The organism is Rhodospirillaceae bacterium, assembly GCA_002746255.1.
Taxonomy (GTDB): domain Bacteria; phylum Pseudomonadota; class Alphaproteobacteria.
Genome location: NVWO01000001.1, coordinates 173,015 through 230,017, shown reverse-complemented (window position 1 = coordinate 230,017; position 57,003 = coordinate 173,015). Strand labels below are relative to the sequence as shown.

The following is a 57,003-nucleotide window of genomic DNA, read 5'->3' as shown; positions in this document are numbered from 1 at the left end:
CCGTCACCGTGAAAAACGCAGAGGCTATAGCGGCGTCGGCTTGCACATACAGCAATTAGAGAAATCGTTCATCGTCACGAAAGTCATGCCCAAAAGCCCTGCCGAAAAAGCCGGCATTCAGGTTTCGGATAAAATCCTGAAAATTGGCGGCACCCCGGCGGCCATGATCAAATTGGAAGATTTTCCGAACCGGCTGCGCGGCACCGTCCACAGCAGGCTTTCGCTTGTTCTCAAACGCCGTAACGTTGCCAAACCCATCAAGGTCATCTTGAACCGCCAGCAGATATTTGCCACCACCGTCCATTACGAACGCCGAAAAACCATCGCCTATTTTCGCCTCAGCAGCTTCAACCGCAACACAGCACGAAGCCTTGCCCGCCATCTGGCCTGGATCGAAACCGAACTGGACGCCCCCTTTCAAGGCATCGTTCTCGACCTTCGCGACAATCCCGGTGGGCTCATGAACCAGGCCATCACCGTTGCCGACCTTTTTCTAAGATCGGGGCGAATCGTTTCCACGCGCGGTCGGCATCCAAACAGCAGCCAAACCTACAACGCCGGCGCAAGCGATATCGGCACCGCGCTACCGATCGTTATCCTTCTAAACGGCAAAAGCGCCTCGTCTGCCGAGATCGTCGCAGCGGCCCTTCACGATCAGGGCCGCGCCCTTGTCGTGGGCAGCCGGTCCTACGGAAAGGGCAGCGTGCAGACGATCCTGCCCCTTCCCAACGGCGCTGAAATCACCCTGACCTGGTCGCGTCTCTACACCCCAAACGGCAAATCCTTAGCCGCCGGTGTCGAACCGGATATCTGCACGGTTGGGCTTTCGAAAGCCGGCACAAATCCGCAGGCGATTTTAACGTCCCTCGCAAATACCCGAAAAGCCGGTCTCTGCCCGGCGCTTAAGGCGAAGAACGACCTCGATTTCCCCCTCGCCGAGAAACTTCTGAAAACCCCCGGGCTCTACGCAAGCCTGTTCAGGAAACCGCCCGAGGAAATTGCCCACAAAGAAACCTCGGACTAGCGCCCGGATCCTCCAGACCATCCCGAACCACACGACGGGGGCCAGTTCGGCAGGAAGCTGGCTTTCGCCTTGACAGGGGCCATGGAAAGGCTAAGTTTGCGATCAAAATACGGGCTGAGAGCGCGCAAGGAATTCCTTTGGTATGGCAAAATCAAACACTATTTTAATCAAGTTGGTCAGCACTGCCGAGACCGGCTACTACTACCTGCGGAAGAAAAATCCGCGGCAGCTGACGGAGAAGATCGAGCTCAAAAAGTACGATCCCGTCATCCGCAAGCACGTTATTTTCAAGGAAACGAAGCTGAAATAAGCGGCCAATCCGCCGCTACCTTTCTACCTTCAGCTGTGCCGCCTACGGGCGGCATTTGCTTGCCTATCAGGCAGAGCATTCTTGGTCGCCGTCATCGTTGTCCGCCACCCACGCCTTGTTGCGCCCCGCAGCTTTCGCTTTGTACATGGCAAGATCGGCGCGTTTAAGCAGCGCTTCGGGCATGTCTTCCTGACCCTGGACCTGGGCGACCCCAATGCTGACCGTAATGGTGGAACCTTCGTTTTCGCCCGGCATAAAGATCGGCTGGCCAGAAACAGCGGCACGCACACGCTCGACCGTCGCGCGCACGAATGGCAGCGAGCAATCCGGCATAACAACAACAAACTCGTCGCCGCCCAGTCGCGCGACAAGATCGAAGCTGCGAACGTTTGCCCGAATTCGTGCCGCAACTTCTTTAAGCGCATGATCCCCCGCAACATGGCCGAAACGATCGTTCACATCCTTGAAGCGGTCAATATCGATCAGCATCACGATCAGGTTTTTTTCCTGCTGGAGGGAATCTTCCAGCAGGCGCGGTAGATGGTTCTCCAGGTAACGCCGGTTGTAAATCCCGGTCAGACTATCGGTTACCGCAAGCGCCAGGCTGTTCTGGTAGTCGCTGCTCAGGCGTTTCTGATAGCGGCTATGGCGGATTTGCGTGCGACTACGAAGAAGAAGTTCGCTCTTTTCGAGAGGTCGGACCAAATAGTCATGCACACCGACCTCAAACGCTTGCGCAAGCATTTCTTCGTCATGTTCCTCAACAAGAACAAGAATGGCCAGACTGCGCAGTTCCTCACTGGCACGTATCTGCGCCACAAGTCTTAAGGCATCCTCGTTCGCCAAATCCAGGCTGAGAATCACAAGCTCAAAGGCAACGTCACGCAACGCGGCCATTGCGGCGACACCATCGGCAACAATTGTGACGTCGTCCCCTTCCGCTTCCACAAGCGTTTCCCGAATATGTGCGGCGCTGTGCGGATTGTCTTCGACCAGAAGAACTTTCGCCTTGCCGGTGTCCTCCTTGCACAATTCCGGCAATGAGATATCCAGCCCAAGCTTCTCAAACGTCTCGGACCGTTGCCGCCAAGCGTCCATCATCATTTTAACGCGCGTCAGATTGCGGACCCGCGCCAACAGCGCTTTGTCATTGATCGGCTTTGTCAAAAAATCATCGGCGCCCGCCTCCAGCCCCTGGATGCGGTCTTTCGTCTCGCTTAGCGCCGTCACCATGACGACGGGAATGTGGCAGGTTTTCGGATCGGATTTAATTTTCTTGCAAACCTCAAAGCCGTTCATGCCCGGCATCATGACATCCAGCAAGACGATGTCCGGCAAGCTGCTGCGCAGCAGTTCAAGAGCGGAAGGCCCGTCCTTTGCCGTAATCACGTCGAAATAGGCATTCGAGAGGCGCGCTTCCAGCAGCTTCACGTTCGTCGGCACGTCATCGACGATCAGCACACGTGCCGTCATGTGGCCCTACCCATAACCTTCTTGATGGTTTCCAGAAAATGCGGGACGGAAATCGGTTTGGCAATATAGGCTTCGCAACCGCCTTCTCGGATTTTTTCCTCGTCGCCTTTCATGGCGAAAGCCGTAACGGCGATAACGGGAATGTTCTTTAATTCCTCGTCGTCCTTGATTTGCTTGGTAATGACCAGGCCGGAAATTTCCGGGAGCTGAATATCCATCAGCACCAGATCCGGCCTGTGCTCGCGTACCATGTCCAACGCCTTGAAGCCGTCATTCGTCTGCAAAATCCGGTAGCCGTTGGCCACCAGAAGATCCTGAAAAAGCTTCATGTTTAACGCGTTGTCTTCAACAATCAGAATGGTCTGCGGCATCACCAGGTCCCTGTGTTTGTTTCATAAGTCTTAAGGGAAGGATGGTTACCATAGCCTTAAACCCGTTCAGTGTCGGCAGCCCATTGAAAAATATGACGGAATTTAGCATTCCGGCGATGGTAGCCACTCCACTCGCTCAAGCTCGCTGGCAATGACAAACGTACCGTGATCGGAAACGATGCGCTCGGCCACGCCTGAGCGAAGCAGCCAGACGCCGATTTCCATTTCCGGCATGGCATCGACGGCACCATGGGGAAAGAAAGCCAGCCGAACCGGCCAGACACGGTCGCCGGAAAGACGTTCCAGTCCGTCTTTTTTCCCTTCCGGGAAACGATATGGCTTGCCAAGGACGGCGCTGATTTCATAAGCGCCTTCGCCCGTTGTGCCATCAAAGACCGCTTTGGAGAAAAGCACCTTACCGGCGTCGGCATGGGCCATCAGCATGGACAGATGCTCGGTTGGAAAGACGGTTCCCTTCGGCAGGGCTATCTCCCCAGGGGCGGGCTTTGAAAAAAGAACGGTCCCCGCCATTCCACGAGCCGGAATTTCCGCCCTGCCAAGCAATTCCACCTGAACGATCTTGTTTTTTTTATGCACGTAATTGAAATGGAACTGCCGTCCGTCCCGGGATTCCCAGCTTGTAAAACGGACATCCATCACAAATTCATCGCCCCGATTGTTGGTAAGCAGCAATTGCGTGCCTTGCGTTGTCTCCCAGCCCTCACAGGAGGCCGCGAATTCGATCACCATCTTGCCCTGGGCGTTAACGATCTGGCTTGCCTGCTTCACCTGCGCAATCTTTGCCGAATAATAGGCCCGGTGGGGCGCCAGGCCTGGCTCGGCATGGGCCGTGTGCGCGCCGAAAAGCACAAGAAGAACGGCTTGAAAAAGGACGCGAAGCTCACATTGACCAAAACGACGGCCAAAACGACAGCCAAAGCGGCGGATGCCACCGCAGGCCCCCGGTTGCGGGGGAGAAGGCGGGCAAGGCGATGTCATTGATATTCCTTCCGTGTTTTTTTAAGGGTCGGGGCCTCCGGCAAGAAAAACAAGGGAAATTTCACCGCCGCCTGCGGCAAAAAAGGACCGATAGGAAGTTTTTACCTCCCCTTCACCCCACCAAAAAATTCTAACCTGTTCTTTTCCCTACGTTTTTTTCTGGCATGCCTCTTGCTACCTTCTCTGCAGGCCAATAGCCCCACTGGAATGGACAAGGCGCAAACGATGACACAGGCAAAGCTTCATAGCGAAACGGCGAAATTAAAGCCTCCCGCCATGCCCCCGGCACAGGCGGACACCCTTCAATTGGGCCAGGCGCATTTGGAATCGAAGCCCTGGGAAGGACGCCTTCCGGGCGTCGGTCAGGTGGCACTGCTGGAACAGGCCCTGCTCCTGGCCGCCGACGCCGAACGCCGCCTTCTCGCCCAGGCCAAGCGCATTGCCAGGCTTGAAGTTCTGACGATGACGGACGAAGTGACGGGGCTGCTTAATCGCCGTGGCTTCGATGCACAGATCAACCGCGCACTTGCCCGCGCCAATCGCAACGGCACCACAGGCGTTCTCGCTATCAGCGACGTCGACGATTTCAAGAAAATCAACGACCGTTATGGCCACCTGATCGGGGATGAGGTTTTGCGCGAGATTGCGCACCGGATTCTGGCCAATGTCCGCGAAACGGATTACGTGGCCCGCATTGGCGGCGACGAATTCGCCATCCTGATGGCCGAAACGGAAATTGCCTATGGGCTGCGCCGCCTTGAAACCCTGAACAACCGGTTGATGCGTAGAATCGTCACCATGGACGGCCACCGCATTCCGGTCCGGGTCAGCTTCGGCATTGAATCTTTCGGCCCCGGCGACCAGAAGAAGGATCTGATCGAACGGGCGGACGCTGCCATGTTCCACAGCAAGCGGCGCAAATCCAAAACCCCGTCCGAAATTACGGCCATCTGACCCGACCTCACCCCGAACCCGTCTTCCCGCAATTCGTCCCCACGCCTTCGACGCCGCAAAGACGCACCTGCCAGGGGCTTGCGCCGGCCCGGATGAGGCCCGCTTTCGCGTCCACGATATCAGCATCCGAATAGGGGCCAACAACGACACGGTAATAGTTCTCGCCCCGAAGATAGGTAACGACGATATAGGGGGAATAGGCTTCGTATTGCCTCGCCGTCCGAACGGCGTTCGTGCGGAATCGGTAGCTTCCAAGGGCAAGAAAGCTGGCAACCTCATCCGAACCACCGCGATAGGCCCAGCGCGCCCAGGAATTGGGTGCCGGCTTTTCCACGGCCTCCGGCGTTTTGACCGTATTGGTTGCCACGGCCGTATCGGTTATCGCGCGTTGCGAAAAAGACGTTGCACCCCGGCCCACCGCCGGTTCCAGATTTGCCGGGGTTTCAGCTTGCTGCGCGGCGGTGCGCGTCAGGGACAGGGCCGTTGCCGATTGTTCCAAATGGCAGATGCTTTCGCCTTTAACGACCCGATAGACGGCGCAATCTTCCTGCACGGCGTAGGAAAGCACATGATCCGAAACGGTCCGCCCGCTCATCACATAACTCACGCCATCGGCCGCAAAGCTTGCCACCGTTACGACCGGTGGCAGGGCGCAACCGCTTGCCGTTAACGTGGCAAGAAACGGCAAGGCGAGGCGAAAGCCACCCGAAAAATTTGCTGCGGTTTTTTTAAAAGGGTGCATCGGGACTCCTGAAAAGGCCCTCAAAACCTAGACAGGCAACCTAGCACCCACGCGTAAACGCCCCGTTAAAGACTGCGGGCAACTTATTGCAAATACAAATAAATTTGCCGCTTTCCGCTCTAGTCTTTTTTCGGCGGGGGCAGAAGAACGCGCAAATGCAACTCCCGCAGCCGCTCCAGCGGAATCTCGGCCGGTGCCTGCATCAAAGGGTCTTCGGCGTTCTGGTTCATTGGAAAAAGAATAACTTCACGGATATTCGGCTCGTCAGCAAGCAACATCACGATGCGGTCAAGGCCCGGCGCAACGCCGCCATGGGGAGGCGCACCGAATTTAAAGGCGCTCAAAAGGCCGCCAAAACGCGATTCCACGTCTTCTTGCGAATAGCCCGCGATGCCAAACGCCTTGTACATGATTTCCGGCAGATGATTTCGAATGGCCCCGCTCGAAAGTTCGATCCCGTTGCATACGATGTCGTACTGATAGGCCTTGATCGCAAGGGGATCTTCGTTTTCCAGCGATTCCAGGCCGCCCTGAGGCATCGAAAAGGGATTGTGACTGAACCCAACGCGGCCATCTGCGTCCAGCTCATAGAGTGGGTAATCCACAATCCAGCACAACCGAAAGGCGTCCTTCTCCAGCAGATCAAGAGCCTGGCCAAGCTTGTCACGGACGGCACCAGCAAATTTAGGCGCCGCATCCGGCGTGTCGCAAACGAAGAAAAGCGCGTCCCCATCCTTAATTCCAGACGTTTCGCGCAAAATGGCGAGGCGCGGTTCGTCCAGAAATTTCGCAATCGGCCCCTTGGCGCCGTCTTTCGTAAAAATAATGTAACCGAGGCCAGGTGCCCCTTCTTCCAGCGCCCAGTCGTTCAGCTTGTCGAAGAAACTTCGCGGCCGCACCGCCGTATCCGGACCGGGAATGGCGCGCACGATGGCCCCCTTGCCGATCGCCTTGGCAAAAATAGAGAAGCCGCCGCCGTCAAAGGCCTCTGTGACATCGCAAATACGCAGAGGATTGCGCAAATCCGGCTTGTCCGAGCCGTAAAGGAGCATGGCCTCTGCATAAGGAATGCGCTGAAAAGGCAGCGGGCTGACGCTGCGACCGCGCGCAAATTCCTCAAAAACACCGTGTAACACTGGCTCGACCGCATCGAAGACATCGTCCTGGGTCACAAAGGACATCTCGATATCAAGCTGATAAAACTCGCCCGGCGAACGATCGGCGCGCGCGTCTTCGTCCCGGAAACAGGGCGCAATCTGAAAATAGCGGTCGAACCCCGCCACCATCAGAAGCTGCTTATATTGCTGCGGTGCCTGGGGAAGCGCGTAAAAATGGCCGGGATGAATGCGGCTGACCACCAGATAGTCGCGCGCACCTTCTGGCGAGCTGGACGTCAGAATTGGCGTCTGAAATTCCGTAAAACCAGCCTCTGTCATCCGGCTCCGGAGGCTGGCAACAACGGCCGAGCGAAGCTGCATGTTCGCGTGCAGTTTTTCCCGGCGAAGATCGAGAAAACGGTAACGCAGGCGTGTTTCCTCCGGATAATCCATGTCGCTGTTGACCTGCAATGGCAAGGCATCGGCAGCCGCCTGGACGAGGAATTCCTCAATCCGAATTTCGATTTCGCCGGTGGGCAGATCCCGGTTCACCGTGCCTTCGGAACGGGCGACAACCTTGCCGGTAATCGTAACGACGCTTTCGTTGCGGACCGCTTCCGAGGCATCGAAGATGGCATGGGACGTTTCGATCACGCATTGAGTCAGACCGTAATGGTCCCGCATGTCGATAAAAAGCAGGCCGCCATGGTCGCGCTTGCGATGAATCCAGCCAGAAAGCCGAACGACGTCGCCAACGTTCGAGGCACGTAGGACGCCACAATTATGGGTTCGATATGGGTGCATGGTTCTCCGTCTCCGACGACCGCAATTGCCAGTTTGCAACCTTCCGCCGCAAGCCGTTTCGGCGGAAACAGCGCACGAAACAATCCGGCTTGTCAAGGCGTCTTGATCCGTCGCGCCACGCGCAATTCCCTAGGCCAGATTGGCCAGTGCTTCTTCTTTCACGGGCAACCCTTTCCGTGTATAGCTCGCCCATGCGAATCATCACCGACACACCCGCCCTTGCCGAGCTTTGCAAAAGCTTGTCCGAGGCACCCTATGTCACCGTCGACACCGAGTTTATCCGCGAAAAAACCTATTGGTCCCAGCTTTGTCTGGTGCAGGTCGCCGGCCCCAAGGATGTCGCAGCGATCGACCCGCTGGCGGAAAATATCGACCTGACGCCGCTTTTGGAGCTGATGGCGAACCCGAACGTGCTTAAAGTTTTTCATGCGGCGCGCCAGGATATCGAGATTTTCTTCCACATCAACGGCACCATCCCCGCGCCGCTTTTCGATACGCAGATTGCAGCGATGGCTTGTGGCTTCGGCGATTCCATCGCCTATGAAACCCTGGTCAGCCGATTGGCAAAAGCACGCATCAACAAGGCGCAACGCTTCACGGATTGGGCGCATCGCCCCTTGAGCGAAAAACAGCTTGAATACGCAATCGCCGACGTCACCCATTTACGCGTCATCTACGAAAAGCTTCACGAAAAGCTGGAAACAACAAAGCGCATGGACTGGCTGAAAAGCGAAATGGCCACTCTCACCGATCCCGCCATTTACTGCATGGAGCCGAGAGAGGCGTGGCGAAGGCTGAAGACACGCAACGCCAACCGGCGTTTCCTGGCCACCGTTCGTGAGCTTGCCGCCTTGCGGGAAACCCTCGCCCAAAAACAGAACGTACCCCGCAACCGGGTCTTTCGCGATGACGCCCTTCTTGAAATTGCCGCGCAAATGCCGGAAACCACCGCCGACCTTCGGCGCTGCCGGGGAATAGGGAAAGCCTCGGAAAACAGGCTTGGCACCGCCATTGTTGAGGCCATACAAGCCGCCAGCGCCCTTGCCGAGGACGCCTGCCCAATGCCGCCCAAACGGGTGGCAAACCAGGGCGGCCTGGGACCAACGGTGGACCTGCTAAAAGTGCTTCTCAAAATGAAGTGCGAAGAACATTCCGTCGCCCAGAAACTGATTGCAAGCAGCAGCGACCTGGAACAGATCGCCGCCGATGACAACGCCGATGTGCCGGCCCTTCGCGGCTGGCAGCGAAGCATGTTCGGCGAGGACGCGCTGGCATTGAAGAATGGGGGATGCGCGCTTGCCATCGAGAACGGCAAGGTGCGCCTCGTCACCACGCAGAAAAAGCCGTCGGACGCTTAATTCTCGTCGCCTAAAATTTCACGGACGAAGGGAACGGTAATCCGCCGCCGCCGCGCAAGGGCGGCTGCGTCCAGTTCGGCCACAAAATCCCGGGCCACGGCAAAGGAACGCTCAATTCGGTTCAGAAGGTAAGCCACAACCTCTTCGCCAACCTCAAGCTGGCGATCGCTAAAAAGCTTCACCAGAACGGCGGCAAAGAGCCGGTCGTCCGGCTGCCCCATCTGCACAGCCGGCAACGCGAGCAACCGCGAGCGAAGGTCCGCAAGCTGGATAGGCCAGCGCGCCGGCGGTTCGCGATCCGTCAAAAGCAAATGCCCTCCACGCTCGACAAGGACGTTGTAGAGGTGAAAAAGCGCCGCTTCGTCCGCACCGGACGCGCCCTCGACAACGCAGGCACGCGCCTCGCCCAGCACCGCGCGCGGTGCGTCGCCAAGATCGCCGGCCAAAACATGCGGCGCGCGCGTCCGCGCCTGCCAGACATGGGCCAGATGCGTTTTTCCGCAAGCCCCCGGCCCGTAAAGAACAAGGCCGGTGCCACGCCAGTCCGGCCACCTGTCAATCCAGGCAACCGCATCAGCATTGGAAGGCGCAACCAGAAAATCGTCCCCCCCAAGGGCCGGACGATGGCCAAGATCAAGAGGAAGCTGCCGCCCCGGCGTCACGCGCCCCGGCGTCACGGCTTCTCTTCGCCCTCGGACGCGCCCAGATAATAGGCGCTGTCCTGATAACAACGAATGGCAAAGCGGACCATCACACCCAGAACCGCCGCGACCGGAACCGCCAGCACCACGCCCAGGAATCCGGCCAGCGTCCCCCCGGCCAGAAGGGCGAAAATGACCCACACCGGATGCAGGCCGATACGTTCGCCAACCAGTTTTGGCGTAAGAAAATTCCCTTCAAGGACTTGGCCAAGAAGAAACACGCCGACAACGATGGCCACAGGAAGCCAATCGGAAAATTGCAGAATGGCGAGGGTGACGCCGATGACAAGCCCGACCCCCATGCCGAAATAGGGAATGAACGAGAGCAGCCCCGTCGCAATCCCGATGACAAGGCCGAAATCGAGCCCGGCCAGCGCCAGGCCGATGCCGTAAAAGGCCGCCAACATCAGACAAACCGTCGCCTGGCCCCGAACAAAGCCGGCCAGCGTGCGGTCAATTTCGCGAAGCTGCGCACGAATCGTCGGGGCGTGGCTTTTTGGAAGCCAGCCATCCACCCGCTGGACGATTTTGTCCCAATCCCGCAGAAGGTAGAAAAGGACGATGGGTGTAATCAGGGCCAGCGAGATGAGATTGAAAAGGGCCAGCCCCCCACTCCAGACATAGCTAACAAGCGTGCCCGCCCACGCAAACACCTTGCCCGCCTCAACACCGGCAACCGCTTTCACCTTGCCAACGGCTTCCAGCGAAAGGTCGGGGGACAAGCCCGCCAGATACGGAAGCAAAAATTCGTGCACGTCCTTCAGGTAATCCGGGGCACGCTCGCTCAGGGCCACGATTTGGCTTTCGAGAATCGGCCAGAAAAGCAGGAAAAAGGCAAAAACAGCCGCATAAAAAGCAAGCATGGCCAGCACCGTCGCCAGGGTGCGCGAACGCAACAGCGCCTCAAGACGGTCCGTGATCGGATCCAGAAAATACGCGGCCCCAAGCCCCACGACGAAAGGCAGCAGAATGTCCCGGAAGAGGTAGAGGGACGCCACAAAAAGAAAAATGGCGACTCCCCAAAAACGTAGCGATGCCGACATACTCTATTCCTCCAACCCACTGGCCAACCACGACCAGGTCACAAGATAGCACCCGCCTGAAAACAGGATCGTTGCCGTGACGAAATAGACCAGCCCTTCGATCAGCGGCCCGACGGGGATTTGCAAAGCCAGGTCCGTCAAGACCATTCCCGCCAGCAGAATTTGCGCCACGGTGTTCAGCTTGCCGCTTAGCAGCGGCTGCACCTTAAGTTTGCCAGTCAGGCCCCGGAACAGAATGGCGCCGCCAACGATCATCACGTCACGGAACACGACAAGGGCCACCAGCCACACCGGCAAATGCCCGGCAACCCCCAGCGTAATATAGACCCCAAGCAACAACGCCTTGTCCGCGACAGGGTCAAGGTAGGACCCGACAATCGAGCGGGCGTTAAAGCGTTTGGCAATAAACCCATCGACGCCATCCGAAATGCTGGCAAGCAAAAACAGCCAGAAAGCCGCCACGAAATTTTCCTCAAGCAAAAACCACAGCATCAGCGGCACGGAAAGCAGCCGCAACAGGCTGATGATGTTCGGAACGGTAACGATTCCGTCTGTTACTTGCGCACCTTTACTGAACACCTTCTGTCGCATCCTCCAGCTTCAAGACAAGTGCCTGCCCCCCCTGATAGGGCTGGAAAGAAAGGACGAGGTCGCTTTGCAGCAACGCCCGTTGCAGTTGCATGCCGCCGCCCTGAAAACGAATCCGCACACGCGCCTCCTCACGGGAAAGGTAGACCAGCCGATTTTCAAGCACCGAAGGGATACCGCCCAAGCGCTTCTCGATTTTCAGCCAGTCCTCAAGGCCACGCAAAGGCACCGCGACCGTCACCTCGCCCTCTTCCCCTGATTGTAGAAGATTATCAAGTTTCCAGCTTTCCTCAATCCGCTGAACGGTCTGCTCAATCGCCTGGTGAAACAGGCTTTCCTGCGTGACGCCGTCCGCGCCCATGAAACTGGCCACATAAACGTCGCCCCAGGCGCCGGCACCATAACGGCTTAGGCTTAAGTAAAGCGCTGGCAATTTAAGAAAGGATTCGGTGGTTGAACGCACTTGGGCAACGAGAATGGCCGCAGCGTTGTAGCGTTTTGCGATCGCCGCCAGCCGATCCTGATCGCCAAGCGCGGCCTGCGCCGCGTCGATTGCCGTCACATCCTCAAGATCTCCAAAAGGCAAAACGAACGGCACCAACCCATCGCGGGGCGGCGTGACAAGCCAGGCATCCCGCCATGGATTTGGGTCGCGCCAGAGCATCCGCTCTTCCCCGGAGTCGAAAACGGGCAACACCAGGATCGGCTTGCTTTGGGTTGTGGCGTACGGAATTTCATGCGCCTGGAGAAATTTCAAAAAGGCTTCGCCTTTGAAATGAACCGTCAGTTTTGCGAGATAGCGAATCCCGGATGTTTTTTCACTCCGAACCTCGAAGGCGTGAACCAGGTTCACGATCGCTTCCGGTTCGACATCGGGCAGGCGGGAATGGTCCAGGCGCAGCGTCAGCCGGTTGAACAGCCGGAGAAAGGCCTGATACTGGCCTTCGGCAAGGGCAACCTCGCGCGCCTCCTCGGCGGTGCGCGCCGTGGCATCGACAATCACCTCATCGACCGTAAAAACGTCTGCCGATGCCGCGCAGGCCTCGCTTGCGGAAATGGCAAGGCCAAACACCACAAAAAAGGCAGCCGCACGGCCCCATATTGAACAACGGGCCATTGCAAACTGTCGGCGATCCAGTATCTTCAACGTCACAGGGCGTGCTCGATTTCGCTTCCTCTTACTCTTTACTATCACGGGCGTTAGGACCATTAACAGCCGTACATACAAGGAAGCGGGAGTCGACATCGAGGCTGGTGCTGCGCTTGTCGAAGCAATCAAGCCCCTTGCGCGCAGCACAACCCGCAAGGGGGTGCTTGGCGGGTTGGGCGGATTTGGCGGATTGTTCGATCTCGGTGCTGCCGGATTCAAAAACCCCCTCCTCGTCGCCGCCACGGATGGGGTCGGCACAAAGCTTCGCATCGCCATCGCGCAGGCCTACCACGAGACGATCGGCATTGATCTGGTCGCGATGTGCGTGAACGATATCATCGTCCAGGGGGCGGAGCCGCTTTTCTTCCTCGATTATTTTGCCACCGGCAAGCTTGACGTCAAAACCGCGAAAGGCGTGATTGCCGGCATCGCCAAGGGCTGCACTGACGCCGGATGCGCCCTTATCGGCGGTGAAACCGCCGAAATGCCCGGCATGTACGGGCAAGGCGATTATGACCTGGCCGGGTTTGCCATTGGCGCCGTTGAACGCGATCAGCTTCTTACCGGCGACCGTGTTGCCGTGGGCGATACCATCCTCGCCCTGGCGTCAAACGGCGTGCATGCAAACGGATTTTCGCTTGTCCGGCGGATTGTCGAAGAAACGACCCTTGATTTCGATGCGCCGGCACCTTTCGATGCCAGCCAAAGCCTGGGCGCGGCCCTGCTGCAACCAACCCGTATTTATGTGAAAAGCGCGCTTGGCGCGGTGCGTGCCGGAAAGGTAAAGGCGCTGGCGCATATCACCGGTGGCGGCCTGATCGAAAATATCCCACGAGTCCTTCCGGACGCGGTTGTCGCGAAAATCGATGCCACCACCTGGCCAATGCCGGCAATCTTCCGCTGGCTTTCCGCCCAGGGCCGCGTGCCCCCGATGGAAATGGCGCGCACTTTTAATTGCGGCATCGGCATGGTCGTGCTGACCGCCCCGGAAGATGCCGCCGCGGTGGAAGCGCATTTCCGATCAGCAGGCGAAACCGTTTACCGGATCGGCCATGTGGTGGCTGGCAAACAGGGGCCCGCAACGGTGCAGATAACGGGAATGGAGGCGGCATGGGCCGGGCAAGGGTCGGCGTCCTAATATCCGGACGCGGCAGCAATCTCCAGGCATTGATCGCGGCCTGCGAAGCGCCGGACTACCCCGCCGAAATCGCGCTGGTCATCGCCAACGTCGCCGACGCAAAGGGGCTGGAACACGCAAAACGCGCCGGAATTTCCTTCTGCGTGATTTCGCACAAGGATTTTCCGGACCGGGCAGGCTTCGACGCGGCGCTGGACAGCGCCCTGCGCCAGGCCAACATTGGAATTATCTGCCTTGCCGGGTTCATGCGGCTGCTTGGGGAAAAATTTACCACCGCCTGGCGGGACCGCGTTCTCAACATTCACCCGTCCCTTCTTCCCGCCTTCCCCGGCCTGAACACCCATCGCAAAGTCATCGAAGCGGGCGTGAAGATCAGCGGCTGCACCGTTCACCTCGTCCGCCCCGAACTCGATGCCGGCCCCATCCTCATCCAGGCCGCCGTCCCCGTCGCCCAGGACGATACCCCCGAAACCCTTGCCGCACGGGTGCTTACGATGGAGCACCGCTGCTACCCCATGGCGCTTCGCCTGCTTGCCACCAACGGGGTCCGCGTCGAGGAAAACAGGACGCGCCTTGCAGCAACGCCCGCCACGCCCGCCGCCGGCTTCCTCAATCCGGAAACACAAGGCTAGAGACCGCCCAATTCCAGTCCCCATGAAGCGGTTCCCTTGCCCCGCGATCTAGGCTATATCTGCGTTTACAGGCCGTACGGCACACAACAAAAAGTGGAGAGTTCATATGTCGAACGATTTCGATCTTCAGTCGCATAGCGACATGTGGAACGGTTTTATGAAACTGACCGTGGTGACCAGCGTCGCGATCGCCGTTACCCTGCTTCTAATGGCCTATTTCCTGGTGTAATTGCAGGCATCTAGCCAACAACTTCCTCTTCCTTAAAGAAAAAAGCGATTTCGATCCCGGCGTTCTCGACCGAGTCCGAGCCGTGGACGGAATTTGCCTCGATCGATTCGGCAAATTCCTTGCGCAGGGTTCCCGGTGCCGCCTCCGTCGGATTCGTCGCACCCATGACTTCGCGATTCTTCGCGACGGCGTTTTCCCCTTCAAGGGCCTGAACGACGACCGGACCCGACGTCATAAACGCGCAAAGGTCGTTGAAAAACGGCCGGTCCTTGTGCACGCCATAAAAGGCCTCGGCGTCCTTGCGCGTAAGCCGCAGGCGTCTCTGGGCAATGATGCGAAGCCCCGCCCCTTCGAGCATTGCGTTGATTTTCCCCGTCAGATTGCGGCGGGTGGCATCTGGTTTGATAATCGAAAGTGTGCGTTCAATCGCCATTAGGTGTCTTGCCCTTCCTTTTTTTCCCAACCACCGTTGGGCTTCTGTTGCCAATAGCTAAGCGTGTGCCCTTCTGCCTGATAGCTGCGCCAGCGATCGCGCGCCGTCGTAACGGCCACCGCATCGTCACCGTCAAAAAGCTCAAGACAGCGCTCGTAATCCTGGACCCTTTTAGAAACCATCCCGTCCGTAAGCACAAGAATGCTGGCGCCGTTCGGATTCTCGTCCTCCACCGTCAGCCACACCGGCTGACTGGCAGCACAGCCATCCCGGCGACTGCCATGGGGCAGAAAGGAGGATGGCGACAACGTCCAGAGCGCGGCATTCAACGCCTCGACGCGTTCTTCAGAGCCCGCTAGCACGACGGCACGCGCGCGGCCCCCAAGAACTTTTGTAAGAAGCTTCTCCAGCGCCTGTTCCAGCGTGCTTTGCTGCAATTGATAAAAATTGATTGCCGTCATTTAGAAACGGCTACCCCGCTTCATAATTGTCGGCAATAAACCGGTGGAGCAACCGCACCCCAAACGCCGTCCCCCCCTTCGGGACGGTCGGTTTTGACCTGTTGGCCCAGGTGACGCCGGCAATGTCGATATGGGCCCATGGGACGCCCTCCTGAACAAACCGTTTCAGGAACTGGGCCGCCGTGATGCTGCCCGCGCCACGGCCAGAACCGACGTTTTTCATGTCGGCAATGTCGGAGTCAATGTCCTTGTCATAGACCTTGTCGAGGGGCAATCGCCACAGGCGTTCCCCTTCCGCCTCTCCGGCCTTTGTCAGTTTCGTGGCAAGTTTCGTATCGTTTGCAAGCAGACCCGCATATTCCATGCCCAGGGCCACGATAATCGCGCCGGTCAGCGTCGCCAAATCGATGATGGCTTGCGGCTTGAACCGTTCCTGGCAGTACCAAAGCGCGTCCGCCAGAACCAACCGGCCCTCCGCGTCCGTGTTAATCACCTCAATCGTCTGGCCGGACATCGATGTCACAACGTCGCCCGGACGTTGCGCGGTCCCGGACGGCATGTTCTCGGTCAGCCCGATGACACCCACCACATTGACGCGCGCCTTGCGGGCCGCCAGGGCGCGGATAACACCCAGTACAACGGCAGATCCGCCCATGTCCCACTTCATGTCCTCCATATGAGCCGACGGCTTGATAGAGATACCGCCGCTGTCGAAGGTCACGCCCTTACCGACAAGGGCCAGCGGGCGCTTGTCCTTCGCACGCTTTGCGCCCAACCAGCGCAGCGTGACGAGCCTGGGTTTCCGAACGCTTCCCTGGGCCACCCCAAGCAACGCCCCCATCCCCAGTCTGGCCATGTCCTTTTCATCAAGAACCTCGACCTCGACCCCAAGACGGCGAAGCTTCATCGCTTCTTTCGCCAGGGCTTCCGGGAACAGGACGTTCGCAGGCTCGGAAACAAGGTCACGCGTAAGAAAAACGCCGTCGCTAATTTTTTCCAGCGGCGCGTAGCAATTTTTTGCCTTGGCCACCCCCTTCACCTGGATGGAAAGCCGCTTCAACGTTGGCGGATTATGGGCATCCCGGGTCTTCTCCGTACGGTATTTATCAAAACGATAGCTGGAAAGCCGCGCGCCATAGGCAAGATTCGCGGCGATTACCTCAGGCTTTACCCGGCACCCAACCAACGCCTCGACAACAAGCGTCCCACGGGCTTCCCTGGCCGCGTTCAAATAGCCAAAGATTTTCCCGCCAATGTCCTGAAAATCCTTCACCGACAGGCGCTTCGCCTCACCCAGCCCAACAAGAACGATCTGACCGACCGGCCCCTTCGCAGGTGCAGGGAATTGGAGAAACTGTTTTCGCTTGCCCTCGAAATGGCCGACACGAATGGCGTGGGCAATGGCCCCTTCCATCGCATCATCAAGGGCGACGGCGGCTGGGCTCAGGCGATTGCCCGCAGGCACGCCGAGGACGATTGTGGCGGTTTTTGTCAGACTTGGTTCGGTAAAATCGATTTTCATGGGCAGCCCCCTCCCGGTTCCTTGGTCAAGGGTTTTTAAACCCATCTGGCCCTACTCTACCAATCCGAGAGACAAAGAAAAGCGGGACCTTGACCCATGCCGGTTGCCTTGCAAATCGGGCCCCCTTCCATCTGCGCCCAAAAAACAGTAAAGAAGGCCTGTCCGGTCATGGCGCGCGGGTCTATCATTCGGCTGGAAATATGAGAAAAATTGCCTTTCTTTACATCTTTCGCCAACTTGCCTGGGCGACGGTGCTTGTCTGCGCCGGGCTGACCTGCGTGATCTGGCTGACCCAGTCGCTTCGTTTCGTGGATTTGATCGTCAACCGTGGGCTCGAATTAACGGCCTTTGTTTCGCTTACCCTGCACCTGCTGCCGACTTACCTTGTCATCGTTATTCCGATCGCGTTCTTTGCGGCGGTGCTGTTTACCTACAACAAACTGACCATGGACAGCGAACTGGTCATCCTCAGGGCAGCGGGCCTGCCGCCCCGGACCATGGCGGCACCCGGGATTGCCCTCGCCCTTCTGCTCACGGTCGTCTGTTACAGCATCACGCTGTATTTTCTGCCCTCGTCCTACCGGGAATTCAAAGACCTTCAGTTTCTGTTTCGCCACAACTATTCAGCCGTTCTGCTGAAAGAGGGCGTTTTTAATTCGCTTGGCGACAAGCTGACCGTCTATGTGCGGGAACGCGCCGGAGAAGGCGATCTTTACGGCATCCTGATGCACGACAGCCGAAACGCGAAGCAGTCCGTGACGATCATGGCCGAACATGGAAAATTCGTGCGGACGGACAGTGGCCCCAAGGTCATCCTGATAAATGGCAACCGCCAGGAAATCGATGAAAAAACAAGCCGCCTGCAACTCCTCTATTTTGACCGCTACACTGTGGATTTGGGAAACATCGACAAAACCCCTGAATATCGCTGGCGAGAACCACGCGAACGATACCTGCCTGGCCTCTTCTTCCCGGCAGATACTGCGGACGACCGGAACAACAAGGGAAAGCTGATCTCTGAGGGCCATCAACGGCTAACCTCCCCGCTCTACAACCTTGCCTTCCTGTTCATCGCGCTTGCCGCGCTTTTTTCAGGCGATTTTAACCGGCGCGGACAGACCGGCCGCATCCTGGCCGCCGTCGCGATAGGCGTTGCCATTCAGCTTCTGGGCATTGGCATCAACAATATGGCGTCAAAAACCCCGGCAACGATCCCGTTGATGTACGCCGTCCCCTTCCTCACCGTTGCAATCGGCTATCGTGTGCTGACCACAGGGCGTCTCCTTCGGCGACGCATTCCAGCGGCGGCACAGAAAATCGAGACCGGATAGGAAACACCGTGCACATCTCAACAATCCTGTCTCGCTATATCGGTCGCCAGTTTCTGCTTGGCTTTCTCAGCATGCTGGGCTTTCTAGTCACGCTCGTTCTGCTTATCGACATCATCGAATTGCTCCGGCGATCGGCCGGACGCCTTGCCGTAACCATGGGCGACGTTCTGCAAATGTCGCTTCTGAAACTACCGGAAACGGTGCAGACCATTACACCCTTCGCCATTCTGTTCGGCGGCATGCTCGTCTTTTGGCGTCTGGCGCGCCATCACGAACTGATCGTCATCCGCGGCGCCGGCATTTCCGCCTGGCAATTTTTGTTTCCGGTTTTGATCGTCGCCGTTGGCATTGGCGTTTTTAAAATCACGGTTTTTAATCCACTGGCCTCCACCATGTTTACCCGGTACGAGGCGCTGGAAGACAAACTGCTGCGCGGAAAATCAAGCCTGCTCGCTCTTTCTTCCTCCGGCCTTTGGCTGCGTCAGGCGGACAAAACCGGCCAGTCTGTTATCCACGCGCAACACATGTCCCAAAGCGACATGTCTTTTCAGGACGTCACCTTTTTTCTTTTCGATGGATCCGATCACTTTACCGGTCGGGTCGATGCCGGTTCCGCRCATCTGGAAAAAGGCTATTGGCAACTGGAARACGCCCGAATATCCGAACCGGAYCGACCGACAACYTTTGCGAAAAGCCAYCGRATMAAAACGGACCTCACCCTTGAAAAAATTCAGGACAGTTTTTCCCCGCCTGAGACCCTTTCCTTCTGGGAACTCCCGGTCTTCATTGACACACTGGAGAAGGCCGGCTTTTCCGCGCGTCGCCACCGATTGTACTGGCACTCTCTGCTGGCCGAACCCCTTCTGTTCTGCGCCATGGTGCTCATCGCGGCAACTTTCATGCTGCGACGAAACCGCACGACAAACACCGCCGCCCTGATTGCCCTCACCGCCATGGTCGGATTCCTTCTTTTCTTCCTCTCGGACGTCATCCACGCATTGGGGCTTTCAGAAAAACTGCCCATTGTGCTGGCCGCATGGACGCCGGCTGGCGTAGCAACGCTGCTTGGCCTCGCCATGCTTCTTCACCTGGAGGATGGCTGACAACATGCGTTGGCTTGGGCAAACCGGATGGATGACCTGTTGCCTTCTCGGCCTTTTTCTGGCGTCGCCCAGCCATGGCGCGGAACCGGCACCTGTTGCTGCACATAACAAGGAAGCACCCATCCTTCTTCGTGCCGACGAAATACGCCGCGACAAGGAACGCGACACCATCTTCGCCCGCGGGCATGTGGAAATCACGCAAGGCCCACGCCTTCTTCTCGCCGACACGGTGACCTATAACCAGCGGGCCGATCTCGTCACCGCGTCTGGAAACGTCATCCTTATGGAGCCCACCGGCGAGGTTGCCTTTGCCGATCACATGACCCTGACCGATAACATGCGGGAAGGCATTGTCCGCCGCCTTCGCGTCCTTCTTGAAGACGATTCAAAACTCGCTGCCGTTTCCGGCATACGCAAAAACGGCGTTTTCGCGGAATTCCACAAGGCGGTGTTTTCGCCTTGCAACCTTTGCAAAAAAGACCCCACGCGCGCACCCTTGTGGCAATTAAGAGCCTGGCGGATCGTCCATGACCGTGAGGCCCACGAAATTGAATACAAGGACGCTTTTTTCGAATTCTATGGCATTCCAATTGCCTACACGCCCTATCTTTCCCATCCGGATCCAACCGTAAAGCGCCGCAGCGGTATTCTCTCGCCAACCATCGGCAGCACGACCGACCTCGGCTTTCGAACCCAGATTCCATATTATTTCAACATCGCCCCCGACAAGGACGCGACCTTCGCGCCGATTTTTACCGCCCAAGAAGGATTTGTCGCCGTCGGCGAATACCGTCAGCGATTTAAAAACGGGGAATTCCAAATTGCCGGCAGCCTCACCGAAGCCGACGAACGGCTAAACGGGCTTGCCACATCCGGCGGCAAGGAAATCCGCGGCCATGTGAAAGGCCGCGCCAGGTTCGATCTCGATCCAACCTGGCGAACCGGCCTCGATGTTTTTCGGTCCACGGACGACACCTATCTTCGGCGATATGATTTCGAAAACGAAAATACGCTGACAAGCCACGCCTTTCTCGAAGGCTTTCGTGGCCGCAACTACGCAACGGTGAATGGCTATCTTTTCCAGGGCCTCCGTCAAACGGATGATTCCGATACCACGCCCCTGATCCTGCCGATGATCGACTACAACTACATCGGCGAGCCGGACCGGAACGGTGCGCGCTGGAGCCTGGACGCCAATCTGCTTTCCCTCTCCCGCACGGAAGGGCCGGACAGCCATCGCCTGTCGTTCAAACCCGGCTGGCAATTCCCCTATCAGGCACCGGAAGGCTATGTGACAACGGTTTCAGCTTCGCTGCAGATGGATGGCTATCTTGCCAATGACAGCACCGCCAGCGGGGCCGACCCCAACGTCAAGCGGGACGGCTTCACGGGCCGCGCCTTTCCCCAGGTCATGGTCGATTGGCGCTATCCTTTTGTGCGCCAGGAAGGACGGGTCCACCAATTGATCGAACCGGTCGTTTCAATTGCCATCGCCCCCAATGGAGGAAATCCCTCAAAGATATCGAACGAGGACAGTCAGAATTTTGAGTTCGACACGACGAATTTGATGGCCGCAAGCCGCTTTACCGGGCTGGATCGGGTCGAAGGAGGGCAGCGGCTGAATTATGGCCTGAAGATGGGGCTTCTCGGTGCCGGTGGCGGCAATGCGAGCATCTTCTTCGGCCAAAGCTATCGCCTTCGTAAAAACAGCCCCTTTGCCGATGGCTCCGGCCTCGAAGACACTTTCTCCGACTATGTCGGCGAAGTTGAAATAACACCCGCAGAAAATCTAAGCATGCTCTACCGCACCCGGCTGGACACGGACAGTTTTTCCGCCGAACAAAGCGAGTTCGAGTTCGGCATCGGCCCCGCCGCCATTCACCTGGACGTCAATTACTTCTTTATCCGGGGGTCCGCCACAAACCCGGAGTTTGGCGATCGCGAGGAGCTCACCACGTCCCTACGTTCCCAAATCACCAAAAACTGGTCGTTTCGGGCCTCGAACCGCCGGGATTTCGAAAACGATAATACGATTAATTGGGGCCTTGGCCTCGGTTATGTCGACGAATGCCTCGATCTGCAGTTCAGTTTTATCCGCAGTTTTACCCAGGATCGAGACATCAAACCGGCCAATACCTTTCTCCTCCGCATCGTTCTCAAACATCTTGGAGAGGTCGGCATCTAATCCCTATAATGCCCAAAGTGGCCTTTTCCATTTGCCTGCTTGCCGAAGGCAAGGATTGATCGGCAACAGGTTCATCGCTAAAGAATACGTCATGGGATGGGCATGTGCCCCAAAGGAATGTTACGGAAATTTCAAATTTGATGAGAACTTTTTTCTTAGCTGCTTTCTCAGCTGCGCTGCTGTTTACGCCGATATTCCCGTCTGCCCAGGCAGAAGAAACACAGCGAATTGCCGCCGTCGTCAACGAGGATGCGATCTCGGAGTTCGACCTCAATTCCCGCATGCGTTTAATCGCGTATACGGCCAATCTTCGCGACTCGACGGAAGCACTCCGCCGGATGCTTCCGGATATTCTGCGAGCCCTGATTGACGAACAGCTAAAGCTTCAAGAGGCCGAGCGTCTCGAAATTACAGTTGCCGATGAGGAACTGGAATCAGCAAAGCGCCGCATCGAGAGCCGAAACGGCATGCCCGAAGGTGGGCTTAAGGAAACCCTGGACCGAGAAGGCATTGCGGCCTCGACGATCACTACGCAAATCCGGTCCTCCCTCGCCTGGGAAAAGATTATCCGCAACCGGCTCTATCCAAAAGTCATCGTCAGCGACGATGAAGTCGAGGAGAAGGTCGCCCGGCTGCAGCAATTTGCAGACGCGCCGGAATATCTCGTCTCGGAGATTTTCCTGGCCGTCGATGACACAACCCAGGAAACGGCCGTCCGTGAGACGGTCCAGCGCGTCGCGAACGAAGCCCGCGCCAGCAATAATTTTGCCCGCTTCGCCCGACAATTCTCACAAGGTGTGACGGCGCTTTCCGGCGGCGAGCTCGGCTGGATCCGGCAAGGACAGCTGGGGAACGAACTGAACCAGGCTATCCAGGAAATGAAGCTTGACGCCGTTTCCGAGCCAATCCGCACGGAAGATGGCTATTATTTGCTGTGGCTCCAGGACCGGCGCAAAGTTGGCGAGACAAGCGCAAGAGACACCATCGGGCTAAGTCAGCTTCTGTTTCCCCTCTCGCCCAAGGCCGACCCGAATGAAATCACCACCCAGATTTCCAAGGCAGAAAACGAACGGACGAAGCTGAGCGGGTGCCTTGCGATGAACCGGGCCGCCGAATTATCGGGGGCACCGATGTCTGGCAGTCTTGGCACCATCAAATTAAAAGACCTGGCCGCAAAATTGCGGAATGCCGTGCAAACGCTGCCCATTGGCGTGCCCAGCAAACCTGTCCACACCGAGGCTGGCATTCACCTTCTTATGGTGTGCGACCGCCCGAACGCGACCACCCCCATTGATGACCGCCAGCAGGTTCGACTGAATATCATGCTGGAAAAACTGGACCTTCTCTCACGCAGATACCTCCGCGACCTTCGTCGCACGGCCTTCGTAGACATTCGCTTATGACACCCCCCTTCGACCGCCTGCCGCTGGCGCTCACGATGGGCGAACCAGCTGGCATCGGCGGCGAAATCGCCCTGAAGGCCTGGGCGAAATACCATGACCGCCTGCCACCCTTTTTTATTTTCGACGACGCCGACCGCCTGCGGCAAATTGCCGCCAGCCTCGGCCTCGACATCGCGATCATACCAATCGCCACGCCCGCCGAAACAAACCAGGCCTTTGCAAAAGGGCTGCCCGTCCTCGCCCAGGCGCTTGCAAAGCCCCCCCAACCCGGAAAACCGGAAACGGAGAACGTCCCCGCCATCCTCAACGCCATTCGCCGGGCGGTGGAATATGCGGGCAGTGGCGACGTCAGCGCCATCGTGACCAACCCGATCCATAAACAGAGCTTCGCAGCGGCGGGCGTCCCTTATCCAGGCCACACCGAACTTCTCGCCCATCTTGCTGGCGACGCGTCGAAACCCGCCATGCTGCTGGTCGCCGAAGGGCTGCGGGTGGCACCGGTGACCATTCACGAACCGCTCCGCACCGTTGCTACCAGCCTCACGACAGAGCGCATCGTCACCTGCGGCAAGATCGTGGCGGAAGGGCTTCGTCAGGACTTTGCCATCATGCGCCCGCGCCTTGCCATGGCCGCCCTCAATCCCCATGGCGGTGAAAATGGCGTTCTTGGCCGGGAAGAAGACACGATCATCGCCCCCGCCGTTGCCGCCCTTTTGGCGCTTGGGATCACGGTGCGGGGGCCTCTCCCCGCCGACAGCCTGTTCCACGCAGAGGCGCGAAAAACCCACGACGCCGTCCTTTGCATGTACCACGACCAGGCGCTGATCCCGCTTAAAACGATCGATTTCACGGGCGGGGTCAATGTCACGCTTGGCCTGCCCTTCGTTCGCACGTCGCCAGATCACGGCACCGCCTTCGACATCGCCGGCCAGGGCATCGCGGACGAAAGCAGCCTCGTCGCAGCCCTTCACCTTGCCCGCGACATCGCCGAACGCCGGCACCAGGCAGGCGCGACCCCGTGAGCAGCACACAAGGTCCGGCGCGCCCGCCCCTGCGCGACATCATCCGTGAATTCGACCTTGGCGCCAAACGACGCTTCGGCCAGCATTTTCTGCTCGATGCGAATTTAACGCGCAAAATCGCGAACGCGGCCGGCGATCTCGGCAAGGGCTCGGTGATCGAAATCGGCCCCGGCCCCGGCGGCTTAACGCGCGCGCTTCTCGACGCGCACGCCAAGCGCGTCATCGCAGTCGAGCTGGACCCGCGTTGCGTCGCCGCCCTTGAGGGCCTGGTTGCCGAAAGCCAGGGACGCCTTACAATCATAGAGGGCGACGCGCTGACCGTTGCACTTGCAGAAATCGCCCCCCCACCCCGGCGCATCGTTGCCAACCTCCCGTACAACGTCGCAACGCCTCTGCTTTTACAATGGCTTGCCGCTGCGGAGCATTTCGAGGAAATGGTCCTCATGTTCCAGAAAGAAGTCGCCGACCGGCTTTGCGCAAAGCCGGGTTCAAAAGCCTATGGGCGACTTTCCATCGTCGCCCAATGGCGCATGGAAATCACGCCGCTTTTTGACATCGGCCCGAAAGCCTTCGTCCCGCCACCGAAGGTGTCTTCAACCGTCCTGCGATTGCGCACACGTGCCAAACCCATCGCCGCCGCCGATGGCGCCATTGATATCGTGACGCTGGGCCGCGTAACCAGAGCGGCCTTCGGACAACGGCGAAAAATGCTGCGTAGCAGCCTGAAGACCTTAGGGGTCGAGATCGGTGCCGCCCTACTTGAAGAAACAGGTATTTCCCCAACGGTGCGGGCCGAAGAACTTCGCGTCGAGGATTTCTGCGCCCTTGCGCGCGCCCTTGCCAGGCGTGATGCCTAGCCGCCAAGCCGCTGGCGGACAAATTCCAAAAGCCCCGTCCGGCGTTTCCGGCGAAGCCGTTCCGCCTGCAGGATCGAAAGAATGGCCGCAATGGCCTTTTCAAGGTCGTCGTTGACGACGACGTAATCAAATTCGTCCCAGTGGCGGATTTCCCCCTGCGCCTTCGCCATCCTTTTCCGGACCACGTCTTCGCTGTCCTGGGCACGCGTATGAAGCCGGTTGGCAAGCTCGTCGGTCGAAGGTGGAAGAATAAAAACGCTGACAAGATCGCCATCGGCCATCTGCTTCAGCTTGCGATTCCCCTGCCAGTCAATGTCGAACAGAAGATCCCGACCCGCATCCAGGCTTGCCTCCACTTCGGCTTTCGGCGTGCCATACAAATTGCCGAAAACCTCCGCATGTTCAAGAAAACCATCCTTCGCGACCATTGCAGCGAAGGCCGCGTCGTCCACGAAATGATAGTCCTTGCCATCCGTCTCACCGGACCGTTTCGGCCGCGTCGTATGGGAAACGGACATGGAAAGCATTGAATCGCGCGCCAGCAATGCGCGCGCGATGGTTGTTTTCCCGGCACCGGAAGGCGACGACAGCACAAGCATCACCCCACGACGCGATATCTCCAGCTTTGACATGTCGGCTACATATCCGTAATTCCACGCCCCGGCAAGGAATTCGTGCACCACCGGCACATTCTGCACATCTGCGGCAATCGCTTGAAATACTGCAAATTTTCCGGTTGCAGGCTTCGCCGTGAAGACGCATGCTTGCCCCAAGAAACGGCCCTTGGCATCAAAGAGGCCGGCAGGGCTGATTCGCCAAATTGTTAGAAAATCGCCGTTCAGGAGAGGACTTCTTATGGAAATTACCGCTGTTATCGCGCGCGAAGCCAACAAGCCTTTCACGGTTGAAAAAATTCAGCTGGATGAGAACATCCGGGACGACGAAGTCCTCGTACGAGTCGTCGCCGCCGGCCTCTGCCACACGGATATTGTTTGCCGCGATCAATATTACCCGGTGCCGCTGCCCTTCGTTCCCGGCCATGAGGGCGCCGGAATCGTCGAGAAGGTCGGAAAAAATGTCACGAAAGTCGTTCCCGGCGATCACGTCGTCCTGACCTTCAATTCTTGCGGCAACTGTCCAAGCTGCCTGGAAGGCGAGCCTGGCTATTGCCACGAACTCTTTGGTTACAATTTCGGCGGCGCACGCCCAGGTGACGGGTCCGGCACGATGTCCAAGGGCGACGAACATATCCACGGCTGTTTTTTCAGCCAGTCCTCTTTCGGCGACCATGCAATCGCAACCGAACGCAACGTCGTGAAGGTTCGTAAAGATGCACCGCTGGAACTGCTTGGCCCCCTTGGCTGCGGTATCCAGACGGGCGCCGGCGGCGTCATGAATTCGCTGCATCCGCGCGCGGGTTCCAGCATCGCCGTCTTCGGCGCCGGCGGCGTTGGCCTAAGCGCGATCATGGCCGCCGTTGTCGTAGGCTGCACGACCATCATCGCCATCGACGTGAAACCGGCCCGCCTGAAACTTGCCAAAGAACTGGGGGCGACCCATGTCATCGATGCGTCCAGCTGCAATCCGGTCGAGGAAATTCAGAAGATCACAGGCGGCGGCGCCAATTATACCCTTGAGACAACGGCCTTGCCGGCGGTGCTGCGCCAGGCCGTCGACTCCCTGACCCTTCGCGGCGTCTGCGGCCTGATCGGGGCGGCGCCACTTGGTACGGAAGCAGCTCTCGATATGAACAGCATCATGTTCGGTCGCACCATTCGCGGCATCATCGAAGGTGACAGCGTGCCCGACATCTTCATCCCAAGAATGGTCGATCTTTTCATGCAGGGCCGTTTTCCAATCGACAAGCTGATGAAGAAATACAAGCTTGCCGACATTAACGAAGCCGTGTCGGATTCAGAAAAAGGAACGGCGATCAAACCAATCCTTGTCATGTCCTAGAAAAATCACCCGTTCTTTACGAAAACGCGGTCATGAAGGGCACCCTTCATGGCCGTTTTTCTTTGCGAAGACGCCGAAAACGGCGGACGTTCCTTTGGTGCTCYTTCARAGAGCGGGCAAAGASGTGGCCACCGCKRCCATCGGCGACGAAATAAAGCTCGTCGGTCACAAGRGGCCGCAACACRGCRGCAATCGCAGCGCGRCCGGGRTTGGCGATCGGTCCGGGCGGAATGCCRCGCATCCGATACGTGTTATAGGGATCGTCGATYTTCAGATCGGCCCGTGTTAATGGCCGGCCCAGGCTTCCCCTGCCACGTGACAACGCGTAGACGACGGTTGGATCCGATTGCAGACGCATGCCGCGTTTTAACCGGTTCAGAAAAACGGCGGCGACGCGCGGGCGCTCTTCGGCCAACGCCGTCTCTTTCTCAATCAGCGAGGCCAAAACAAGCGCGTCATGGGGCGAGGCAAGCGGCAAACCMTCCGCCCGCTTGTCCCATAATCCGCCAAGCGTTTTCGTCATGGCGCGGCGCATGCGYRCAATCAGGGATTGCTTCGTCTCCCCCCAGGAATARGCATAGGTTTCCGGCAAAAGCGCCCCTTCCGGCGGCACAGGCCCATCCGCGATCTCGCCTTCCAAGCCCGCCGCACTATCAAGAAGCGCCAGCACATGGGCCGTCGTCAGCCCCTCCGCCACCGTGAACTTGCGCAGAACCGTCGTCCCGTCCCTTAGAATTTCCATCACTTCGGCAGGCGAAGCAAAGGGCGGGAACGCATATTCGCCCGCCCGAAGCCCCCGGTCATTGCCACTTAGCCGGACAACAACATGAAAGAAAGGTCCGCTCTCAAGCACCCCGGCCACTTCCAGCCGCCGCGCGATCGCGCCAACCCCTTCGCCGCGGGGAATGATCAGCGTGACCGCTTCGCCATAGGGGCCGGGTTTCTGGAAACGATCGACGCCATAGGCGACAACGCCGCCCAGTGCCATCATCAGAATAAGAAAAACAAGCCCTAGCCGGAGCATGTTGCGCGCCACTGGCTCCGGCTCTGCTTAGGGTGCCGCTACAAAGACAAGCGATGCATTCGTTCCGCCAAAGCCGAACGAATTCGAAAGCACGGCACGTACCTTGCGCTCCTTTGCCTGGTTCGGAACAAGATCCATGTCGCAGCCTTCCGACGGATTGTCCAGATTCAGGGTCGGCGGCAGCACGCCGTCGCGCATCGCCAGCATCGAGAAGATTGCCTCCGTGCTTCCTGCGGCCCCAAGCAGGTGGCCGATGGCCGATTTCGTCGAAGACATGGAAACCTTGTCGGCGACACCGGCAAACAGCCGCTTGACCGCTCCATGTTCGATGGCATCGCCCAGCGGCGTCGAGGTGCCATGGGCATTGATATAATCGACATCTTCAGGCGTCATCTTGGCATTGCGAAGTGCGTTGCGCATGGCGCGATAGGCGCCGTTGCCGTCCGCGGCCGGTGCCGTCACATGGTGCGCATCGCCGGACATGCCGTACCCCTTGAATTCCGCATAAATCTTCGCCCCACGCTTTTTCGCGTGTTCGTATTCCTCCAGCACGACAATGCCCGCGCCCTCGCCGATAACAAAACCATCCCGATCCCGGTCCCAGGGGCGGGACGCTTTTTCCGGCGTGTCGTTGAAATCAGACGACAGCGCCCGCGCCGCCGCGAACCCTGCCATAGCAAGGCGACACACGGCCCCCTCGGTGCCACCGGCCACCATGACGTCCGCGTCGCCCCACTGAATAAGCCGGGCCGCATCCCCAATGGCATGGGCGCCGGTCGAGCACGCGGTGACAACGGAATGGTTCGGTCCGGTAAAACCATAGCGGATGGAAACATGCCCCGACACGAGGTTGATCAGGGAAGCGGGAATAAAGAAGGGACTGACCCGCCTCGCCCCTTTTTCGTAAAGAAGGATGGACGTGTCGTAAATTCCCGGAAGCCCACCAATGCCCGAACCGATCAAGACGCCCGTGCGCTCGCGATCCTCATCGCCTTCCGGCTTCCAGCCGGCATCCTCGACCGCCTGAACGGCCGCCGTAATTCCGTAGAGGATGAATTGATCAATCCTGCGCTGCTCTTTCGGAGCGAGCCAGTCATCGGGGTTAAATTCGCCGGGTTTGGTTCCACGCGGAATCTGGCCTGCAATTTTCGAGGAAATATCCGAAACGTCGAACGACTCGACCTTCCGAATGCCGCTTTCGCCTCGAACAAGACGCTCCCACGTTGCCTCCACCCCGCAAGCAAGCGGGGTAAGCAATCCCATCCCTGTGACGACAACCCGCCTCATGCCAAGTGGCTCTTCCATTCCAACTCCGCCGCATGCAACAAACGGCCAGAACGCGACAAACGACTCAGGGGCCAGACAACCCGCAAAAATTCTAAGTTTTTAAGAATCCGTCTTCTCAATAAAGTCAACCGCATCCTTGATGGTTGCAATCTTCTCGGCCGCGTCGTCTGGAATCTCAATGCCGAATTCCTCTTCAAACGCCATGACCAACTCGACCGTGTCGAGGCTGTCCGCGCCAAGATCATCAATAAAATTTGCGTTGCTGACAACCTTCGCCTCATCGATGCCAAGATGTTCAATGACAATCTTCTTCACGCGTTCCGCAACGTCACTCATATCGACTTTTCCTTCGAAAGGGTTGTTCGGGTTTGGATGTTGAAACGCCGTTCGTGCTTTTCTACTACACCGGCGTGATGGCTTGTCACCGCCAGAGAATGCATCGTTCGTAACATACTTTCCCAGCCTTTGCCAACACCCGGACTGCGCCCGATCCGGGCTATATCATGGCCATCCCGCCATTGATGTGCAAGGTTTGCCCGGTTACGTATCCGGCTTCCTCGGCGGCCAGAAACACAACTCCCGCCGCAACGTCTTTGGGGCTTCCGAAGCGGCCGTTTGGGATACGCTCAAGCAGCTGTTCTTTCTGTGCGTCTGAAAGCCCCTCGGTCATGGCCGTTACGATAAAGCCAGGCGCTACGCAATTGACGGTGACCCCACGGGACGCAACCTCCGCCGCCAGCGATTTTGACATGCCAATAAGGCCCGCCTTCGAAGCCGCATAATTCGCCTGGCCGGGATTGCCGGTCACGCCAACAACCGACGTCACATTGACGATCCGCCCCCAGCGCGCCTTCATCATGCCCCGCAGACAGGCACGCGAAAGCCGGAAAGCCGCCGTAAGGTTCACGTCGAGAACCTTTTGCCAATCGTCATCCTTCATCCGCACCGCCAAGCCGTCGCGCGTAAGCCCGGCATTGTTTACAAGGATATCGACCTGCCCCATCCGTTCGACCGCTGCGGCGACAAGCGCATCTGGCGCCTCCGGGTCCGAAAGATCGGCCGGGATCGGATAGGCACGATCGCCAAAATCTGTCGCAAGGGCCTCCAAAACCGTCTCGCGGGTGCCGGTCAAGGTGACGGTCGCGCCGGCACCATGAAGCGCGCGCGCAACGGCGTCGCCGATCCCGCCCGAAGCCCCTGTAACAAGTGCGCATTTTCCGCCAAGATCAAACATGCTTTTCTCCTTTAACTAGCTTGCCAGAAAGGCTTCGACACCCGCCGGCGTGCCGACCGCCGTGGCGGTCAATTCGCGGTCAATGCGCCGGGCGAGGCCGCTCAGCACCTTCCCCGCCCCCAACTCAACAAGGTCGGTGACCCCCATCGCCTTCATTTCAAGAACGGACTCACGCCAGCGTACCCTTCCTGTCACTTGGGCAATCAAAAGCCCCCGGATGGTCTCCGGGTCGCTAACGGGCTTGGCCAGCACATTTGCAATCAGCGGCACCACCGGCGGCGCAAGGGCAACATCGGCCAGCGCTTCGCGCATCGCTTCGGCGGCAGGCTGCATCAAGGAACAATGAAACGGCGCGCTAACGGGCAGCAGCACGGTTTTTTTTGCGCCCCCCTCGGCGGCAAGAACCATGGCGCGGTCAATTGCAGCCTTGCTGCCACTGACGACGGCCTGGCCAGGCGCGTTATCGTTCGCCGCCGCGCATACGCTGCCGGTTTCCCTGGCCGCCTGCTCGGCAATTGCTTCGGCAGCCGTAATATCAAGCCCAAGCAAGGCCGCCATCGCGCCCTCACCAACGGGGACGGCCCGTTGCATCGCCTCTCCGCGAGCCTTCAACAGCCGCGCCGTCACGCCAAGGTCCAGCGCACCCGCCGCCGCCAGCGCCGAATATTCACCAAGCGAGTGGCCGGCCACGCAGGCTGCTGCCTGACCAAGGTCCAGCCCGCCTTCTTTCTCCAATACGCGAAAAACGGCGAGGCTTACCGCCATCAGGGCCGGCTGTGCGTTTTCCGTCAGGATCAGCTTTTCTTCCGGCCCTTCGAACATCAGGCGGCTTAAATGCTGGTCAAGGGCGTCGTCCACCTCTTCCAGGGTCTCGCGGGCGATGGCAAAGGCATCGGCAAGCTCGCGCCCCATGCCGACGGCCTGGGACCCCTGCCCCGGAAAAACGAACGCCTTTGCCATAAATCCCCCTATCACTGCTCAAAAGGCCAGTGATAGCGCCTTCCCCCCTCCTGTCAAGCAGGCTTGCGGGGCCTAGGCTTTCGTGTATAGTGCGGCGCTTTCCAACTCCTTGTCGGCGAGGTTGCCGACTAGGCTCGGGCGGCTGGAAAGATATCAGCGCCGGGCCACAAACAGCCAGAAGGAGTCTGACGGCCAATGTCTCTTTACGAACACGTCTTTATCGCGCGCCAGGACATTTCCACGACGCAAGTCGAGGATTTGACGAGCAACTTTGCCGCCATTATCAGCGAGCATGGCGGCACGGTTGCAAAAACCGAAACCTGGGGCCTGCGCACGCTTGCCTATCGGATCAAAAAGAACCGCAAGGGCCATTACGTACTCTTTAATCTGGACGCGCCAGCAGCCGCCATCCGCGAACTTGAGCGAAACCAGCGTCTGAGTGAAGACGTCCTTCGCTTCATGACGATCCGCGTCGATGAATTGGAAGAAGGCCCGTCTGCGATGATGAGCGCCCGTTCCGACCGGGACGACCGCCCGAGAGAGCGCCGACCGTTCAGCCAGGACAAGCCGCCCACGCCCCCGACGGAAGCGGCCCAGGCACCGTCGAAAGACGAACCCAAAGAACAGGCACCGTCGAAAGACGCGTCCAAGGAACAGGTGTCGTCGGAAGACGCGCCAGAAGAAAAAGGCGAGGGGAAGGAGTAAACAATGGCATTCGATGCAGAATCAAAAGAAACACGCCGTCCGTTCTTTCGCCGCAGAAAAAGCTGTCCGTTTTCCGGAAAGGACGCGTTGAAGATCAACTATAAAGACGTGAAGCTTTTGCAACGCTTCGTTTCCGAACGCGGAAAGATCGTGCCAAGCCGGATTACGTCAGTATCTGCAAAGAAACAGCGGGAACTGGCACGGGCAATCAAGCGGGCGCGGAATTTGGCGCTTCTGCCATTTCTGATCAAATAGGGCAACGGCGGCACACGCCGTCGAAAACGATGTCGAAGCTTATTCCTCTCGCCATTTGCGCAGGCCTCCTTTCGGCACTGCTTTATGTGTCCATTGTGACGGGTCGGCAGGAGGCGTTTTTCCTGACCTTCTTCACGCAATTGCCGCTCCTTCTGGTCGGGTTTGGCATAGGCTATCCGGCTGTCAAGATCGCGGCTGCCGCCGGCGTCGGTGCCGTCGTCCTGCTGGGCGGCATCTATTACGGCGTCGCCTTCCTGTTGCTGAATGTGGGCCCCGCCGTGCTGCTTGTCCGCCAGACCTTGCTCAAGCGAACCCATGGCGAAGGCCGGGTTGAGTGGTACCCACTTGGGCACCTCGTTGGCTGGGTCACCGGCATCGCCGTTTTCATGTTTCTTGCCCTTTTTGCCATGCTGGCCGGCAGCGAACATGGCGTTGAAGCGACGGTCAGTCTCTTTCTTTCAGAGGCCCTGGCCGTGTTCTCGGAAAGCGCCACCCCCGCCGTCACCAACACCCTCGAATGGATTGCCCCATTCTTCCCGGCCTTCATCATTGGCAGCTGGCTTTTGCTGCTCGTCCTGAACGGCGCACTGGCGCAAGGGTTGCTGACGCGTTTCAGGCAAAACATCCGCCCCTCTCCCGACTTTGCGAAGATGGCATTGCCGGGCTGGCTGACCTACGCAATCGCCGGCACCACCCTTGTCTTCTTCGTGGCTGGGCCGGGGACACTGGAATTCTTCAGCCGCAACCTCGTGCTTATTTTGTGCATTCCTTTTTTTCTTCTTGGCCTTGCGGTTATTCACACGTTCGCAAAAACAGCCGCCAAGCCAAGTTGGGTGTTGGTCCCGTTTTATTCGCTACTTATATTGTTCGGTGGTTTTGCCGCGATGGTGGTAACCGGCTTTGGGTTTGTTGAACAAACCGTCGGAATTCGCCGCCGCATTGCACGCTATCAGGAAGGTTAATCATGCAAGTTATTCTGTTGGAACGGATTCAGAAACTTGGCCAAATGGGCGAACTGGTCAATGTCAAACCAGGCTATGCTAGGAACTTCCTGCTGCCGCAAAAGAAAGCCCTGCGCGCGACGAAGGAAAACTTGGAGCAATTCGAGTCCCGCAGACAGCACCTTGAGGCGGAAAACCTCAAACAGCGCGAAGAAGCCGAAGCGGTCGCATCGAAGATGGGTGGCCTGCATGTCCTGCTTCTTCGCCAGGCGAGTGAATCGGACCACCTGTATGGCTCCGTAAGCATCCGCGACATCACCACGGCCATCATGGATGCCGGCGTCGCCATTCAGCGAAAACAGGTTCTTCTCGACCACCCGCTGAAGACGCTTGGCCTGCACACAGCACGCATCGCCCTGCACCCTGAAGTCATCGTGGACGTAACAATCAACGTGTCCCGTTCAGAAGAAGAGGCCCGGCTGCGGGAAGAAGGCCAGGCGGCGAAAGCAGCCGAACCGGCCACGGCAGCACAGGCAGCGGAAGACGTGTTCGAGGAAAGCGTCCTTGATGAATTGGCCGCCGAGGAAACCGCCGAGGCTGCTCCTTCCGGGGAAGAAAAACCGGCGGAATAACGCGACCCGCCGACACTGGCACAGCGGCCAGGGGTTCATTCCCTTGCCCGCTGAATGGGGAAAGGGTTTTGTCCCCGTCTTCCACCTAATTCACAGGCAATCGGTTTCCGCTGACGCCTGCTTTGTTGCTATGGTGGGCGCATGGAAGCATCCGGCTCTGATACAAAAGTTACGCCCTTAAGGGAAAGCCACGAGTTTGCAAAGCTTCGCATCCCGCCACGCAATCTCGAAGTCGAACAGGCACTGCTTGGCGCCATTCTCCTCGAAAACAAGGCCTATCTAAGGGTTTCGGATTTTCTCCAGCCGGAGCATTTTGCCAACCCCGTTCACGGCCGGATTTTCTCGGCAATCAGCCTGCTGATTGAACGCGGCCAATTGGCCGATCCGATGACCTTGAAAGCTTATTTCGAACAGGACGCCGCCCTTGAAAACATCGGCGGCACCACCTATCTGGCCCAATTGGCCAGCGCCGCCGTCACCACGTTTAACGCGGGTGATTATGGCCGGACGGTCCACGATCTTTACCTGCGCCGCGAATTAATCGAGATCGGCGAAGGGATGGCCGAAGATGCCCATCACCCCGACATCGAGGTCACGGCGGTTCAACAGATCGAACAGACCGAGCAGCAGCTCTACGAGCTGGCGACAATCGGTCAGATTGGCGGCGGCTTCCGCCCCTTCGAGGCATCCCTTCGCGATGCGATCACGATGGCCGAGGCCGCCTATAAGCGCGAAGGCAATCTTAACGGCATCTCCACTGGTTTTGTTGACCTCGACAAGCAACTCGGCGGACTCCAGGCGTCCGATTTAATCGTGCTGGCTGGCCGGCCCTCAATGGGGAAAACGGCGCTGGCCACCAACATCGCCTTTCACGCCGCCAAGGCGCGGGCGCAAGACCGCCGCGAAAAGCCCCTCGACGGTGGCGTCGTCGGCTTCTTCTCCCTTGAAATGTCGGCGGAACAACTGGCCATTCGTATCCTCGCGGAAGAGTCCAAAGTGCCGTCGGAAAAGATCCGGCGCGGTGAGCTGAGCCATGGCGAATTCGAAAAGGTGGCCCTGGCCGCCCAGGAACTGGCCAGCGTCCCCTTTTACATCGACGACACACCGGCGCTGACGATCGGTGCCCTGCGCACGCGCGCGCGCCGTCTGAAACGCCAGCATGGCCTTTCCTTCATCATCGTCGATTACCTGCAACTCCTGAACGCATCGGGATCTCGCTATGACAACCGCGTTCTGGAAATTTCAGAAATCACCCGCGGTCTCAAGACCCTTGCCAAAGAGTTGAGCGTGCCGGTGATAGCCCTTTCCCAGCTCAGCCGTGCCGTCGAACAACGCGACGACAAGCGCCCACAGCTTTCAGACCTTCGCGAATCGGGAACCATCGAGCAGGACGCGGACGTGGTGCTTTTTATCTACCGCGAAGAATATTACCTCTCACGCCAGCAGCCGCCGGAGGCAACGGAGAAACATATCGAGTGGCAGGCAAAGATGGATCAGGTCCACAACATCGCTGAAATCATTATTTCCAAGCAGCGCCACGGCCCGACAGGAAAACTGAGCCTGTTCTTCGACGGACGCTTTACGAAATTCGCCGATCTGGACAAGAACGAACGGCTTCCGGATGCCCCCTTCTGACCACACCGGCACGCGTCTTACGGTCGATCTCGGCGCCCTTGCAACAAATTACCGGCAGCTTTGCCAGCAACTAGCGGGCGTTGAGCTTCACGCCGTCGTCAAGGCGGACGCGTACGGCCTTGGCATGGCGCGGGTGGCCCCTTTCCTGGCCTCGCTCGGTTGCCAGCATTTCTTCGTTGCCAATTTGGACGAGGGCGTGGCCCTGCGCGCACTTCTGCCGGACGTTGCGATCGGCGTCTTCGACGGCCTGCTGACAGGCGAGGAAACGGCCTATGCGGCCCACCGGCTCACCCCTTTTCTAAACGATTTCAGCCAGGTTGAGCGCATGGCCGCCAAGGCGGCTGGGCAAATCGCGGGCTTGCAGATCGACACCGGCATGGCGCGGCTTGGGCTATCCGAAGACGACGTGGACCGCCTGGCCTCGAACCCACGCCTCCTTGGCAGCCTGCAACTTCGCGCTATTTTTTCACACCTTGCCTGCGCCGACACACCGACGCACCCAAAAAATGTGGAACAGCTTTCCCGTTTTCGCGCGCTAGTCAAAAAGCTGCCCGCCGCGCGCTTAAGCCTTGCCAATTCAAGCGGCATCTTCTTAGGAACGGAATATCACTTCGATTTTGCCCGAACGGGCGCTGCAATTTACGGCCTGAACCCACAGCCGTCTCAGCCGAATCCAATGGCACAAGTGCTTACGTTACAAGGAAAAATCCTACAGGTGCGTGACATTGACAGCCCCCAGACCGTTGGCTATGGTGCGGTCTATCATGTCAAGGAACCCAGTCGCATTGCCACGGTGTCGGTAGGCTATGCCGACGGATATCTACGTACGCTTGGGAACCGTGGCAGTTGTTTTGTAGACGGCAGACAGGTGCCGGTTGTTGGGCGCATCTCGATGGATCTGATCACGATCGACGTTACAGGAATTCCTTCTAAGCAAATTTCACCGGGTGCATTTGTGGAACTCATCGGACCGCATCATTCCATCGACGCTCTTGCGGCCGAAGCCGGCACAATCGGCTATGAGCTTCTGACCACGCTTGGGCGCCGCAGCCAGCGCACCTATATCGGCGGAGCCTGAACATGGCAGCCATCAACGCAGTGGCCCTGCTCGGCCGAACCTTCCTGACCTTTCTCGAAGCGACGGGCCGGATCGCCTTTTTCATCTGGAACGCCTTCTCACGCGCCTGGCGCCCACCCTTTTATTTCCGCTCCATCGGGCGGCAGATGATCGATATCGGCTATTATTCACTGCCCATCGTTGGCCTGACGGCCATCTTTGCCGGCATGGTGCTGGCGCTCCAAAGCAACGTTGGGCTTGCCCGTTTCGACGCAGAAAGCCAGATACCAGAGATCGTCGCCTTTTCAATCACCCGGGAATTGGGCCCCGTGCTGGCCGGCCTCATGGTGGCAGGACGGATCGGGGCATCGATGGCAGCCGAAATCGGCACCATGCGGGTCACGGAACAAATCGACGCCCTGGTCACCCTGGCGACGGACCCCTTTCGCTACCTTGTCTTTCCCCGGCTGCTTGCCGGCATCCTGACGCTTCCCCTGCTCGTCCTCGTCGCCGATATCATCGGCATCTTCGGGGGGTTTGTAGTCAGCGTTCAGAGCTTCGGCTTCAATCCGGTGAATTTCATCAGCAAGGTCTGGGAATATCTGGTCTGGGATGACGTTTTTGTCGGCATGGTAAAAGCCTCCGCCTTCGGCTTCATCGTCACGTTGATGGGCTGTTATCACGGGTTCAATTCTCGTGGCGGTGCCGAAGGCGTCGGTCGGGCGACAACGAATGCCGTCGTCTCCGCCTCCATTTTGATCCTCGTCTCCGATTACTTCCTCTCTGTATTGATGTTTGGCACAGGATGACCAGTCAGCCAAAAATACGGATTCGCAATCTGCACAAGGCCTTTGGATCAAACAAGGTCCTGAGAGGCCTGGACCTCGACATTGAGACGGGTGAGTCTGTCGTTGTCATCGGCGGCTCTGGCAGCGGCAAATCCGTCTTGCTGAAATGCATCCTCGGCCTTGTCACACCGGATCAAGGCAGCATCCAGATCGATGGCGTCGAAGTCGTCCATATCAGTGAGACCGCACGCGAAGAAATTCTCAAGCAATTCGGCATGCTGTTCCAGGGCGGTGCCCTCTTTGACAGCCTCAATGTCTGGGAAAACGTCGCCTTTGGCCTTATTCAGGCCCATGGCGTCCCACGCAAGAAAGCGAAGCAGATCGCGCTGGAAAAACTTGCCACCGTCGGGCTTGAAACGCGCGTGGCGGAACTTTCACCGGCCGAACTTTCCGGTGGCATGCGCAAGCGCGTGGGCCTTGCCCGCGCCATCGCCACCAACCCGAACGTGATCTTTTTCGATGAACCGACGACCGGGCTGGACCCGATCATGGGAAGCATCATTGACCGGCTGATCGTCCACAGCGTCAAAGAACTTCAGGTGACGGCGCTATCCATCACCCACGACATGGCCAGTGCCCGGCGCATCGCGGATCGCGTGACCATGCTCTACGAGGGCAAGCTCATCTGGGATGGCCCCGTCACCGAAATCGACAACAGCAACAACCCCTATGTCGACCAATTCATCCACGGGAATGCCGAAGGGCCCATCCAAATGCAGGTGCGCAAGCCCTAACCCTTCTGCCACGCCCTCCAACCAGGAAACCCTGGAACATTGGCCCGAAACACGGCGCATTATGTCTGCCAGGCCTGCGGTGCCAGTTGTTCGAAATGGAACGGGCGCTGCGATTCCTGTGGCGCGTGGAACACCCTCATCGAAGAAGCACCGCGGGAACAGGCCCCAGGCGGCCTGGGCAAAGGCGGCGTACGAGGCGTACGCAACTCACGCATTGATTTCGTCGGCATGAAAGGCAGCGACCGACCGGTCCCACGCCTGAAAACAAATCTCGAAGAATTTGATCGCGTGTGCGGCAGCGGCCTGGTGGCCGGTTCCGCCCTCCTCGTCGGTGGCGATCCCGGCATCGGCAAATCGACCCTTCTTCTTCAAGTGGCCGCCGCCGTCGCAGATGAGGCCCGCGTCGCCTACATTTCCGGCGAAGAATCGATTGACCAGCTGCGCCTTCGCGCGGCCCGGCTGGGGCTGGTTAACGCCCAGGTCAGCCTTGCCGCCGCAACCAGTCTGCGCGACATCCTGTCCAGCCTCGATGTCGCCGGAGGCCCGAATTTGGTGGTCATCGATTCGATCCAGACCATGTATGTGGACAGCCTCGATTCAGCCCCCGGCACCGTCGCCCAGGTGCGCGCCAGCGCCCAGGAACTTATCCGTCTTGCCAAACGCCGCAAGATAACCATCCTCCTGGTCGGCCATGTCACGAAGGAAGGCATGATTGCCGGCCCCCGCGTCCTTGAACATATGGTCGATACCGTCCTTTATTTCGAGGGCGAACGCGGCCATCAATTCCGCATCCTGCGCGCCGTAAAAAACCGCTTTGGCCCCACGAACGAAATCGGCGTCTTCGAAATGACGGATGCTGGCCTGATGCAGGTGTCGAACCCGTCGGCCCTTTTTCTTTCCGAACGCCCGGGCAATGTCAGCGGTGCCGTCGTTTTCGCCGGCATGGAAGGCACGCGCCCCATGCTGGTCGAAATTCAGGCCCTTGTTGCGCCCTCCTCTTTCGGCACGCCCAGACGGGCCGTCGTCGGCTGGGATGGCGGCCGGCTGGCCATGATTTTAGCCGTGCTTGAGACGCGCTGTGGGCTGACCCTTGGCACGCAGGACGTGTATTTAAACGTCGCTGGCGGCTTGCGGATCGCCGAACCCGCCGCCGATTTGGCCGTTGCTGCGGCATTGGTATCGGCCTTCCGCGACATTCCGTTTCCCCAGAATGCGGTGACCTTTGGCGAGATCGGGCTGTCTGGCGAAATCCGTGCGGTAAGCCAGAGCGACGCCAGACTGAAGGAGGCCGCGAAGCTTGGCTTCGCCGAAGCCTTCCTGCCCCAAAGCCGCAAAGCGGCAAAAAAGGGCGGTAGAAAAAGTCCGCTTTCCCTGGAAGAAATTCACCACCTGACCGAACTTTCGCCGTTGCTTCACCGCAAGGCGAAGACGACGACACAGCCAGAAACACAGCCGTCCTAAGCGGAGAAACAGCGGAAAAAATGGACAATTTCCCCCTGAACACAGCCGATCTACTCATCCTGGGCGTGGTTCTGCTTTCCACCCTCTTCGCCTTAAGCCGCGGCTTTGTGCGCGAACTGCTCTCGCTTGCCGCCTGGGCCGGCGCGACCTTTGTCACAATTTACGGCTTCAGCACAGCACGGCCCTTTGCTTACGAGATTCTTGCCATACCGATCCTGGCCGATATCATCCTTGCGGTCGTGCTGTTCATCGCCTCCCTTCTCACCTTCTCGCTGATCGGACGCGCCATCGCCGCCCGCGTAAAGGAAAGCAAGCTCAAGCCACTGGATCGTGGCCTTGGCCTTTTCTTCGGCCTGATACGGGGCGGGCTTCTCGTCTCGCTGTTTTATCTGATGTTTGCCTGGATGATGCCGTCACGCGACCAGCCGGGCTGGGCCCAGGATTCCAAGCTCATGCCGCTCGTGGCCCTTGGCGCCTCCCTCCTTTCCGAGCTTGTTCCCGACGACGAGGAAAAGGAACGCATTGAGGTCCTCCGTGGTGCCCGGGAACAGACTCTGGACGTTATTTCCATCGGCCGTCTTTTTCAGCGATTTACAGACCCGAAATCGGCTGCCGCCGATGGAAAATCCGGCTATAACAAGGAAGAGCGTGGCGCCATGGAACGACTGATCGAACGCCATCAATAGACTGGTAAACGGACCTGAAATGCAGAAAACAAACCCTTTCGATGAGGACCATCTCCACGAAGAGTGCGGAGTCTTTGGCATCTATGGTCATATGGACGCCGCCGCACATACGGCCCTTGGCCTGCACGCGCTGCAGCACCGTGGCCAGGAGGCGGCCGGCATCGTTAGCTTTGACGGTCACCATTTCCACAACCATCGCGCGCTGGGCCTGGTCAGCGATAATTTTGGCGCCGGGGCCGCTTCCATTGAGAGCCTGACCGGGGCCGCCGCCATCGGTCACAACCGCTATTCGACGACCGGGGAAACCGTGTTACGAAACGTTCAGCCGCTCTTCGCCGATTTGGAATCGGGCGGATTTGCCATTGCCCACAACGGCAATCTTACGAACGCGCGTACACTTCGCCGCCAGCTTGTCCGCCGTGGCTGTCTTTTCCAGTCAACGATGGATACGGAAGTGATCGTCCATCTCATCGCCATCAGCCTTTATTCTACCGTCGTTGACCGGCTGATTGATGCCTTGAAACAGGTCGATGGGGCCTATTCCATCGTTGCCCTGACGAATGACACGCTGATCGGCGTGCGCGATGCCTATGGCGTACGCCCATTAGTCATCGGCAAGCTGGACGGTGCCTATATTCTGGCGTCGGAAAGCTGCGCCCTCGACATCATCGGTGCCAAACTTGTCCGCAACGTCGAAGCCGGAGAAATCGTCATCATCAACGAGGACGGGCTTCACAGCATCAAGCCGTTCACCAAGCAACGCCGTCGCTTTTGCATTTTCGAATTTATCTATTTTGCCAGACCGGACAGCATCGTCGAAGGAACGGATGTCTACGCGATACGCAAGCGCATCGGTGCCGAACTTGCCCGTGAAAGCCATGTCGATGCGGATATTATCATTCCGGTCCCAGATTCAGGTGTGCCCGCCGCCATCGGCTATGCGGCCGAGGCGGGCATTCCGTTTGAGCTTGGGATTACCCGCAACCATTACGTCGGGCGGACCTTCATCGAACCCAGGGATCAAATCCGCCACCTTGGCGTGCGCCTGAAGCACAACGCGAATGCCCGCCTGATCGATGGCAAACGGGTTGTCCTGATTGATGACAGCATCGTCCGTGGCACAACGTCGATGAAGATCGTCGAAATGGTGCGCCAAGCGGGCGCGCGCGAAGTGCATATGCGCATAGCAAGCCCGCCGACGGTCAACTCCTGCTTTTATGGCGTCGACACGCCGGAACGCAAAGAACTCATCGCCGCACAACACAGCCTGGAAGAAATGGCAACGCAGATTAAAGTGGACAGCCTTTCTTATCTTTCCATCGACGGCCTTTACCGGGCGATGGGCGAACAGGGGCGCGATGCGGACGCACCGCAATATTGCGATGCCTGTTTCTCAGGCGACTATCCGATTTCGCTGACCGATCAGGATGGCGGGGACGCGTCCATGCAGCTTTCGCTCCTTGCCGAACTCGGCTAAGGGCCCATGACACCGGCATCATCGACAGCATCGGCCTTACCACGTCTTGAAGGCCGCATTGCGCTGATCACTGGCGCGTCGCGCGGCATTGGGGCGGCCATCGCCGTCGCTTTTGCACGCGAAGGCGCCCACGTCATCCTGGTCGCACGCAATACGGTCGACCTCGAAAAAGTTGACGACACAATCCAGAAAAATGGTGGCACGGCAACCCTGGTGCCCCTTGACCTGACGGAATTTGCCGCAATTGACCAGATGGCAGGGGCGCTGGCTAAACGGTTTGGCCACCTTGACGTTTTAATCGGCAATGCCGCCACCCTCGGCGTTCTGTCACCAATGGCGCATATCGACCCAGCGGTGTGGGAGGAAACCTTCGCTCTGAACGTCACCGCCAATTGGCGTCTGATCCGCGCCTTCGACCCGCTGCTTCGGGCCTCCGACGCAGGCCGTGCCATCTTTGTGACCTCCGGCGTCGGCAGCAACGCCATCTCCTATTACGGCGCCTATGCGGCAAGCAAAGCTGCCCTTAACATGATGGTTCAGACTTACGCGGCTGAAGTGCGCAAAACAAAGCTTACGGTTAATCTTGTCGACCCCGGCATTGTCCGCACCGACATGCGCGCCAAGGCCTTTCCCGGCGAAGACCCAGCCACGCTTGCCGCGCCGGATGCGGTGACGGAAACCTTTGTCACCCTGGCGCAAAAATCGTCACGCAGCCATGGCGAGACTCTTCATATTTAAGAATCGTACGGGTTTTTTCCCTTGCGCAGGCGAAAGCGCACCGGCGTTCCCCCGAAACCAAAGGTTTCGCGAAGATCGTTCACAAGATAGCGGATATACGACTCCGGTAATTTTTCCGGGCGAGAGACAAACAACGCAAAGGTCGGCGGCCGTGATTTGATCTGGGTGAGATAACGCAGCCGCAGCGGCCTTCCCCTTACAGCGGGCGGCGAATGTCGTTCAACCACCTGCTCAAGCCACTGGTTAAGTTTTGCCGTCGACACCCGCCGGTTCCAGATTTCATAGGCCTTGAGTATCGTCGGCATTAATTTATCCAGATTTTCGCCGGTCTTTGCGGAAAGCATGACAGTGGGAAGGCCTCGAACCTGTGGAAGCGAACGCTCCATCCGCTCCAGAAGCCTTGTCTTTGCGGCCTTTGGGTTGCGCACACGGTCCCATTTGTTGACGACGATGACCAGCGCGCGGCCCTCCTCAATCACCAGATCTGCAATCGTAAGATCCTGTTTTTCCATCATGTTTTCCGCGTCCAGCACAAGCATGGCAACGTGAGCGCGATAAATCGCCTTTTTTGTCGATCCGACGGAAAGCTGCTCAAGCTTTTCCTCAACCCGCGCCTGGCGGCGAAAGCCCGCCGTATCCACAAGAGAGAAAGTCCGGCCATCATGCTCCCAGGTGACCGGGATGGCATCACGCGTGACACCCGCTTCGGGTCCGGTCAGCAGGCGCTCCTCACCAATCAGACGATTGGCCAGCGTCGATTTACCGACATTCGGCCGTCCCACGATCGCAACCGAAAGGACGTCCGTCTTTTCCAATTCCTGTCCCGCAAGGTCGTCCTTGTCCGGCTCGATAAAGGGAAGCATCGCCTCGTAAAGATCCGCCATACCCACATTGTGTTCGGCAGAAATTGCGATCGGCTCCCCAAAGCCGAGCTGAAAGGCACCGTAATAGCCAATATCGCCCGCTTTTCCCTCGCATTTGTTTGCAACCAAAAGAACCGGCGTGCTGCGTTTTCGTAGCCACTTGGCAAAATGTTCATCGATCGGCGTCAGGCCTTCACGCGCATCGATCAAAAAAAGTGCAACGTCCACATGATCGAGCACACCCTCTGTCTGGGCGCGCATCTTCATTTCCAGTTCTTTTCGGGTTCCCTCATCGAAGCCGGCGGTATCGATGACGCGGTAACGCAGCGTGCCAAGCTCCGCGCTGCCCTCATGCCAGTCGCGCGTGACCCCGGGCGTGTCATGGGTCAGCGCCAAATGCGAGCGCACCAGCCGATTGAACAACGTTGATTTACCGACATTTGGCCGGCCAACAATAGCGACCGTCTTCACAGGCTTTCCTTCATCGGATTTATCGGAACGCGACGAGATCAGCGTCGTCGGTTAGAAAATAGATTGAACCCTGCGCCACAACCGGCGAAATCGTTACGCCATCGTCGAGCGTGATTTTTCCGGTGACCTTTCCCTGATAGGGAGAAACGGTCAACACCGTGCCGTGGGAACCGGCAACAAGAAGACGATCCCCGGCCAACACCGGCCCACTCCACACGACCGGGTCTTCTTTCTCGACCGGGTCGAGGTAACTTGGAAGCTGAAGAACCCAGACAATGTCGCCTTTTTCACGAGAGAGGCAGAGCAATTCGTTGTTTGTCGTCAACAGATAGATGTATGCCCCCGCCACCCATGGCGTCTGAATGCCGCCGATTTCCTTCTCCCAGATCTTTGCCCCCGACTTCATGTCCAGCGCCACGATCCGACCGCTATGACTCACCGCAAAAACCCAGTCGCGATCGATGACCGGATTGCCGCGAATATCAGCAAGCGAAGAAATCACGTCGCTTCGCCGCGAAGAAGCGAGCGCGTAGGACCACACAATTCTTCCATTGTTGGCCAAAATTCCAAAAATCTCGCCTGACGTGTAGGGCACGACAACCATGCTGCCCGAAATAGCGGGGCTGGCGCCGCCAAGAATGCCGGCCGATTCTTCAAACCCTTTATGCTTCCACAAAAGCTCGCCGTTTCGAACGTCGAGGACAAAGAGCTGGTTGTTAAAGGTCGTGACGAAAATGCGACCGTCGCTAATGGTAGGTGCCGCACGCATCGGCGACGGCATCGTACGCCGCCAGACGACTTCTCCCGTGACCGCGTTCAACGCGATCATATCCAGAAAGCCCGTGCTAACAAAAAGATGTCCATACGCATAGGCAATGCCACCGCTAAAGACGGCACCGTCTTCGTCTTCCGGCGTTATGTTCGTACGCCACACGCGGTCGCCGGTTTCAACCTCGAATGCGGAAACCCGTCCCTCCACGTCCACGGCATAAATATGTTTTCCGGAAACAACGGGTTGAGAAACCAGCCGGCTTTCTGAATCCGCACCACTGCCAATGCTTGAGGACCAGACTTCTTTCGGCGCATCGCCGATCGCCAGATGGTGCATGGCGTGATTGGGATATCCCCCCGCCTGGGGCCAGGCCGCGTTCACCTGCGGGCGCGGCAAGCGAATGGTGACCGCTTCAACATTCGGCTTCAATTTCTGTTCCAGAAGAAGAATAGGAATTCGCTCGCCGGGAATTCTCTGTTCCTCCGGCTCAAAGAAGGACTTTGAGCACCCCGCCAAGGCGACCGTTCCAAGGAAAAGAAACGTAAGAGCCGCAACAGACCTCACAGGTTTTCCCCAAGCGCTGTCACCATTTCCCCGGCCCGCTGGCGCAGACTTTTCGGCGCCGTGACATCCTCTGCAAGGCTTGCATAAATCTCACGTGCCTTGGTGCGTTCCCCCGTGCGAATGGCGACAAGCGCTGTAATCTCAAGAGCGGAATGCCGCCAGGGGCTATCCATTGCCCTTAATGGCGCAAGCTCCGCGACAAGTTTTTCGGGATCCGCCCGATCAATCCGGCGCAGCGCACCCATAATATGTGCCAGGTCGCGGAACGCCACCGGCACATCGGCGTCCTCGGCAATCTCGCGGTAGAGAAGAATGGCGCCTTCGGTATCCCTTTTCGCGGAAACAAGCGCCGCCTCATGCAAGCGGGCCAGAATGGCATAGCCTCCGTTGCTCTCCTGGCCAAGGGTGGCGAACGCCGCCCGCGCAATACCCTCATTTCCATGCTGCAGCAGGTTCGCCGCCGCATGGTACCGCGCACCGGCCTCCAGGGCCTGCTGTCGGCTGTATTCAGCCCAGCCCACATTTCCCGCCACGCCGACCACCAGAGCAATCACGCCACCGACCAAAAACCGCCCATATTTCTGCCACAGAGCGAGGAAGCGATCCCGTCGCATTTCCTCATTGATTTCACGGAAAAGATTGTCGGTCACGAATGCTCCCCTGGGCCCCATGGCTGGCCGGTCAGTCGATCGGTCGCGTAACATAAACCCCGGCGGGAACGAAGGCAAACCCACGAAAAGCACGGCAATCCCGGTCGACCTGCTTTGGGATAAACGCGACGTCGCGGCCTAGCCATTTTCCCGCCATTTGATGGAACAGCCCAGGCTTGCCACCTGCTCGGAAGGCCCCTTTCCGGTCCGGGCAATGGCCGCCATTGCCTCGAAAAGCTCCCGCCTTTGGCCCACATGGGCTTCTGCGTCAAGACGTCCCGCGTCAAGACGTCCCCGGTATTGGAGTTCAAGCGCCTGGTTGAACCCAAAAAAATCCGGTGTGCAAATGGCCCCATAGGCCCGGGCCGTGGCCTGGGTTTCATCGATCAGATAGGGAAAGGGAAAGGCATGCGCCTCGGCAAAGCGTGCCATGTTCTCCAACGAGTCCTCCGGATAGGCAACCCAGTCGTTGGGCATGATGGCGACCGCACCGACACCGTGACTTTTCAACGCGCCCACATCGCGCACAACCCGCGAGATGACCGCTTTTACGTAGGGACAATGGTTGCAGATAAACATGACGATAGTCGCCTTCGCGCCGGCGATATCCGAAAGACGGGTGACCTTGCCATCGATGCCGGGGAGATGGAAATCGACCGCTTTCGTGCCAAATTCACAAATTGGCGTTTGCATAAGCGCCATAAAAACCTCCCAAAGCAATCCACCCCACTAGTCTGAACATATCAAAAAGACAGCGGTCGATCCCATCTTGCCCTTTGCGAGCAGGGAAGGCCTTGCGAGCGAGTCGCAATTTCCTGGGGAGAACGCTGTGGGCATCCCCTTCTTTTCCAAGGACCGATGCCCTCTGCCGGGGCACGGCTTCCAAGGGAACAGCAGGCCCCATAGCGGCCCCGGCCTGCCCGGCCTATGTGTCGCCTATTTCTACCCATACCCCGGGATAGCCTGCCATCCCGGCTGTTCCGCGTTTTATTAATGGCGGTCAATGTTTTATTAAGAGCGATCTGAAAACATGGACGACCGTAAGAATCGTTTTCAAGGACATAACGCCTTCGTGCTAAAAACGGTGCCTACGTGCTAGAATGGTTAAGCTAGGGTGCCGTAAGAGCGCCGGAATACGGGAGAAGCGTTGGATGGACTACAATCGCTACTTTAAGGAAGCCATCGCCGGCCTGAAGACGGAAGGGCGTTATCGGGTTTTTGCCGACCTTGAGCGCCATCCGGGTTCCTTCCCGCGCGCCTTCAAACGTCTGGAAAATGGCGAAGCGAAAGAAGTCACCGTTTGGTGCAGCAACGACTACCTTGGCATGGGTCAGAACACCAAAGTGCGCGAGGCCATGCATGGCGCCCTGAAAACACACGGCGCCGGCGCCGGCGGCACGCGGAATATCTCCGGCACAAACCACTACCATGTGTTGCTTGAGCAGGAACTTGCGGACCTTCATGGAAAGGAAGCCGCCCTTCTATTTACCTCCGGCTACATCTCGAACGAGGCCGCGCTGAGCACGATTGCCCGGCTGCTTCCCGATTGCGTCATCTTTTCCGACGCCCTCAACCATGCATCAATGATTCAAGGCATTCGCAGCAGTGGCGCCCCTAGGAAAATATTTCGCCACAACGACGTAGCGCATCTTGAAACGCTGCTTCGCGAAACGGCTCCGTCACGGCCAAAACTGATTGCCTTTGAATCCGTTTATTCCATGGACGCCGACATTGCCCCCATCCGCGACATCTGCGACCTTGCCGAAAAATATGGTGCCATGACCTATCTGGATGAGGTCCATGCCGTTGGCATGTACGGACCGCGCGGTGGGGGTATTGCCGAACGCGAAGGCATCATGGACCGGATCACGATCCTCGAAGGAACCCTGGCGAAGGCGTATGGCGTCATGGGTGGCTACATTGCGGCTTCGACACCGCTTGTCGATGCCGTCCGCAGCTTCGCGCCCGGCTTCATCTTTACAACAGCGCTGCCCCCGGTGATTACGGCTGGCGCGCTCGCAAGCGTGCGCCACCTGAAAGCCAGCAATCTGGAACGCGAACAGCACCAGGAACGCGCCGCAACCTGCAAACGCCTGCTGCTGAAATCAGGGCTGCCCATCCTGCCATCGGAAAGCCATATCGTGCCACTGATCGTCGGCAATGCACGGCTTTGCAAACAGGCAAGTGACCTGCTGCTGGAACATCACGACATTTATATCCAGCCCATCAATTACCCCACCGTGCCAAGGGGTACGGAACGACTCCGCATTACACCATCGCCGCTGCACACAGACGCGATGATGGCCCATTTGGTTGAAGCCCTGCTGGATGTCTGGAGCCGGCTGGAACTGCGTCGCGCCGCTTAAACGCGCAAGCAGACGCAATCCTCAGTCCCGCTATTCCGCCGCGCCGCTATTCCGCCGCGCCAATGGCCTTTAACAACGCCAATTCATTCCAATAGCTTTTAATGCTAACGGTCCCGTCCTTGCGGGCGCGAATCACGTCAATGCCGCTTAGTACGATGGCTTTGTTCGTCGGGGCCTTGCCGGCAAACGCACCGGTATGGGTGGCCTTCCACGTCCATTCCCAATAGACGGCCTTTTTCGTGTACTTCACATGGTTGTAAGAAAATTTGGTATCCGGAAAGGCCTTGAACAGAAGGGCCGCATATTCACGAAGTTCCTTGCCCTTGATCCCTTCCGGCGGCAGGGACGCGTCCCAGTAAAAGCCTTTGCCCACGGCTTCGACAATCAAATCCAGATTGCCGGTGTTCCAGCCGATGGACCAGCTTTCCATGGCCGTTTTCGCGGCTTTTGCCGGACCGCCGGACGTTGGCGCACCGGCGGCCAATGCCGAGCCGTTTGCACCAACGGTGCTGAGAAGCAAGGCGGCAAAGAAAACAGCGAGAATAGGCCGAAAAAGGCTTGGCCCCACAAGACTTAGAACACGGCGTTTGATCATCTTTTATCCTCAGAGCATTTGCGTATGGCGGATATCTACACCTTCGATTTTGGCAAAACGTCTGCCGGAAGTAAAGCCTTTCGGGCCGCGTGGCCACGAAGGCGGCTCTCAACCTCGCCCTTTCGGCAACCCTAACAAAATCTGTAAAAATCTTCCCGGCGCCCGGCGGCGAGACGGATAGGAAGACCGGGATTCATCCACTCCGTCGGGATCTTCGTGAATAATAATTTCGGCCTCTGGAAAGGCCTCGGCCAGATTCTTTTCCACCTCGTCGGCAACGTCATGGGCATGCCGCAGGGTCATCTTGCCATCCAGTTCGAGATGAAGCTGGATGAAGGTGGTAATCCCGGATTTTCGCGTCCGCAGGTCGTGAAGATTTTTTACCTCCAAATGGGTACGCACGATCTTACGAATGCGCTCACGATCTTCCTCCGGAAGCTCGTGATCCATCAACGGATCAAGCGAAAGAACAGCAATCTTGCCGGCGGTTCGCAAGAGGTAAAGGGCAATCAACCCACCAAACAGAGGGTCCAGAATGCCCCAGCCAAAATACGATCCCAGGACCAGCGACAGAATCACGCTGGCGTTAATCAGGACATCGCCGGTGTAGTGAAGGGAATCGGCGTCGATAGCAACGCTTCCTGTCTTCCGCACGACACGGCGCTGAAAATGCACCAGGGCGAACGTGACAACAATGGCAAACAGCATAACAGCAATGCCAATTTCGCCATGTTCAACCGCACGCGGATGCACCAGCCGATGGGAAGCCTCGATCAACAGGAACACCGCCGCACCGACCACGAAGGCGGCCTGGCCAAGGCCCGCCAAATGTTCGGCCTTGCCATGGCCAAAACGATGTTCGTAATCGGCGGGCTGCAAGGCATGCCTTACGGCAAGCAGGTTCACGAGAGAAGCCCCGACATCGAGCATGGAATCGACAAGGGAAGAAAGCAGACTGACCGAATCCGTCAGCCACCAGGCGACCATCTTGACAAAGACAAGAAGCACCGCGACCGCAACGGCCGCAACTGTCGCGCGGCGCATGAGGCGCGCGTTTTCTTCAAAGATCGTCGCGGATTTCTCTAAAATCTCGGCCAATGTTTTTCCTATGGATCAGGGAAAAAGCCGTTCTGTCTGCCATCTGTCCCCGTCCCGACAATACACCAACCGATCGTGCAGGCGGAACGCGGACTGGCTCCAAAACTCGATTTTTCTGGGAACGACACGATACCCTGACCAGAACGCCGGACGGGGCACCGCGCCTATTGCGAACTTCGCCGTAAACTCGGCAACGCGCTTCTCAAGCGCAAAACGGCCTTCCAGGGGCCGCGATTGCTGCGATGCCCACGCACCGATTTGGCTCACACGGTCACGCGACGCAAAATAGGCATCCGCCTCGGACGCAGCCACGGGCTGAACGGCACCGGTGACGCGCACCTGACGGTCAAGAGACTTCCAGTAAAAGCAAAGGGCGACATTCGGATTTTGCTGCAAATCTTTGGCCTTCGCGCTTTCCAGATTCGTATAAAAAACGAACCCTCTCGCGTCCACGGCCTTCAACAGCACCATCCGGCTCGACGGTGTGCCGTCGGCACCGACCGTGGCCAGTGCCATGGCATCCGGATTCTTCGCCTCCGCCTCGCACGCCTTGGCAAACCAACGCTCAAAAAGCACGATCGGATTTTTTTCGGGGGTTTCAAACATGAACAGCCTTCATGATGCACGCGTCGCGCAGGTTAAAGGGCCATTGGCCCCCTGCCGTCAAGAGCCCTTGGGTCCTCTCGCCAGTCCCCGATGGTGGCGGCAACCAGCCCGCCCACCAGCACGGCAAGCCACGACCCGTACATCCAGACGAGAAAGATCGGGATCGCGGCAAGGGCACCATAAATCGCCTCATAGGTCGGGAAAGCCGTCAGATAGAGGCCAAACGCCCTTTTTCCGACCTCGAACAGAAAGGCTGCGACGGCGCCACCGATCAAGGCGTCCCGCCAATGCACCTCACGATTTGGAATAACCATGTAGAGAAGGGCGATGGCCGCCGTTTCAAAAAGAAATGGCAGAAATCGCAGAAAAGTACGAATTTCTTCCGCGCGCGCACTGCCAAACCATTCCGTCGCCGCAAAAAGATAGCCGGAAACGGAAAGCCCCGCACCGACGAGAACCGGACCCAGCGTCATCACAGCCCAATAGGCAAGCAGGCGCGGCACCCGTTTTCTCGGTCGCGTCACACGCCAGATCTGGTTGAACGTCTTCTCGATGGTCGAGAGCAGCAGGATGCCCGTGGCAAAAAGAGCCAGAAACCCTACCATCGTTAATTCACGTGCATTTTCGGCAAAAACCGACAATTGATCCCGGATGGAATCTTCCATATGCGGCGCAAAATTTTGAAACAGCATGGCACCCGCTTCCTCCCGGACGGCATCTAGGCCCGGCACAATGGCAAAGGCCGAAACCCCGATCGCCAGCATCGGCACCATGGCAAGAAGCGATGTATAGCTGAGCGCGGCGGCGGCCTGCCCGCAGCGATATTCTGAAAACCGGTGGGTCAGAAACGCAACAAAGGGCCGGACCTTCTTTATCACCCTGGTGAAATATCCCATCCCCTCAACATAGGCCGCTTCCAACGGTCAGGAAAGCCATCGCGCGCCCTCGGCCCCGCTTGGAGCCCTCGGGACTTTCGTGTAAGATGCCCCCCTAACGGACCAACCATCCCAAAGGCTTCTCCAAGCCGGCACGAAGAACCAGGAAAAAGGGAAGAGAAGCGGAATGAGCAACAATATGCAGGTGATGGCTGGAAAAAAAGGGATTGTCCTCGGCGTCGCGAACGACCGCTCCCTCGCCTGGGGCATCGCCAAAGCCGCTGCCGACGCTGGCGCAGAACTGGCCTTTACCTATCAGGGTGACGCGTTGGCGCGCCGCGTCATGCCGCTTGCAAAATCCATTGGCTCTGATCTTGTGATGCCCTGCAATGTGACGGACGATGCAAGCATCGATGCCGTCTTCAAAACCATCAAGGAACGCTGGGGAAAGCTGGACTTTCTCGTCCATGGGATCGCCTATTCGGACAAGGAACAGCTAAAAGGGCGTTACATCGATACGACCCAGGACAATTTTGCCATGACCATGGCGATTTCCTGTTACTCGTTCACGGCCCTTTGCCAGCGCGCCGTCCCGCTGATGTCCGACGGCGGCAGCCTGTTGACCCTGACCTACACCGGTGCCCAGCGCGTCATCCCTCATTACAACGTGATGGGTGTTGCCAAGGCGGCACTTGAGGCAAGCACGCGCTACCTCGCCGTCGATCTTGGCCCGCAGAACATCCGCGTCAATGCCATTTCCGCAGGCCCCATCAAAACCCTGGCCGCGTCCGGCATCGGCGATTTCCGCTACATTTTAAAGTGGAACCAATACAATTCGCCGCTTCGCCGCAACGTCACGATTGAGGATGTCGGCGGGGCCGCCCTCTACCTTCTGAGCGACCTTTCCTCCGGCGTCACCGGCGAAGTGCATCACGTGGATGGCGGCTACAACATCGTTGGGATGAAGGCGGAAGACGCGCCGGACATCGCGACCGTCTAGGACAGACCAATGGCCGGAAACAGCTTTGGAACCCTGTTTCGCTTCACAACCTGGGGCGAAAGCCATGGGCCGGCCATTGGCGGCGTCGTCGATGGCGTGCCCCCCGGCCTTGCTTTAAACGAAGCCGACATTCAGGTCTGGCTTGACCAGCGCCGGCCGGGAAGCTCCCGCTTCACAACCCAGCGCCGCGAAGCGGATCTGGTGAAGATTCTTTCGGGAACCTTCGAGGGAAAGACGACCGGCACGCCGATCAGCCTTGTGATCGAGAACACCGACACCCGCTCAAAAGATTACAGCGCGATCAAGGACGTTTTTCGTCCGGGACATGCCGACTACACCTATTTCAAAAAATACGGCCTCCGCGATCACCGGGGCGGCGGACGCGCCTCGGCGCGGGAAACGGCGGTCCGGGTCGCCGCCGGTGCCATCGCCCGCAAGATCCTGGGGGCTTCAGTTTTAATCCGTGGTGCCCTCGTGCAGATCGGTCCCCACAAGGTGGACCCGGCGCGTTGGGACTGGGACGCCGTCGCGGACAATCCCTTCTTCTGCCCCGATCCGGTCATGGCAAAAGAATGGGAAAACTATCTCGACACCATCCGCAAATCCGGCAATTCCGTCGGCGCCGTGGTCCATGTCGAAGCGCTGGGCGTCCCGGCCGGGCTTGGGGAACCGGCTTACGACAAGCTGGACGCAGACCTGGCCAAGGCGCTGATGAGCATCAACGCCGCCAAGGGCGTGGAAATCGGCGCCGGATTCAACGCGGCAACGCTTTTGGGCGATGAAAACGCCGACGAAATGCGCATGGAAAAGGGCGAAGTCACCTTCCTGTCAAACCAGGCCGGCGGCATTTTGGGCGGCATCTCGACGGGACAGCCGATCGTTGCGCGCTTTGCCGTCAAACCGACAAGCTCCATCGCCATCTCCAGAAAATCCGTGGACCGTTTTGGCAAGGACATCGATGTGATGACGAAGGGCCGGCACGATCCCTGCGTCGGCATTCGCGCCGTGCCCATCGGCGAAGCGATGATGGCCAATGTGCTGGCCGACCACTTGCTCCGTCACAAGGCGCAATGCGGATAAGCTTTTTCGCTTAAACGGCGAAGCGCGCGGCAATCAAAAATTCCTTGTTGCCTTCCGGGCCAAGAAGCGGGCTTTCCATCAAGCCGGTCACCGTCCATCCGGGTAGCGCCCCAAGCCATGACGAAATCCGCTCGCAAACCTCGTCATGCAAGGCCGGATCGCGCACGACCCCTTTCTTGCCGACCTTCCCCTTGCCAACCTCGAATTGCGGCTTGATAAGGGCGACCAGCACCGCGCCGGGTGCCGCCAGTTGCAGAGGCTGGGGAAGGAGCGTTTCAAGGCCGATAAAACTGGCATCGCAAACAATCAGATCGACCGCCTCGGCAATGTCTTCCTTGCTCAGAAAGCGCGCGTTGATCCGTTCTAGAACGACGACCCTGGGGTCGTTTCGTAAGCCCCAGTCAAGCTGGCCGTGGCCAACGTCTACCGCATAAATCCGACATGCGCCGCCATGGCGCAGCACGTCCGTAAAGCCGCCATGGGACGCGCCAATATCAAGCGCCGTCTTCCCCGCCGGATCAATTTTAAACTGCGCCAGCGCCGCCGCCAATTTCACGCCACCACGGGAAACCCATGGATGATCGGGGCCACGGACTTCGATGGGCGTTGCTGGGGCCAGCGGCATGCCCGGCTTGTCGAGGCGACGTTCGCCACTGTAGACACGCCCGGCGAGGACAAACGCCTGCGCGCGGCTGCGATTTTCAGCAAGCCCGGAAGCAACCAGCAATTGGTCGAGGCGAAGCTTCGCCGCCTTCTTCGTCATGGGATCAGGCGCGGGCGGAAACGGAGTTATGGCCAAGGGCAGCAAGCGCGGTGTCCACAATATGTCGGGCATCAAGACCGGCAAGCTCATATTGTTTGACCGGCGCTTCGTGATCAAGGAAGACATCGGGCAATACCATCGGACGTATCTTCAGGCCCGCGTCCAACAGACCCGCGCGCGCAAGCGAATGGAGAACCTGGGTGCTGAAACCACCAATTGATCCTTCCTCGATCGTAATCAGAACCTCGTGTTCCAACGCCAACCGGCGCACAAGGTCCTCGTCAAGAGGTTTTGCAAAGCGGGCATCCGCCACCGTCGTGGACAGGCCCTTCGCGGTCAACTCGTCAGCAGCCAGCAGCGCTTCCTGCAGGCGTCCGCCAAAGGAAAGTATCGCCACCTTCGTTCCCTCTCGAAGCACACGCCCCCGGCCAATTTCAAGCGGCACGCCGCAGACCGGCATGGGAACGCCTGCCCCCTCGCCGCGCGGAAAGCGGAAGGCAGAAGGCCCGTCGTCGATGGCCGCCGCCGTTGCCACCATATGGACCAGTTCCGCCTCGTCCCCTGCCGCCATCACGATGAAATTTGGCAGACAGCTTAAATAGGCAATGTCGAAGGACCCGGCATGGGTGGCGCCATCGGCACCGACAAGGCCGGCGCGATCAATGGCGAAACGAACCGGAAGTTTCTGGATCGCCACATCGTGCACCACCTGGTCATACGCACGCTGAAGAAACGTGGAGTAGATCGCGGCAAAAGGTTTGTAGCCTTCCGTCGCCATGCCGGCGCAAAACGTCACCGCATGCTGTTCCGCAATGCCGACATCAAAAAAGCGATCCGGGAAATGTTTTTCAAAAAGGTCAAGCCCGGTCCCGGACGGCATGGCACCGGTAACGGCGACGATCTTGCTGTCCTTCTCCGCCTCGCTTACCAGGGCCTTGGCAAAGGTTTTCGTATAGTTCGGTGCCTTGGGTTTGGATTTCTTCTGGGTGCCGGTCACAACGTCGAATTTGCTTACCCCATGATATTTATCGGCCGAGGCTTCTGCCGGCGCGTAGCCGTGCCCCTTCTTGGTCACAACGTGAATAAGCACCGGGCCTGGCTCGGCATCGTCGCGGACATTTTTAAGAACCGGCAGAAGATGGTCAAGATTGTGCCCGTCAATTGGCCCAACGTAATAGAAACCAAGCTCTTCAAAGAGGGTGCCGCCGGTGACAAGGCCGCGCGCGAATTCTTCGGCGCGCCGCGCCGTAACCTCGATCGGGCGGGGGAATTTCTTGGCCACCATGCCGACCAGGTGACGGATGGAACGATAGGGCTTCGAAGAAATCAGCTTCGAAAGATAGGCACTCATCGCGCCGACCGGTGGCGCAATCGACATGTCGTTGTCGTTCAGGATGACGATCAGGCGCGCGTCCATCGAACCGGCGTTGTTCATCGCCTCATAGGCCATGCCGGCACTCATGGCGCCATCGCCGATGACAGCAATCGCATGGCCCTTGCGCCCATCAAGATCGCGGGCAACCGCCATGCCGAGCGCGGATGAAATGGATGTTGAACTGTGGGCGGCGCCGAAGGGGTCGTACTCGCTTTCGGAACGTTTCGTAAATCCGGAAAGACCACCGCCCTGACGCAGGGTGCGAATCCGATCGCGCCGACCGGTGAGAATTTTGTGGGGATAGCATTGATGGCCAACGTCCCACACCAACCGGTCGTCCGGCGTGTTGAAGACATGGTGGATGGCCACGGTCAGCTCAACCACGCCAAGCCCCGCCCCCAAATGGCCACCGGTGGTGGAAACCGCGTCAATCGTTTCAAGACGCAATTCGTCCGCCAATTGACGAAGCTGTTTTTCCTGCAGCTTGCGAACATCCGCCGGGTAAAGAATGGTGTCGAGAAGTGGTGTCCGGCTACCCGGATTCGATTCAGTTTTCTCCGACAATGTTTCTACTTTCTCCATCAATTTTCCGATGTCTTGTCTCAGGGGGCCGCAATCAATGCTGTCGCATGACGACAAAATGGGCAGCCCGTGCCAATAGTTCCGCTTTTTCACCGAAAAGATCAAGGTGTGCAATGGCTTGATCGGCTAAAATCTTTGCCTGCTCGCGAGCGCGCTCGACCCCGAGAATGGAAACAAAGGTTGCTTTTCCAGCGTCCTGGTCCTTCTGAACGGCCTTTCCTGTCCTTGCCACATCGCCCTCAATGTCCAAAAGATCGTCCTGAATTTGAAAAGCAAGCCCAAGATCGTGGGCATAGGCGTGCAGGGCGTGCCGCTCAACGTCGCGTGCTTCGCCCAAAACCGCTCCCGACTCGCAGGAAAAGGCGATTAAGGCCCCCGTCTTCATCTGTTGCAACCGGGTGATGGTGCCGATGTCCATCGCCATGTTCTCGGCTTGCAGATCCATCATCTGACCGCCAACCATGCCGGGCGCACCGGCGGCAATCGCCAGCAAATGGATAAGATCGCAACGCACACGCGCCCTTGGATGCGTCTCCAACTCGGCAAGAACCTCGAAGGCCAGGGTTTGCAAGGCGTCTCCGGCCAGGATCGCCGTCGCTTCGTCATAGTGGACGTGGACTGTCGGTTTCCCACGGCGAAGCGCGTCATCGTCCATCGCCGGGAGATCATCGTGAACAAGCGAATAGCAGTGGACGAGTTCGACCGCCGCCGCCACACGAAGCGCGCACGACCGTGGCACGTCAAAAAGTTCGGCGCTGGTGACCGCCAGAAAAGGACGAA

Annotated in this window: 58 protein-coding genes (2 of these 58 only partly in view); 29 read left to right on the top strand and 29 right to left on the bottom strand. The window is 58.3% G+C overall.

What is annotated here, in order from left to right; genetic code table 11:
• Nucleotides 1-1,024: the 3' portion of a hypothetical protein gene (locus COA65_01130; GenBank protein ID PCJ61585.1), read on the top strand. 485 nt of this gene lie to the left of the window's left edge; 1,024 of the gene's 1,509 nt are visible here — the last part of the coding sequence; its start codon lies off the left edge, out of view; its stop codon occupies nt 1,022-1,024.
• A 142-nt stretch (nt 1,025-1,166) separates the two neighbouring features.
• Nucleotides 1,167-1,334, top strand: a complete 168-nt coding sequence (gene rpmG / locus COA65_01125; GenBank protein ID PCJ61584.1) for a 50S ribosomal protein L33 — start codon at nt 1,167-1,169, stop codon at nt 1,332-1,334.
• A gap of 66 nt (nt 1,335-1,400) precedes the next feature.
• On the opposite strand, the gene COA65_01120 is transcribed toward rpmG, so the two are convergent.
• From COA65_01120 to COA65_01110, 3 genes are all read right to left on the bottom strand, one after another.
• Nucleotides 1,401-2,807, bottom strand: coding sequence for a PleD family two-component system response regulator (locus COA65_01120; GenBank protein PCJ61583.1), 1,407 nt, complete (start codon nt 2,805-2,807; stop codon nt 1,401-1,403).
• The gene (locus COA65_01115; protein ID PCJ61763.1) at nt 2,804-3,178 is read right to left on the bottom strand and encodes a two-component system response regulator; all 375 of its coding nucleotides are present in this window, start codon (nt 3,176-3,178) and stop codon (nt 2,804-2,806) included. Before COA65_01115 ends, COA65_01120 begins: the two co-directional genes overlap by 4 nt.
• 102 nt (nt 3,179-3,280) lie before the next feature.
• Complete coding sequence (locus COA65_01110; protein PCJ61582.1) at nt 3,281-4,177, bottom strand: hypothetical protein; 897 nt, start codon at nt 4,175-4,177, stop codon at nt 3,281-3,283.
• Between the two features lie 207 nt (nt 4,178-4,384).
• Here COA65_01110 and COA65_01105 point away from each other — a divergent pair, with 207 nt between their 5' ends.
• Nucleotides 4,385-5,131, top strand: a complete 747-nt coding sequence (locus tag COA65_01105; GenBank protein ID PCJ61581.1) for a GGDEF domain-containing protein — start codon at nt 4,385-4,387, stop codon at nt 5,129-5,131.
• 7 nt (nt 5,132-5,138) lie between these two features.
• Here COA65_01105 and COA65_01100 read toward each other — a convergent pair whose 3' ends face one another.
• Complete coding sequence (locus tag COA65_01100) at nt 5,139-5,873, bottom strand: hypothetical protein (GenBank protein ID PCJ61580.1); 735 nt, start codon at nt 5,871-5,873, stop codon at nt 5,139-5,141.
• A 119-nt stretch (nt 5,874-5,992) separates the two neighbouring features.
• Nucleotides 5,993-7,774, bottom strand: a complete 1,782-nt coding sequence (locus COA65_01095; protein PCJ61579.1) for an aspartate--tRNA ligase — start codon at nt 7,772-7,774, stop codon at nt 5,993-5,995.
• 191 nt (nt 7,775-7,965) lie between these two features.
• Here COA65_01095 and rnd point away from each other — a divergent pair, with 191 nt between their 5' ends.
• Entirely contained in the window at nt 7,966-9,132 is a 1,167-nt protein-coding gene (gene rnd / locus COA65_01090; GenBank protein PCJ61578.1) for a ribonuclease D, read from the top strand.
• Here the strand turns inward: rnd and COA65_01085 are convergent.
• From COA65_01085 to COA65_01070, 4 genes are read right to left on the bottom strand one after another with little or no spacing between them, the layout of a single operon-like run.
• The gene (locus COA65_01085; GenBank protein ID PCJ61762.1) at nt 9,129-9,794 is read right to left on the bottom strand and encodes a DNA replication protein; all 666 of its coding nucleotides are present in this window, start codon (nt 9,792-9,794) and stop codon (nt 9,129-9,131) included. The genes rnd and COA65_01085 overlap by 4 nt on opposite strands.
• A gap of 11 nt (nt 9,795-9,805) precedes the next feature.
• Entirely contained in the window at nt 9,806-10,876 is a 1,071-nt protein-coding gene (locus COA65_01080; protein ID PCJ61577.1) for an AI-2E family transporter, read from the bottom strand.
• Between the two features lie 3 nt (nt 10,877-10,879).
• Complete coding sequence (locus COA65_01075) at nt 10,880-11,467, bottom strand: CDP-alcohol phosphatidyltransferase (protein ID PCJ61576.1); 588 nt, start codon at nt 11,465-11,467, stop codon at nt 10,880-10,882.
• On the bottom strand, nt 11,445-12,710 hold the full coding sequence (locus COA65_01070; protein PCJ61575.1) for a hypothetical protein: 1,266 nt from the start codon (nt 12,708-12,710) through the stop codon (nt 11,445-11,447). The genes COA65_01075 and COA65_01070 overlap by 23 nt, the downstream gene beginning before the upstream one ends.
• Here COA65_01070 and COA65_01065 point away from each other — a divergent pair.
• The 3 genes from COA65_01065 to COA65_01055 all read left to right on the top strand — a co-directional run bounded on the left by COA65_01065 (nt 12,520) and on the right by COA65_01055 (nt 14,613).
• On the top strand, nt 12,520-13,752 hold the full coding sequence (locus COA65_01065) for a phosphoribosylformylglycinamidine cyclo-ligase (protein ID PCJ61761.1): 1,233 nt from the start codon (nt 12,520-12,522) through the stop codon (nt 13,750-13,752). The two genes, COA65_01070 and COA65_01065, sit on opposite strands and share 191 nt — an antisense overlap.
• Entirely contained in the window at nt 13,725-14,384 is a 660-nt protein-coding gene (locus COA65_01060; GenBank protein PCJ61574.1) for a phosphoribosylglycinamide formyltransferase, read from the top strand. The genes COA65_01065 and COA65_01060 overlap by 28 nt, the downstream gene beginning before the upstream one ends.
• Nucleotides 14,385-14,490: 106 nt before the next feature.
• A complete protein-coding gene (locus COA65_01055) occupies nt 14,491-14,613 on the top strand; it encodes a hypothetical protein (protein ID PCJ61573.1) in 123 nt (40 codons plus the stop codon).
• Between the two features lie 10 nt (nt 14,614-14,623).
• Here COA65_01055 and COA65_01050 read toward each other — a convergent pair whose 3' ends face one another.
• From COA65_01050 to COA65_01040, 3 genes are read right to left on the bottom strand one after another with little or no spacing between them, the layout of a single operon-like run.
• A complete protein-coding gene (locus COA65_01050; protein ID PCJ61572.1) occupies nt 14,624-15,046 on the bottom strand; it encodes a nucleoside-diphosphate kinase in 423 nt (140 codons plus the stop codon).
• Entirely contained in the window at nt 15,046-15,507 is a 462-nt protein-coding gene (locus tag COA65_01045; GenBank protein PCJ61571.1) for a DNA polymerase III subunit chi, read from the bottom strand. The genes COA65_01050 and COA65_01045 overlap by 1 nt, the downstream gene beginning before the upstream one ends.
• A 10-nt stretch (nt 15,508-15,517) precedes the next feature.
• On the bottom strand, nt 15,518-17,029 hold the full coding sequence (locus COA65_01040) for a leucyl aminopeptidase (protein PCJ61760.1): 1,512 nt from the start codon (nt 17,027-17,029) through the stop codon (nt 15,518-15,520).
• A gap of 89 nt (nt 17,030-17,118) precedes the next feature.
• Between COA65_01040 and lptF the strand changes: the two genes are divergently transcribed.
• From lptF to COA65_01010, 6 genes are all read left to right on the top strand, one after another.
• Nucleotides 17,119-18,360 carry an LPS export ABC transporter permease LptF gene (lptF, locus tag COA65_01035; GenBank protein PCJ61570.1) on the top strand — a complete coding sequence of 414 codons (1,242 nt, stop codon included), beginning with the start codon at nt 17,119-17,121 and terminating at the stop codon, nt 18,358-18,360.
• Nucleotides 18,357-19,463: an LPS export ABC transporter permease LptG gene (gene lptG, locus COA65_01030; GenBank protein PCJ61569.1), complete on the top strand. Its 1,107-nt coding sequence runs from the start codon at nt 18,357-18,359 to the stop codon at nt 19,461-19,463. Before lptF ends, lptG begins: the two co-directional genes overlap by 4 nt.
• Nucleotides 19,456-21,648, top strand: coding sequence for an organic solvent tolerance protein (locus COA65_01025; GenBank protein ID PCJ61568.1), 2,193 nt, complete (start codon nt 19,456-19,458; stop codon nt 21,646-21,648). The genes lptG and COA65_01025 overlap by 8 nt, the downstream gene beginning before the upstream one ends.
• A 140-nt stretch (nt 21,649-21,788) precedes the next feature.
• Nucleotides 21,789-23,051 (top strand): hypothetical protein, encoded by a 1,263-nt coding sequence (locus tag COA65_01020; GenBank protein ID PCJ61567.1) that lies wholly within the window; start codon nt 21,789-21,791, stop codon nt 23,049-23,051.
• Nucleotides 23,048-24,073, top strand: a complete 1,026-nt coding sequence (locus COA65_01015; GenBank protein ID PCJ61566.1) for a 4-hydroxythreonine-4-phosphate dehydrogenase PdxA — start codon at nt 23,048-23,050, stop codon at nt 24,071-24,073. Before COA65_01020 ends, COA65_01015 begins: the two co-directional genes overlap by 4 nt.
• Nucleotides 24,070-24,930: a 16S rRNA (adenine(1518)-N(6)/adenine(1519)-N(6))-dimethyltransferase gene (locus COA65_01010; protein PCJ61565.1), complete on the top strand. Its 861-nt coding sequence runs from the start codon at nt 24,070-24,072 to the stop codon at nt 24,928-24,930. Before COA65_01015 ends, COA65_01010 begins: the two co-directional genes overlap by 4 nt.
• Here the strand turns inward: COA65_01010 and COA65_01005 are convergent.
• Complete coding sequence (locus COA65_01005) at nt 24,927-25,562, bottom strand: guanylate kinase (protein ID PCJ61759.1); 636 nt, start codon at nt 25,560-25,562, stop codon at nt 24,927-24,929. The two genes, COA65_01010 and COA65_01005, sit on opposite strands and share 4 nt — an antisense overlap.
• 223 nt (nt 25,563-25,785) lie before the next feature.
• Here COA65_01005 and COA65_01000 point away from each other — a divergent pair, with 223 nt between their 5' ends.
• Nucleotides 25,786-26,889, top strand: a complete 1,104-nt coding sequence (locus COA65_01000) for an alcohol dehydrogenase (GenBank protein ID PCJ61564.1) — start codon at nt 25,786-25,788, stop codon at nt 26,887-26,889.
• 46 nt (nt 26,890-26,935) lie between these two features.
• On the opposite strand, the gene COA65_00995 is transcribed toward COA65_01000, so the two are convergent.
• From COA65_00995 to fabD, 5 genes are all read right to left on the bottom strand, one after another.
• Nucleotides 26,936-27,913, bottom strand: coding sequence for an aminodeoxychorismate lyase (locus tag COA65_00995; GenBank protein PCJ61758.1), 978 nt, complete (start codon nt 27,911-27,913; stop codon nt 26,936-26,938).
• Between the two features lie 27 nt (nt 27,914-27,940).
• The gene (gene fabF, locus COA65_00990) at nt 27,941-29,200 is read right to left on the bottom strand and encodes a beta-ketoacyl-[acyl-carrier-protein] synthase II (protein PCJ61757.1); all 1,260 of its coding nucleotides are present in this window, start codon (nt 29,198-29,200) and stop codon (nt 27,941-27,943) included.
• 99 nt (nt 29,201-29,299) lie between these two features.
• Nucleotides 29,300-29,536: an acyl carrier protein gene (locus tag COA65_00985; protein PCJ61563.1), complete on the bottom strand. Its 237-nt coding sequence runs from the start codon at nt 29,534-29,536 to the stop codon at nt 29,300-29,302.
• A gap of 160 nt (nt 29,537-29,696) precedes the next feature.
• On the bottom strand, nt 29,697-30,434 hold the full coding sequence (gene fabG / locus COA65_00980; GenBank protein ID PCJ61562.1) for a 3-oxoacyl-[acyl-carrier-protein] reductase: 738 nt from the start codon (nt 30,432-30,434) through the stop codon (nt 29,697-29,699).
• 15 nt (nt 30,435-30,449) lie between these two features.
• The gene (gene fabD / locus COA65_00975) at nt 30,450-31,394 is read right to left on the bottom strand and encodes a [acyl-carrier-protein] S-malonyltransferase (GenBank protein ID PCJ61561.1); all 945 of its coding nucleotides are present in this window, start codon (nt 31,392-31,394) and stop codon (nt 30,450-30,452) included.
• 195 nt (nt 31,395-31,589) lie between these two features.
• Here fabD and COA65_00970 point away from each other — a divergent pair, with 195 nt between their 5' ends.
• The 12 genes from COA65_00970 (at nt 31,590) to COA65_00915 (ending at nt 42,563) form a co-directional block, all read left to right on the top strand.
• Nucleotides 31,590-32,099, top strand: coding sequence for a 30S ribosomal protein S6 (locus COA65_00970; GenBank protein PCJ61560.1), 510 nt, complete (start codon nt 31,590-31,592; stop codon nt 32,097-32,099).
• 3 nt (nt 32,100-32,102) lie between these two features.
• Nucleotides 32,103-32,354 carry a 30S ribosomal protein S18 gene (gene rpsR, locus COA65_00965; GenBank protein ID PCJ61559.1) on the top strand — a complete coding sequence of 84 codons (252 nt, stop codon included), beginning with the start codon at nt 32,103-32,105 and terminating at the stop codon, nt 32,352-32,354.
• Between the two features lie 29 nt (nt 32,355-32,383).
• Nucleotides 32,384-33,316, top strand: a complete 933-nt coding sequence (locus tag COA65_00960) for a hypothetical protein (GenBank protein ID PCJ61558.1) — start codon at nt 32,384-32,386, stop codon at nt 33,314-33,316.
• A gap of 2 nt (nt 33,317-33,318) precedes the next feature.
• Entirely contained in the window at nt 33,319-33,927 is a 609-nt protein-coding gene (locus COA65_00955) for a 50S ribosomal protein L9 (protein ID PCJ61557.1), read from the top strand.
• A 141-nt stretch (nt 33,928-34,068) separates the two neighbouring features.
• Entirely contained in the window at nt 34,069-35,562 is a 1,494-nt protein-coding gene (locus COA65_00950) for a replicative DNA helicase (GenBank protein ID PCJ61556.1), read from the top strand.
• A complete protein-coding gene (alr, locus tag COA65_00945) occupies nt 35,549-36,640 on the top strand; it encodes an alanine racemase (protein ID PCJ61555.1) in 1,092 nt (363 codons plus the stop codon). The genes COA65_00950 and alr overlap by 14 nt, the downstream gene beginning before the upstream one ends.
• An 11-nt stretch (nt 36,641-36,651) precedes the next feature.
• Nucleotides 36,652-37,428, top strand: a complete 777-nt coding sequence (locus COA65_00940) for an ABC transporter permease (GenBank protein ID PCJ61756.1) — start codon at nt 36,652-36,654, stop codon at nt 37,426-37,428.
• A complete protein-coding gene (locus tag COA65_00935) occupies nt 37,425-38,201 on the top strand; it encodes an ABC transporter ATP-binding protein (protein ID PCJ61554.1) in 777 nt (258 codons plus the stop codon). Before COA65_00940 ends, COA65_00935 begins: the two co-directional genes overlap by 4 nt.
• A gap of 39 nt (nt 38,202-38,240) precedes the next feature.
• Nucleotides 38,241-39,662 (top strand): DNA repair protein RadA, encoded by a 1,422-nt coding sequence (locus COA65_00930; protein PCJ61553.1) that lies wholly within the window; start codon nt 38,241-38,243, stop codon nt 39,660-39,662.
• A gap of 20 nt (nt 39,663-39,682) precedes the next feature.
• Nucleotides 39,683-40,348, top strand: coding sequence for a hypothetical protein (locus COA65_00925; protein ID PCJ61552.1), 666 nt, complete (start codon nt 39,683-39,685; stop codon nt 40,346-40,348).
• 19 nt (nt 40,349-40,367) lie between these two features.
• Nucleotides 40,368-41,825: an amidophosphoribosyltransferase gene (locus COA65_00920; protein ID PCJ61551.1), complete on the top strand. Its 1,458-nt coding sequence runs from the start codon at nt 40,368-40,370 to the stop codon at nt 41,823-41,825.
• Between the two features lie 6 nt (nt 41,826-41,831).
• A complete protein-coding gene (locus COA65_00915; protein ID PCJ61550.1) occupies nt 41,832-42,563 on the top strand; it encodes an oxidoreductase in 732 nt (243 codons plus the stop codon).
• On the opposite strand, the gene COA65_00910 is transcribed toward COA65_00915, so the two are convergent.
• The 4 genes from COA65_00910 to COA65_00895 all read right to left on the bottom strand — a co-directional run bounded on the left by COA65_00910 (nt 42,560) and on the right by COA65_00895 (nt 46,585).
• Entirely contained in the window at nt 42,560-43,897 is a 1,338-nt protein-coding gene (locus COA65_00910) for a ribosome biogenesis GTPase Der (GenBank protein ID PCJ61549.1), read from the bottom strand. The two genes, COA65_00915 and COA65_00910, sit on opposite strands and share 4 nt — an antisense overlap.
• Nucleotides 43,898-43,916: 19 nt before the next feature.
• Nucleotides 43,917-45,233, bottom strand: coding sequence for a pyrrolo-quinoline quinone (locus COA65_00905; protein PCJ61548.1), 1,317 nt, complete (start codon nt 45,231-45,233; stop codon nt 43,917-43,919).
• Complete coding sequence (locus tag COA65_00900; protein PCJ61547.1) at nt 45,230-45,937, bottom strand: hypothetical protein; 708 nt, start codon at nt 45,935-45,937, stop codon at nt 45,230-45,232. Before COA65_00900 ends, COA65_00905 begins: the two co-directional genes overlap by 4 nt.
• Nucleotides 45,938-46,021: 84 nt before the next feature.
• Nucleotides 46,022-46,585 (bottom strand): thioredoxin family protein, encoded by a 564-nt coding sequence (locus COA65_00895; GenBank protein PCJ61755.1) that lies wholly within the window; start codon nt 46,583-46,585, stop codon nt 46,022-46,024.
• Nucleotides 46,586-47,034: 449 nt separating this feature from the next.
• Here COA65_00895 and hemA point away from each other — a divergent pair, with 449 nt between their 5' ends.
• Nucleotides 47,035-48,249, top strand: a complete 1,215-nt coding sequence (gene hemA, locus COA65_00890) for a 5-aminolevulinate synthase (protein ID PCJ61546.1) — start codon at nt 47,035-47,037, stop codon at nt 48,247-48,249.
• A 46-nt stretch (nt 48,250-48,295) separates the two neighbouring features.
• Here hemA and COA65_00885 read toward each other — a convergent pair whose 3' ends face one another.
• From COA65_00885 to COA65_00870, 4 genes are all read right to left on the bottom strand, one after another.
• On the bottom strand, nt 48,296-48,844 hold the full coding sequence (locus COA65_00885; GenBank protein PCJ61545.1) for a hypothetical protein: 549 nt from the start codon (nt 48,842-48,844) through the stop codon (nt 48,296-48,298).
• A 108-nt stretch (nt 48,845-48,952) separates the two neighbouring features.
• Nucleotides 48,953-49,888 carry a divalent metal cation transporter FieF gene (gene fieF / locus COA65_00880; GenBank protein ID PCJ61754.1) on the bottom strand — a complete coding sequence of 312 codons (936 nt, stop codon included), beginning with the start codon at nt 49,886-49,888 and terminating at the stop codon, nt 48,953-48,955.
• A 69-nt stretch (nt 49,889-49,957) separates the two neighbouring features.
• Nucleotides 49,958-50,548 carry a pyridoxamine 5'-phosphate oxidase gene (pdxH, locus tag COA65_00875; protein ID PCJ61544.1) on the bottom strand — a complete coding sequence of 197 codons (591 nt, stop codon included), beginning with the start codon at nt 50,546-50,548 and terminating at the stop codon, nt 49,958-49,960.
• Nucleotides 50,549-50,580: 32 nt separating this feature from the next.
• Nucleotides 50,581-51,468 carry a hypothetical protein gene (locus COA65_00870; protein PCJ61543.1) on the bottom strand — a complete coding sequence of 296 codons (888 nt, stop codon included), beginning with the start codon at nt 51,466-51,468 and terminating at the stop codon, nt 50,581-50,583.
• Nucleotides 51,469-51,610: 142 nt separating this feature from the next.
• On the opposite strand from COA65_00870, the gene COA65_00865 reads away from it, so the two are divergent.
• Entirely contained in the window at nt 51,611-52,423 is an 813-nt protein-coding gene (locus COA65_00865; GenBank protein ID PCJ61542.1) for an enoyl-[acyl-carrier-protein] reductase FabI, read from the top strand.
• 9 nt (nt 52,424-52,432) lie between these two features.
• On the top strand, nt 52,433-53,503 hold the full coding sequence (locus COA65_00860) for a chorismate synthase (GenBank protein ID PCJ61541.1): 1,071 nt from the start codon (nt 52,433-52,435) through the stop codon (nt 53,501-53,503).
• Between the two features lie 10 nt (nt 53,504-53,513).
• On the opposite strand, the gene COA65_00855 is transcribed toward COA65_00860, so the two are convergent.
• The 3 genes in view from COA65_00855 to COA65_00845 are tightly spaced (at most 34 nt apart) and all read right to left on the bottom strand, a layout consistent with a single transcriptional unit that may run on beyond the window.
• A complete protein-coding gene (locus COA65_00855) occupies nt 53,514-54,266 on the bottom strand; it encodes a TlyA family rRNA (cytidine-2'-O)-methyltransferase (GenBank protein PCJ61540.1) in 753 nt (250 codons plus the stop codon).
• Nucleotides 54,267-54,270: 4 nt separating this feature from the next.
• Entirely contained in the window at nt 54,271-56,223 is a 1,953-nt protein-coding gene (locus COA65_00850; protein PCJ61539.1) for a 1-deoxy-D-xylulose-5-phosphate synthase, read from the bottom strand.
• A gap of 34 nt (nt 56,224-56,257) precedes the next feature.
• Nucleotides 56,258-57,003 carry the 3' portion of a farnesyl-diphosphate synthase gene (locus COA65_00845; protein ID PCJ61538.1) on the bottom strand. The gene runs 121 nt beyond the window's last position, so 746 of the gene's 867 nt are visible here — the last part of the coding sequence; its start codon lies off the right edge, out of view — the gene reads right to left on this strand; its stop codon occupies nt 56,258-56,260.

Coding starts and splice junctions, on each gene's coding strand:
- COA65_00935 (PCJ61554.1), top strand. CDS start 37,425: ATGACCAGTCAGCCAAAAATACGGATTCGCAATCTGCACAAGGCCTTT.
- COA65_00950 (PCJ61556.1), top strand. CDS start 34,069: ATGGAAGCATCCGGCTCTGATACAAAAGTTACGCCCTTAAGGGAAAGC.
- COA65_00885 (PCJ61545.1), bottom strand. CDS start 48,844: ATGATCAAACGCCGTGTTCTAAGTCTTGTGGGGCCAAGCCTTTTTCGG.
- COA65_00960 (PCJ61558.1), top strand. CDS start 32,384: ATGTCGAAGCTTATTCCTCTCGCCATTTGCGCAGGCCTCCTTTCGGCA.
- COA65_01015 (PCJ61566.1), top strand. CDS start 23,048: ATGACACCCCCCTTCGACCGCCTGCCGCTGGCGCTCACGATGGGCGAA.
- rpmG (PCJ61584.1), top strand. CDS start 1,167: ATGGCAAAATCAAACACTATTTTAATCAAGTTGGTCAGCACTGCCGAG.
- COA65_01000 (PCJ61564.1), top strand. CDS start 25,786: ATGGAAATTACCGCTGTTATCGCGCGCGAAGCCAACAAGCCTTTCACG.
- COA65_01070 (PCJ61575.1), bottom strand. CDS start 12,710: ATGTCGACTCCCGCTTCCTTGTATGTACGGCTGTTAATGGTCCTAACG.
- COA65_00900 (PCJ61547.1), bottom strand. CDS start 45,937: ATGTTACGCGACCGATCGACTGACCGGCCAGCCATGGGGCCCAGGGGA.
- hemA (PCJ61546.1), top strand. CDS start 47,035: ATGGACTACAATCGCTACTTTAAGGAAGCCATCGCCGGCCTGAAGACG.
- COA65_01020 (PCJ61567.1), top strand. CDS start 21,789: ATGAGAACTTTTTTCTTAGCTGCTTTCTCAGCTGCGCTGCTGTTTACG.
- COA65_01065 (PCJ61761.1), top strand. CDS start 12,520: ATGGCAAGGCCAAACACCACAAAAAAGGCAGCCGCACGGCCCCATATT.
- COA65_01055 (PCJ61573.1), top strand. CDS start 14,491: ATGTCGAACGATTTCGATCTTCAGTCGCATAGCGACATGTGGAACGGT.
- COA65_00920 (PCJ61551.1), top strand. CDS start 40,368: ATGCAGAAAACAAACCCTTTCGATGAGGACCATCTCCACGAAGAGTGC.
- rnd (PCJ61578.1), top strand. CDS start 7,966: ATGCGAATCATCACCGACACACCCGCCCTTGCCGAGCTTTGCAAAAGC.
- COA65_01075 (PCJ61576.1), bottom strand. CDS start 11,467: ATGCGACAGAAGGTGTTCAGTAAAGGTGCGCAAGTAACAGACGGAATC.
- COA65_01120 (PCJ61583.1), bottom strand. CDS start 2,807: ATGACGGCACGTGTGCTGATCGTCGATGACGTGCCGACGAACGTGAAG.
- COA65_01100 (PCJ61580.1), bottom strand. CDS start 5,873: ATGCACCCTTTTAAAAAAACCGCAGCAAATTTTTCGGGTGGCTTTCGC.
- COA65_00915 (PCJ61550.1), top strand. CDS start 41,832: ATGACACCGGCATCATCGACAGCATCGGCCTTACCACGTCTTGAAGGC.
- COA65_01025 (PCJ61568.1), top strand. CDS start 19,456: ATGGCTGACAACATGCGTTGGCTTGGGCAAACCGGATGGATGACCTGT.
- COA65_00970 (PCJ61560.1), top strand. CDS start 31,590: ATGTCTCTTTACGAACACGTCTTTATCGCGCGCCAGGACATTTCCACG.
- COA65_00955 (PCJ61557.1), top strand. CDS start 33,319: ATGCAAGTTATTCTGTTGGAACGGATTCAGAAACTTGGCCAAATGGGC.
- COA65_00925 (PCJ61552.1), top strand. CDS start 39,683: ATGGACAATTTCCCCCTGAACACAGCCGATCTACTCATCCTGGGCGTG.
- COA65_01095 (PCJ61579.1), bottom strand. CDS start 7,774: ATGCACCCATATCGAACCCATAATTGTGGCGTCCTACGTGCCTCGAAC.
- fabG (PCJ61562.1), bottom strand. CDS start 30,434: ATGTTTGATCTTGGCGGAAAATGCGCACTTGTTACAGGGGCTTCGGGC.
- COA65_01045 (PCJ61571.1), bottom strand. CDS start 15,507: ATGACGGCAATCAATTTTTATCAATTGCAGCAAAGCACGCTGGAACAG.
- fieF (PCJ61754.1), bottom strand. CDS start 49,888: ATGCGCCGCGCGACAGTTGCGGCCGTTGCGGTCGCGGTGCTTCTTGTC.
- COA65_01105 (PCJ61581.1), top strand. CDS start 4,385: ATGGACAAGGCGCAAACGATGACACAGGCAAAGCTTCATAGCGAAACG.
- COA65_01005 (PCJ61759.1), bottom strand. CDS start 25,562: ATGTCAAAGCTGGAGATATCGCGTCGTGGGGTGATGCTTGTGCTGTCG.
- COA65_00860 (PCJ61541.1), top strand. CDS start 52,433: ATGGCCGGAAACAGCTTTGGAACCCTGTTTCGCTTCACAACCTGGGGC.
- COA65_00865 (PCJ61542.1), top strand. CDS start 51,611: ATGAGCAACAATATGCAGGTGATGGCTGGAAAAAAAGGGATTGTCCTC.
- COA65_01080 (PCJ61577.1), bottom strand. CDS start 10,876: ATGTCGGCATCGCTACGTTTTTGGGGAGTCGCCATTTTTCTTTTTGTG.
- fabD (PCJ61561.1), bottom strand. CDS start 31,394: ATGGCAAAGGCGTTCGTTTTTCCGGGGCAGGGGTCCCAGGCCGTCGGC.
- alr (PCJ61555.1), top strand. CDS start 35,549: ATGCCCCCTTCTGACCACACCGGCACGCGTCTTACGGTCGATCTCGGC.
- COA65_00895 (PCJ61755.1), bottom strand. CDS start 46,585: ATGGCGCTTATGCAAACGCCAATTTGTGAATTTGGCACGAAAGCGGTC.
- COA65_01040 (PCJ61760.1), bottom strand. CDS start 17,029: ATGAAAATCGATTTTACCGAACCAAGTCTGACAAAAACCGCCACAATC.
- COA65_00985 (PCJ61563.1), bottom strand. CDS start 29,536: ATGAGTGACGTTGCGGAACGCGTGAAGAAGATTGTCATTGAACATCTT.
- fabF (PCJ61757.1), bottom strand. CDS start 29,200: ATGAGGCGGGTTGTCGTCACAGGGATGGGATTGCTTACCCCGCTTGCT.
- COA65_01050 (PCJ61572.1), bottom strand. CDS start 15,046: ATGGCGATTGAACGCACACTTTCGATTATCAAACCAGATGCCACCCGC.
- COA65_00850 (PCJ61539.1), bottom strand. CDS start 56,223: ATGGAGAAAGTAGAAACATTGTCGGAGAAAACTGAATCGAATCCGGGT.
- pdxH (PCJ61544.1), bottom strand. CDS start 50,548: ATGTTTGAAACCCCCGAAAAAAATCCGATCGTGCTTTTTGAGCGTTGG.
- COA65_01110 (PCJ61582.1), bottom strand. CDS start 4,177: ATGACATCGCCTTGCCCGCCTTCTCCCCCGCAACCGGGGGCCTGCGGT.
- COA65_01115 (PCJ61763.1), bottom strand. CDS start 3,178: ATGCCGCAGACCATTCTGATTGTTGAAGACAACGCGTTAAACATGAAG.
- rpsR (PCJ61559.1), top strand. CDS start 32,103: ATGGCATTCGATGCAGAATCAAAAGAAACACGCCGTCCGTTCTTTCGC.
- COA65_00855 (PCJ61540.1), bottom strand. CDS start 54,266: ATGACGAAGAAGGCGGCGAAGCTTCGCCTCGACCAATTGCTGGTTGCT.
- COA65_01060 (PCJ61574.1), top strand. CDS start 13,725: ATGGGCCGGGCAAGGGTCGGCGTCCTAATATCCGGACGCGGCAGCAAT.